The following is a 57,671-nucleotide window of genomic DNA, read 5'->3' on the forward strand; positions in this document are numbered from 1 at the left end:
GATCCGTGCCGCCGGACCGCGGAGCGAACGCGGGCAACCAGAACGCCCAACACCGTTCGGAGCGTTCGGCTGAGCATGAATCCTGGCAACAGGACTCACTCCCACTCAGTCCTTAGGAACGGTTGCTCAGGAGGCTGTCCTCGTTCCACCGAGTCGCGGGTCGACGTGGATCTTGGGGCCGGGTCCGGCGTAGGCCGGGCGTTCGCCGGCGAGAACGGGGCCGACCTCGTCGAGCCCCACGGTGGCGGCGACGAGCGGCCTCGGGTCGACCGAACCGGCCGCGTATGCGCCGATGGTGGCGTCCAGGCCGGGGGAGGCGGACAGGACGCCCACAGCGGTCACGTCCTTCAGGGCGAGCGTGCGGGTGTCGATCCTGCTGGGCTCGCCGGCCAGCCCGACGTACACCACGCGGCCGGCCGGTTCGATCAACTCCAGGGCCGGCTCCGGCAGATGGGCCGCGTTCGAGGCGTCGACGACCGCGTCGAAGGGCAGGTCCGGGACGGAGTCCTGTGCCCACACGTGGGTGAAGCCCAGTTCGCGGGCGAAGGACAGGGAGTCGTCGGTGCGGCCCATGAGGTGGACTTCCGCTCCGGCGGCACGCAGGAACATCGCGACGAGCAGTCCGATCGTCCCCGGGCCCAGGACCAGGACGCGGTCCCCGGGGCGTGCCGCGGCGCCCTGCGCGGCGCGCAGGGCGTTGCCGCCCGGCTCCACGAGCGCGCCGAGCACGGCGTCGACGGAGTCGGGAAGGGCATGCAACGAGGAGGCGGGGACCGCGAGTTGCTCCGCGAGGGCACCGGCCTGGCCCCCGCGGATGCCGACCTCCCGCCGCTTCTCGCACACGTGCTGGTGGCCCCGCAGGCAGCGTCGGCAGTCGCCGCAGCCGAGCATCGTGTCCCCCATGACACGGCGGCCGAGCAGGCCGGGGTCGACGCCCTCGCCGACCGCCGCCACGCGGCCGGCCCACTCGTGGCCCAGCCGCATCGGATAGGTGGAGTGCCCTCGGTGGAGATAGGCCATCGCACCGGTGAAGAACTCCATGTCGGTACCGCACACGCCGACCCGCTCGACGTCGACGACCACCTCACCGGGACCGGCCACCGGCGCCGGGAGGTCCTGGACCTCGTACGCGCCGGGGGCGGTCAGCACGAATGCGCGCATCAGGGTCTGTCTCCAAGGCTCGGTCACGGAGGGCGGGATTCATCGGTGTGGTTCGCCGAGCGGTCCCAGGAGGGTGCGGATCTCGGTGAGTGCGTCGACCAGGGTCGTCAGGGGCGTCCGGTACGCCAGCGCGCTGACGCTCACCGCTCCGGAGGGGATCGTCGGCGAGGTCAGGTACAGCGGCAGGGCGAGGCAGTTGACCCCGGTCTCGTTCTCCTGGTCGTCGACGCCGTAGCCCCTCACGCGCGTGGCCACCAGCTCACGGTGCAGGTCGGCGGCCGCGCACAGGCTCCGTGGCGTGCGGCGCTCCGGAGGGGAGGCGCCGATCCACGCCTCGACCTCCGCCAGGGAGCTCAACTGCCGTGTCAGCAGCAGCTTGCCGACGGCGGTGGTGTGGGCGGGGTTGCGCCCGCCGATCGTCGACGTGAGCCGGACCGCACCGGTGGGAGGGTCGACCTTGGCACGGTAGACGACCTCGTGGCCGTCGAGCACCGCGTAGTGCGCCGTCTCGCCGAACCGGTGGGCCAGCGCTTCGAGTACGGGGCGGACGCGCACGTGCTCGGGCCGGGCCTCGTGGTGGGCGAAGGCCATGCGCAGGAACTCGTCGCCGAGCACATAGCGGCCGCGGGCGTCCTGGTCGGCGAGACCGGCCCGGCGCAGCGCACCGAGCGCCCGGTGCACGGTCGGCTTGGGGCTGCCGATCGCACGGGTCAGCTCCTCCAGACCCGCCCCGTCGGCATGCCGAGCGAGCTCCCTGAGGACTGCCAGCACCCGGTCCGATCCCACAAGTCGGCTGTTCCCGGCGCCAGTTGTGCTGTCCTTGCCAGGGGCTGTCGAACCGTCGTACGTCTGCGTATGCTCCATGGCGTTCCAGACTGTAGACCGTCGTACCGATGGTTGGAAGGGGCCCTCAAAGATGACGCTCCGCAGCGCACAGTGGTACGCGGGTCAGGACCGCAACGCCTACATCCACCGGGCGTGGATGCGACGGGGCGCGCCGGACGACGCCTTCGCCGGCCGGCCGCAGATCGCCGTCGCCAACACCGCCTCGGATCTGACCCCTTGCAACGCGCATCTCGACGAGGTCGCGGCCTCGGTCCGCAACGGCGTGTACGAGGCGGGCGGCATCCCCCTGGACCTGCCCGTGGTGTCGCTGGGCGAGACACAGGTGCGGCCCACGGCCATGCTCTGGCGCAACATGGCGGCGATGGCCACGGAGGAGATGCTGCGGGCCAATCCCATAGACGGTGTGGTCCTGTTGGGCGGCTGCGACAAGACGATCCCGTCGCTGCTCATGGCCGCCGCGTCGGTGGACCTGCCCGCCGTCGTCGTGCCCGGTGGTCCGATGCTCACCGGCACCTTCCGCGGCACGCCGCTGGGCTGCGGCACCGACGTGTGGCGGCTGTCGGAGGAGGTGCGGGCCGGCACGCTCTCCGAGGAGCAGTTCAACCGCTCCGAGTCGGCGATGATCCGCAGCCGCGGGCACTGCAACACCATGGGTACGGCTTCGACGATGGCGCTGGTCGCCGAGGCGCTGGGCACGGTGGTCCCCGGTACCGCCGGAACCCCCGCCCCCGACAGCAGGCTGCTGGAGGCCGCGCACCACACCGGGCGGCTGGCGGTGGACATGGTCACCGCCGACCGGCGGCCGGGCACCTTCCTGACCAAGGCGTCCTTCCACAACGCGATCGTGGCACTGGCCGCGATCGGTGGGTCGACCAACGCGGTCGTCCATCTCCTCGCGATCGCCGGCCGGTCGGGCATCGACCTGTCGCTCGACGACTTCGACCGCATCGGCTCCCGCGTCCCGGTCCTGGTGGACCTCCAGCCGGCCGGCCGCTTCCTCATGGAGGACTTCCACCGCGCCGGGGGACTGCTCGCCGTCCTGCGGGAAGTGCGCGACCTGCTCGATCCCGACGCGCTGACCGTCACCGGCCGCCCCCTGGTCGAGTTCCTCGACGACTCCCCGATCTGGGACGGCGAGGTGATCCGCACGCGCGCCGAGCCGCTGGTCGCCGAGGGCGGCATCGCCGTCCTGCGCGGCAACCTCGCCCCCGACGGGGCGCTGATCAAACCCGCGGCGGCCTCCCCGCACCTGCTCAGGCACCGCGGCCGGGCCGTCGTCTTCGACTCCGTCGAGGACTTCCACGCCCGCGTCGACGACCCCGAGCTCGACGTCGACGCCGACTCGGTCCTGGTCCTGCGCGGCTGCGGCCCCCAGGGCTACCCGGGCATGCCCGAGGTCGCGAACATGCCGCTGCCGAAGAAGCTGCTCGCCGAGGGCGTCCGCGACATGGTCCGCGTCTGCGACGGCCGGATGAGCGGCACCGCCTACGGGACCGTCGTCCTGCACGTGGCGCCGGAGGCCGCGGCCGGCGGTCCCCTCGCACGGGTGCGGACCGGGGATCTCATCACCCTCGACGTCGAGGCCCGCCGCATCGACGTCGACGTACCCGCCGACGAGCTCGCCCGCAGGACTCCCGACGAAGCCACCGTCGCGGGCTTCGCCAACCCCCGCCGCGGCTGGGAACGCCTCTACGTCGACCACGTCCTGCAGGCCGACACCGGCGCCGACCTCGACTTCCTCGTCGGCTCCAGCGGGTCCGAGGTGACTCGTGAGTCGCACTGACTTGTCCGATTCTTTCGCGGCGCGCACGCTGGGTCTGTGAGGAACCTCACCGCGCGAATTGAGCAAGAATGGCCACTTTTGATCAAGGAATCGGTCACTGCGGGTGGTCAGTCGATGTCGCGACAGTCACCGTCGGCCTCGACGGCATCGTCACGGGATGGAGCGAGGGCGCCCGGCGGCTGCTGGGCCATGGCGCCCCGGAGGTCGTAGGACGCGCCGCGGCCGATCTGCTCCACGACCGGGAGGCTCCCGAGGTCGCCGGACTCTCCCGCACCGGTTCCCAGGAGTGGAGCGGCACCGCGGCACTGCGGCACCGGGACGGCCACCGAGTCGAGGCGACCCTGCACGCCCAACCGTCACTGGACGGCGACGACACACCCCAGGGGTTCGTCGTGACCGTCACCACCGGTCCCGCCGAGTCGGAGCACGACCGGAGGATGGTGGAGTGGGCGTTCTCCCAGGCCTCGATCGCGCTCTCCACCCACACCCCGGCGTCCGGCTCGTGGCATCGCAACGCGGCCGCGGAAGGCGGCGAGGAGCCCACCGACGCCGACGAGGACTTCCTCCGCTGCGTCCGCCGCGTAGCCGAAGAGGCCACGCCGATGCGCTATGAGCGCCTGGCCCCGGAAACCCCCGCCCCGGTCCCCGCCTCCGCCCGCCACCGCGCCTGGATCATCGAGCTCTGGCCCGTCCGGAATCCCGCCACCGGTGAGGTCGTCGGCGTGGGCACCGCCGCCTTCGACAGCAGCGACCAGCACTCGGCCCGGCAGCGGCTGGCCCTGCTGCAGGAGGCGGGCACCAGTATCGGCACCACCCTGAACGTGACCCGCACCGCTCAGGAGCTGGCTGATCTCGCCGTCCCACGGCTCGCCGACTTCGCCAGCGTGGACCTGCTCGACTCCGTGCTGCGCGGGGAGGAGCCGGTCCCCGGACCGGTCGACGCGGCTGTGGTGCTCCGCAGGGTCGCGCACCAGTCCTCCGCGGAGGGCGTGCCCGAGGCCGCCATCGACCTCGGCGGCACCGACACCTACCCGCCGTTCTCGCCCCCGGTCCGTTGTCTGACCAGCGGGCAACCCGTGCTCAGCGGCGCGGACGACCCCGACTTCGCCCAGTGGATCGCCGGGCACGAAACACGCACCGCCCGTGTCGAGGAGTACGGATTCCACTCCGTCATGGCCACCCCGCTGCGCGCCCGGGGCAGCACCCTCGGGGTCGCGGTCTTCGTCCGTGCCGAAGGCTCCCCGCCCTTCGAGCAGGACGACCTGATCCTCGCCGAGGAACTCGCCGGCCGGGCCGCTGTCGGCGTGGACAACGCGCGCCGCTACACCCGCGAGCGCACCAACGCCCTCACCCTCCAGCGCAGCCTGCTGCCCCGTGACCTCCCCAAGCAGGCGGCCGTGGAGGTGGCGTACCGCTATCTGCCGGCCGGTACGGGTGCGGGAGTGGGCGGCGACTGGTTCGATGTCGTGCCGCTGTCGGGCACCCGCGTGGCCCTGGTCGTCGGGGACGTGGTCGGGCACGGCATCCATGCCTCCGCCACGATGGGGCGGCTGCGCACCGCGGTGCGCACCCTTGCCGACGTGGACCTGCCCCCGGACGAACTCCTCACGCACCTCGACGACCTGGTCGTCCATCTCTCCTCGGACAAGGAGGACATCGCCCCGGACGAGCCCTACCTCGTCACCGGCGAGATCGGCGCGACCTGTCTGTACGCCGTCTACGACCCCGTCTCCCGCGTGTGCACCTTCGCCAGTGCCGGCCACGTCCCGCCCGCCGTGCTGCTCCCCGACGGCACGGCCAGTGTCGTCGACCTCACCCCCGGGCCCCTGCTGGGGGTCGGCGGGCTGCCCTTCGAGTGCACCGAGCTGGAGCTGCCGGAGGGCAGTCTGCTGGCCTTCTGCACCGACGGCCTGGTCGAGGCGCGCGACCGCGACATCGGCCTCGGGCTCGACCGGCTCTGCGAGACCCTGGCCGGCCCCGTTCCCTCGCCCTCGCTGGAGGTCACCTGCGACACCATCCTCAAGGCCCTGCTCCCCGACAGTCCCGCCGACGACGTGGCCCTGCTCCTGGCCCGCACCCGGGCCCTGCACGCCGACCAGGTCGCCGCCTGGTCCCTGCCGTCGGACCCCGCGATCGTGGCCGACGCCCGCGCCCAGGCCTCCCGCCAGCTCGCGGTCTGGGGGCTCGAGGACGCCTCGTTCGTCACCGAACTGGTGGTGAGCGAGCTGGTCACCAACGCCATCCGCTACGGAGCCGTACCGATCGGCCTCAGGCTGATCCGGGACCGGACCCTGATCTGCGAGGTCTCCGACGCCAGCAACACCGCCCCGCACCTGCGCCGGGCCCGCACCTACGACGAGGGCGGACGCGGGCTGCACATGGTCGCCCAGCTCACCCAGGGCTGGGGCACCCGCCAGACCCCCATGGGCAAGACCATCTGGGCCGAACAGACCCTCCCGGTCGGCTGACCATGGCAGCGCGCACCAGAAGCGAGGACTCCGGCAGCGGGACGCACACGCTCGGGCTCCTCTACCCGCCGGCCGGCCGGGGCCGCGAGTACACCACCATGCAGCTCGCCTTCGTCGGCGGGGTCGCCGAGGCCGCCACCACGCACGGCTACGACCTGCTGCTCTCACCCGGCCACACACATGAAGACCCCTCGTTCCTGCGCATGGTCGGTGACCGGCGGGTGGACGGCGTGATCGTCATGGAGATCCGCCGGGAGGACGACCGCGTCGAGCGGCTGGCCGAGGAGGGCTTCCCCTTCGTCGCCATCGGCCGCAACCACCGGGCCGACGTGTCCGGCTGGGTCGACCTGGACTTCGCCGGTCTGGCGGGGGGCTGCGTTCAGCACCTCGCCGACCTGGGCCACACCAGAATCGCCTTCGTCAACCGTTCGGAGCAGCTCTTCAACAGCGGGTACGGGTTCGCCCGGCTCGGCGACGAGGGCTACACCGAGACGATGAAGAAGCTGCTGCTCACCCCTCGTGCGTACCTCTGCGGCGACGACCTCGCCTCGGGGGAGGAGGCCGTGGAACGCATCCTCCAGGACGACCCGGCGACCACCTCCCTGGTCACCCAGAACGAGGCGGCCCTGGAGGGCGTCTACCGCGGACTCACCCGGCACGGCCGCAGCGTGCCGCGCGACTTCTCGGTCGTCGGTGTGTCGGCCGGCCCCTGGGCCGAACAGGTGAACCCGCCGCTGACCGCCGCGGAGATCCCCGCCAAGGAGATGAGCCGGGTCGCCGTGGAGCTGATGATGCAGCGGCTGCGCTCACCCGACGCACCTCCCCGGCACGTCCTGCTGAAACCCCTGATCACGCTGCGAGCCAGCACGGGCCGCTGTCGACCGGTACCCGGTTCGGAACCCGAGCCGGAATTCCCCGATTTCGACCTGAATTTCTGATACGTCGGTCTTTGTGTCCCGATCACCGACCCCCTGGGAGCAGTCCATGTCGTACCCCGTCGACCGCCGCGGCTTCCTGCGTACCTCCGGCGCGGCAGCGGCCGCTGCCGCACTCGGCCTCGGCGGAGCCCTGACCTCCTGCAGCTCGGACACGTCGGGCCCGGTCACCCTCACCTGGTGGGACTACTTCACCCTGGACAACTTCCAGCCCGGCATGAGGCGACTCATCAGGGACATCGAGGCCGGCGTCCCGGACGTGAAGATCGAGCGCCGGTCCTTCCCGTTCGCGGAGCTCGAACGGCAGATCACCCTGGGCGCGATCTCCGGCGACCTGCCCGACATCGCCATCGTCGACAACGTCGCCATGAACACCCTGGGCGGCAGCAAGCTGCTGGCCGACCTCACCGACAGAGCCGAGGAGTGGGGGCAGGCCGACCGGTACTACAAGGGCCCCTGGGACGGCTGTCAGGTCGGTGGAAAGACCCTCGGCATCCCCAACAACAGCAACTGCCTCGCCCTCTACTGCAACACCGCCATGCTCAAGTCCGCCGGAGTGGAACCCCCCACCACCTGGGACGAGCTGGCCTCCACCGCCCAGCGGCTGACCAGCGGGGACCGCTACGGCCTGGCACTGAGCGCGATCAAGACGGAGGAGGGCGTCTTCCAGTTCCTGCCGTTCCTGTGGCAGGCGGGCGGCGACCTGGACACCTTCGCCACGTACGGCGCCACCGCGCTGTCCTTCCTCGACGACCTGATCGCCAAGGGCTCCCTCTCCGAGCAGTGCGTGGGCTGGACCCAGCAGGACGTCAACACACGCTTCCTCAACCAGCGCGCGGCGATGCAGATCAACGGGCCCTGGCAGATCCCCACGCTGAAGAAGGCGGACTTCGACTGGAACGTCGTGGCCCTGCCCCGCGACAAGGCGGCCGCCACCTGCCTCGGCGGCGAGAACTGGGTCCTGATGGCGAACAGCAAGCACCAGGACAAGGCATGGGAGGTCCTGGAGTACACACAGCGCCCGTCGGTGCTGGTGCCGTACCTGGTGGCGTTCGGTGAACTCCCCGCCCGCAAGGACCTCGCCGACCAAGGCAGTTGGGCGTCCGACCCGGCCCTGCGGCTCTTCCTCAGCCAGCTGCCCCTCGCCCGCCCGCGCCAGTACGGCGCGCACTACGCCGAGGCCTCGCAGGCCGTCGCGGAGGCGGAACAGGCCGTGCTCACCGGGACCGCCTCCCCCTCCGCGGCAGCGAAAACCGCGGCCGCCAAGATCGACAAAGCGCTGGGCGAGCAATGAAGCAGAGTCTCTCGCCGGGTGCCCGCCGCCGACGCGCGGGCTACCTGTTCTGCCTTCCGGGTCTGGCCTTCCTCGCCCTCTTCCTGGCCTACCCGCTCCTCTACAACGTGTGGACGTCCGTCCACGACGTCGACCTGGGTCAACTGCTGGGCGGGGACGAGCGGTTCAACGGCGCGGAGAACTACCGGGCCGTGCTCGACGACCCGGCCTTCTGGCACTCCGTACGCCTCTCACTGGTCTTCACCCTGGGCTCGCTGCTGTTCCAGTTCCTCATCGGCTTCGCCCTGGCCCTGCTCTTCGCCCGCCCGTTCCCCTTCAACGGCCTGCTGCGCTCGCTCCTGCTGGTGGCCTGGCTGCTGCCCCCGGTGGTCAGCGGCACCCTCTTCCGCTGGCTGCTGGACGCGGAGTCCGGGGCCTACAACGCCCTGTTCGAAGCGGTCGGCCTGGGCACGCTGTCCCACGACTGGCTCACCGATCCGTCCACCTCGATGGCGGGCGTGATCTTCGCCAACATCTGGGTCGGCGTGCCCTTCAACATGCTGCTGCTCCTGGTCGGCCTGCACACCATCGACCCCCAGCTCCACGAGGCCGCCGCCATCGACGGCGCGAGCGCCTGGCAGCGCTTCCGCCACATCACCCTTCCGCTGATGCGGCCGGTCGCGGTGACCGTCCTCCTCCTCGGCCTCGTCTACACCTTCAAGGTCTTCGACATCGTCTTCGTGATGACGGGCGGCGGCCCCGTCGACGCCACCCGCGTGCTCTCCCTCTACGTCTACGAGGTCTTCTTCACCTTCTTCCGGTTCGGCCAGGGCGCCGCCGCCGGCCTGCTGCTGCTCGTCGTACCGCTGCTCGCGGGCGTGTTCTACGTACGACGGCTGCGGCGCGAGGAAGAGGCGCCGGCAGGAGGTGCCGTATGAGACCACCACGCCACCGCTGGCTGCTCACCGCGCTCGCCACCGTGATCACCGCGGCCTTCCTGCTGCCGGTGTACTGGATGGTGAAGACCAGCCTCACCCCGCCGGACCGCATCCTGACCCCGACCCCGCAATGGGTGCCCACTCCGGTCACCGGCGAGAACTACTCGACGGCACTGGGCTACGCGGGACTGACCAGGGCCCTGCTCAACAGTCTGGTCATCTCCTGCGGGGTGGTGGCGCTCACCCTGCTGCTGGGCGTCCCCCTCGCCTATGCGCTCGCCCGGGTCCGGATGCGCGGCTCGGGCACGATGGTGCTCGCCCTCCTCGTCGCCCAACTCCCGCCCGCCATCGTGCTGGCGGCACCGCTGTTCATCCTCGAACGCCGGGTCGGCCTCTCCGACACCTACCTGGGCCTGATCGCCGCCGACACGACGCTCACGCTGCCCTTCACGGTGATCGTGCTGAGACCCGTGATGCGCAGCGTCTCGCCGGAGTTGGAGGAGGCGGCCCTGGTCGACGGCTGCGGACTGCCCGGCGTGCTGCTCCGCGTCGTCCTTCCGCTCATGGTGCCCGGAGTGGTCGCGGCGGCCGGGCTGTCCTTCCTGATCGGCTGGGGTGAGTTCCTGTTCGGCCTCACGCTCGCCCACGGGCCGGACGTCCAGCCCGTCACCGTCATCCTCAACGCCTTCATCGGCCAGCACGGAACGTCGTGGGGCGCCCTGATGGCCACCGCCACCCTCATCAGCGTCCCGGTGGTCTGCGTCTTCGCGGCCTTCCAACGCTTCATCGTCGGCGGGCTCACCGCGGGCAGTGTGAGGAGTTGAACGTCATGTCCTCACTGCATCCCCGTGACCACACGCCCTTCGTGGCCCCGCCTCCGCCGCTGACCCCGGCCGGCCCCACCGCACTCGACCCGGTCGTCACCGCCTCCGTCGCCCACGCCGACAAGGACGGCGCGACCCTGGACGTACGCACCGCGTCCGGACGTACCGGCACGCTCCGCCTGCGCCCCGCGACGGGCAGCACGCTGCGGATCACGCTGCGGATGACCGACGTACCCACGGCACCCCGCGTCTCCGTCGTCACCGTGCCGACGGACACCGGCTGCACCGTCGAGCAGTCGCCGCAGACGCTCACCCTGCACCTCGAAGCCCTGCACGTGGACATCGAACTCTCGTCCTTCTGCATGAAGTTGACGGATCATCAGGGCCGGACGCTGTGCCAGGCCACCGACGTGAGCGACACCAACGACCGTACGATGGTGCTGCCGCTCGGCGTCACCGCCCTCACGGACGGCCGCCTCGCCCACCACGACAGCTGGATCACCGAACCCGACGAGCACTTCTACGGCCTCGGCGAACGCTTCACCGGCCCGGACCTGCGCGGCCAACGCGTCGACTGCTGGGTCGAGGACGCCCAGGGCTCGACCGGCACCCGCTCCTACAAGGCGGTCCCGTTCCTGCTCTCCAGCCGGGGCTACGCGGTCCTCGTGAACACCACGACCGCGGCTTCCTTCGACCTCGCCCACAGCAACACCGGCGCCTGGTCGATGACCGTCCCCGACGAGGTGCTCGACTACTACCTGATCACCGGCACCCCCGCCCAGTGCCTGACCGCGTACCGCGACCTGACCGGCCCAGCCCTCCTGCCTCCGAAGTGGGCGTTCGGCCCCTGGATCTCCGGTGGCTTCCGCCAGGACAGTGCGGCCGAAGTGCGCGAACGCGCCCGCAGCATCCGCTCACGAGGCTTCCCCTGCGACGCCCTGCACATCGACACGTACTGGCAGCCGCACGGCTCCTGGTCCGACATGAGCTGGGACACCGAGGCGTTCCCGGATCCCCGCGGGCTGATGGCCGACCTGGCCGACCAGGGCTTCCGCGTCTCGCTCTGGATGAACCCGTATGTCAGCGTCGACAGCCCGTACTTCACCGAGGTGGACCGCAACGGCTGGTTCCTGCGCACCGCTTCCGGCGCCACCTGGATCGACCAGGTCTGGGGCGGCACACAGCCGGACTCGGCCGTGCTGGATCTGACGCATCCTGGGGCCGCCGACTGGTTCAGGGGCCGTATCCGCCAAGTCCTCGCCGCGGGGGCGTCGGTCCTCAAGACCGACTTCGGCGAGGCGGTCCCCGCCGAGGCGGTCGCCCACAACGGCATGACCGGCGACCGCCTGCACAACCTCTACCCGCTCCTCTACAACGACCTGGTCGCCGAGGTCACCCGGGAGGCAGGGGCGGGCCACGGTCTGACCTGGGGCCGCTCGACCTGGACCGGCGGCCAGAGGCACGGCGCCAAATGGACCGGCGACCCCAACGCGAGCTGGCAGGACCTGGCGTCGACATTGCGCTCGGGTCTCTCCCTCTCCTTCTCCGGCCACCCCTTCTGGAGCCACGACATCGGCGGCTTCCACGGCACACCGGACGCCGAACTCTTCGTACGCTGGGCCCAGTTCGGCCTGCTCTCACCGCTGAGCCGGTTCCACGGCATGACGTCCCGGCTCCCGTGGGACTTCGGCGAGGAGGCGTACGCGGCCGTCCTGCACGCGGCCCGTCTGCGGATGAGCCTGCTGCCGTACGTCTACTCGGCCGCGGCCGACGCGGTCCGCACCGGCGAGGCGCTGGCCCGCCCCATGCCCCTGGACCACCCCGACCGCCCCGACGCCCACGCCGCCGACCTCCAATACCTCCTGGGTCCCGACCTGTTGGTCGCCCCGCTGTACGTACCGGGAAGCCGACGGCAGGTCTGGTTCCCGCCGGGGGAGTGGGTGCCGTACCGCGGCGGCGCCCCGATCGCCGGTCCGGCCTGGCATCGCGTGGACGTCCCGCTCGGCATCGCCCCCCTCTGGCTTAGAGCCGGGGCGCTCCTCCTCACCACCACCCCCAGCGACCGCGCGGGCAGCGCACCCTTCCAGGAACTGACCGCCGTCTGGCCGCACCCACAGTCCGCGCCCTCCCGCACGGCCCGCGCGACCCTGAACGACGAGAACGGCCTCCGGACGGTCGTCACCGCCCACCTTGCCGAGGACGACGACCTGACCCTCACCACCGAGGGCCCCGCCGACCTCCGACTGCGCATCGCCACCGAACTCGCCTGAGCAACGACGGACGGACGCCCGGACTCAGTGGGCGGAGCCCCCTCTCCAGTCCTCGGCCGCCGTCAGCGGAACCGGGACGGGCTGCTCCGCCGACGTCGTCAGCTCGATCCGTCGCCCCTCGGCCGACGAGCGGAGAAGGGCGCTCATCGTCTCCAGCACGTGCAGGGCGAGATCACCGCTCGCGCGAGGCGGCCGGTGTCCGTCGGCGGCGATGAAGTCGAGCAGACCGACGCCCCGTGCGCCGTCGACGTAGCCCGCCGACGACGGGAGCGTGCGCCACCGCGTGTCGTCGAGTTCATGGAGCCGCACCTCGCCGTCGAAGCCGTTCGGATCCGGAACCATGAGGGTCCCCGCCTCGCCGTGGACCTCGATCGGCGCCGCCGTGGTGGCCACGCCGTCGAAGCTCGTCGTGATCGTCGTCAGGGTTCCGCCCGAGTGCTCGAGCACGCCCGAGACATGGCTGTCCACCTCGACCGGGATCCGCTCGCCCGCGCGCGGGCCGGAACCGATGACGCGCTCGGCCCGCAGCCGGCCGGCCGCCCCGATCACGGCACGCACCGGACCCAGCAGGTGGACAAGGGACGCGAGGTAGTAGGGCCCCATGTCCAGCAGGGGGCCGCCCCCGGCGGTGTAGTAGAAGTCGGGGTGCGGGTGCCAGCGTTCGTGTCCCGGGGTGACCATCACGGCCGTGGCGAACAGGGGGCGTCCGATGCTCCCCGCCTCCACGGCCGCCCGTGCCGTCTGGATTCCGGTGCCCAGGACGGTGTCCGGCGCGCACCCCACACCGACGCCGGCCTTCGCGGCGGCCTCCAACACGACATGGGCGTCAAGGAGGTCGGCGGTCAGCGGCTTCTCTCCGTAGAGGTTCTTCCCGTGGCCGATCGCGCCGAGGGCGATCTCCGCGTGGGCCGCGGGGACGGTCAGGTTCAGCACCGTGTCCACGTCCGGGCTGCTCAGCAACTCCTCGACGGTCAGCGCCTCGACGCCGGGCAACTCGGCGGCGACGGCGGCCGACCGGGAGGCGTCGAGATCGGCGACCGCGGTGATGCGCACGGCGGGATGGCCGACGAGCGTGTCCAGATACGCGCGGGAGATGACTCCGAGACCTACGACGCCGATGCGGTGCGCGTCGCCCACAGCATGCCCCTCTCGATGATGGTGCGGACGTCGGGGTTCTCCAGTACGTCGAGGCTGTGCCCCGGTGTCGTCACGACGATGCGCCCGGCGCCCCACCGGCGGGTCCACACCGCCGGCGCGGTGACCGGTCGGTGCCAGGCCTGCCACGGCTGTGCGGGATGGGTGGTGGTCGCCAGGACGTCGATGAGGTCGTCGTGGAGCACCCAGTACTGCTCGGTGTCGAGCTCGAAGTCCTCGATGCCCGCCGTGATCGGGTGCTCACGGCCGAGCTCTGTGATGTCGATGGTGTGCGGAAGGAAGTTGTCGTCCTCGCCGCCCCGGCGCTGGCACGGCTCTTTGCCGGGGTGGGTCGCGAACTGGCCTCCCACCAGGTGGAGATAGTCGGAGGAGGCGCGGAACGAGTCCGCGATACCGCCGTGCCAGCCGGTGAAACCGGTGCCGGCCACGACCGCAGCGCTCAGTCCCGCCACCTGTTCGGGCTTGATCTCCGACATCGTGACGCACTGCACGACGAGATCAGTGACGGCCATCTCCGCCGCGTCCGCGTACACATCGGTCGACTCCTCGATCCTGACGGTGTATCCGCTGCTCCGGAGGAAGGGCAGGAACAGTTCCGTGGCCTGGACCGGCCGGTGCCCCTCCCATCCGCCTCGGACCACCAGGGCGTTCTTCCGCGTCATCTCGTTCCTTCATGAGGCAGCGCCCTCACTATCCGCCAGGGGTTCGCGCTCGGGAAAGGGGTGCCGGATTCAAGAAAGTTTCGCGGTCGGCGGCACTGCCGCTCGATACACAGAAGACACGATTTCTTCACAAAAACGAGGGCCAGAAGGTATCTGAAGATTAAAACGCTTGACGTAGGGTCCGATCATGCACGGCCCGAACGATTACCATAAATCCCCCCGCCTGGCCGATCTCGCGCAGTTGATCCGCCTGCCCGCAGCGCTCAGCGTGCCCGGTGACATCCTCGCCGGTGCCGTCGCCGGCACCGGGACACCGCGGCCCCGCATCATCGGCACGATGGCGTCCTCCATCGCCCTCTACTGGGCCGGAATGGCGCTCAACGACTACGCGGACGCGACCGTCGACGCGGTGGAGCGTCCCGAACGTCCCATACCCTCCGGGCGAGTTGCCCGCCGTACCGCGCTGGCCACAGCGTGCGGGCTCACCGCCGCCGGCCTCGGTCTCGCCGCACTGACCGGTGGACGGCGAGCGCTCGGCGTGGCGCTCCCGCTGACCGGACTGGTCTGGGCGTACGACCTCGGCTTGAAATCAACCCCGGCCGGCCCCGCCGCCATGGCGGGCGCACGCGCGCTGAACGTGCTGGCCGGAGCGGAGCCCGGAGGCAGGACGTCCGCGCTGCCGGCCGCACTTCTGGTCGGCGCACACACCTACACCGTCACGGCGCTGAGCCGCCACGAGATCTCCGGCGCTCCGCGCGCGCTGCCCGCCACCACGCTGGCCGGCAGCACCGCGACCGCCTTGGCCGCCGCGGCGCTTCCGGGCGTACGGCGGCGGAGCAGGGCGGCCCGGATCGGCGCGGCCGTCGGAGCGCTCGGCTACCTCGCCACGTACGGCACGGCGCAGGCGCGTGCGGCGAGGGAGCCGTCCGGCGCGAACGTCCGGACCGCCGTCGGCACCGGGATCATGTCGCTGATGCCCCTTCAGGCCTCGCTCACCGCGGGAGCCGGGGGAGCGCTCCCAGCCGGTGTCCTGGCCCTGGCGCATCCGCTGGCGCGCAGACTCGCCCGCAAGGTGTCGCCCACATGAGCCCGATACCCCCGCCCGCCGGGCGGCTCCGGTTCGGCTTCGGCACCAACGGCTTCGCCCTCCACCGCCTCGACGACGTGCTGACCGTGCTCGCCGACCTGGGCTACGACTCGGTCGGCCTCACCCTCGACCACGGCCACCTCGACCCGTTCGCCGCCGACCTGCCCCGGCAGGTCGCCCACCTGGCACGGCGGTTGGACCGGCTCGGGCTGGGCGTGATGGTGGAGACCGGAGCGCCGTACCTGCTGGATCCGTGGCACAAGCACGTCCCCACCCTGATGTCGGCCTCGGGCACCGAACGGCGCGTCGACCTGCTGGGGCGCGCGATCCGCATCGCCGCGGACCTGGGTGCCCCCGCCGTCCACCTGTGCAGCGGCCCGGCACCGGACGATGTGTCCGAAGAGGAAGCCTGGAAGCGGCTGACCGCAGGCTGCGAAGAGGTCCTGGACCTCGCCCGCGAGCACGGCGTGGCCCTGGGGTTCGAGCCCGAGCCGTACATGTTCGTCGACACCGTGCAGCGCGTGCTGGACCTACGGCGCCGGCTCGGCGACCCCGACCTCTTCGGCATCACGCTCGACGTCGGCCACGCCCACTGCGTCGAGGACCTGCCCCTGCTCGACTGCGTCGGGCTGGCGGCGCCGCATCTGGTGAACGTGCAGATCGAGGACATGCGGCGCGGTGTGCACGAACACCTCGAATTCGGCGCGGGCGAGATCGACTTCCCTCCCGTCCTGGCCGCACTGAAGGCCTCCGGCTACCAGGGGCCGGTCTCGGTGGAGATCCAGGGGGCGTCCCTGAACGCCCCCGAAGTCGCCCGCCGCTCCCTGGAGTTCCTGAAGGCCGCCGAGCCGTCCTGAGGCCGCGGTCCTCCCTCCCACCGTCAACTCTCCACTTCAGTACGGCTGTTGCCGTACGCGCACCCGAACAGGAGGTATGTGCCGTGGAACCGCACATTCCTACCGCCCTCGACCGACAACTCACCCTCGACGCGCAGCGCTGGCTCACGGACGCCGTCGCCCGCGTCGGCCAGGACCCGGCAGCCGTGCGCACCGTCTTCCCGGCCGTCGGCCGGCACTGCGGGCGCGGACCGCTCGCCGCCGGCTGGACGGTGGCGGACGCCGCCCGCGCCCGACTGGTCGCGGCCCTGCCGCTGCGCGGAGTGGCGCTCGCCGAGGAGGTCACCGACCTCCACCGGTACGGAGACGCCGCCGAACAGCGGGCGGTACTGCGCTCGCTGGCCCTGCTGGACGAGGCGGACGCCTCCTTCGCCGACCTCGGACTGCCCCTGGTGCGCGCGGCGCTGCGCGGCAACGACACGGACCTGATCGAGGCGGCCCTCGGCCCGTACGCCGCACGTCGCCTGGACCATGACGGCTACCGGCACGCCGTACTGAAGTGCGTCTTCTGCGGTATCCCCCTCGACCGGATCGCGGGACTCGACGAGCGCGCGGACCGCGAACTCGCCCGCATGCTCGCCGACTTCGCCCACGAACGGGTCGCCGCCGGCCGTGACGTGCCCGCCGACATCTGGCCGGTCGTGCGCGCCCACCCCGGCACGCTGGAAGCCTCCGGGCTGCCCGAGGAGACCGACTCACCCGTGCCCGAGCGCCGCGACGCGGCCGTACGGGCCCTCGCCGCCTTCACCGCCACCGCGCCCGCAGGAGCAGCATGATGCGCATCTTCGACCCCCACATCCACATGACCTCACGCACCACCGACGACTACGAGGCCATGTACGCGGCCGGCGTACGGGCGCTCGTCGAGCCGTCGTTCTGGCTCGGCCAGCCGCGGACCTCGGTGGACAGCTTCACCGACTACTTCGACGCGCTGCTCGGCTGGGAGCCGTACCGCGCCGCGCAGTTCGGCATCCAGCACTACTGCACCATCGCCCTCAATCCGAAGGAGGCCAACGACCCCCGCTGCGCAGGGGTGTTGGACGTGCTGCCTCGTTACCTGGCCAAGGACCGGGTGGTCGCGGTGGGGGAGATCGGTTACGACTCCATGACTCCCGAGGAGGATGTGGCGCTGGCCCGTCAGCTCGAACTCGCCGTCGAGCACGACCTGCCGGCGATGGTCCACACCCCGCACCGCGACAAGGCCGTCGGGACGCGCCGCACCCTCGACGTGGTCCGCGAGTCCGGCATCCCGCCCGAGCACGTCCTCGTCGACCACCTCAACGAACTCACCGTGTCCCAGGTCGCCGACAGCGGCTGCTGGATGGGTTTCTCCATCTACCCGGACACCAAGATGAGCGAGGACCGCATGGTGCGGATCCTCCAGGAGCACGGTACCGAGCGGATGCTCGTCAACTCGGCCGCCGACTGGGGCCGCAGCGACCCTCTCAAGACCCGCAAGACCGCGGACGCGATGCTCGCCGCCGGCTTCGACGACGACACCGTCGACCAGGTCATGTGGCGCAACCCGGTGGCCTTCTACGGGCAGAGCGGCCGTCTGGACCTCGAGGACGTCAAGCCGGACGACACGTCCCTCTACCAGGGCAACTCGATCAAACGCGGCGGAGAGTGAACCCGCCGTGCGCTTCCGACACAGCGACGGTACGACCGTCCACCTCGCCTACTGCAGCAACGTCCACCAGGCCGAGGACCTCGACGGCGTGGTGGACCAACTCGCCGCCTACGCCGAGCCCGTAAGGGAAACCCTCGGCGCCGATCTGCTCGGCATCGGCCTGTGGCTGGCCCGCGACGTGGTCACCGAACTGTCCGCCCGGCCCGACGCCCTGCACCGCCTGCGCACCGAACTGACCGCGCGCGGCCTGGAGACCGTCACCTTCAACGCCTTCCCCTACGGCGGATTCCACCGCGAGGTGGTGAAGAAGGACGTCTACCTGCCCGACTGGACCGACCCCGCCCGGCTGCGTTACACGGTCGACTGCGCCCGGGTGCTCGCGGGTCTGCTGCCCGACGACGCCCGGCGCGGCAGCGTGTCCACCCTGCCGCTGGCCTGGCGCACACCTTGGCCGACCGCCGCGCGCGACACCGCCCGCCGGGCCCTGGACCAACTCACCGCCGAACTGGCCGAGTTGGAGCGCGAGTCCGGCCGTACGATCCGGGTCGGCTTCGAGCCCGAACCCGGATGCGTGGTGGAGAACACTGTCCAGGCCGTCCGGGAACTCGGGGGACTGGACCCCGAGCGGCTCGGGATCTGCCTGGACACCTGCCATCTTGCCGTGCAGTTCGAGGAACCGGCAGCGGCACTGCGCCGCCTCGCCGACGCGGGTCTCCCGGTCGTGAAGGTGCAGGCGTCCAGTGCCCTCCAGGCCGACGACCCCGCCGACCCGGAGGCGCGCCGCGCGCTCGCCCGGTTCGCGGAACCCCGCTTCCTGCACCAGACCCGGACGGCCCCGAACGGCGCCGTCACCGGCGTGGACGACCTCCCGGACGCCCTGGCCGGAGGCCTGGACCCCGGCTCCGCCTGGCGCGTGCACTTCCACGCACCGCTGCACGCCGAGCCCGAACCGCCGCTGCGCACCACGGCAGACGAACTGACCACCGCCCTGGGCGAGTTGCTCGGTGGCCCGCAGGCCGTCTGCGACCACGTCGAGGTCGAGACCTACACCTGGTCGGTCCTGCCCGAACACCTGCGGCCGCACGACCGCGAGGGCCTCGTCGCGGGCCTGGCCGCCGAACTGGCCTGGACCCGCGACCGGTTCGAGGAACACGGCCTCATGCAAGAAGAACCCGGCCTCATCCAAGAAGCACAACTGCGAAAGGAGCCCGTCTCATGACGAGAACCGTCGTCCTGGACATCGTCGGCCTCACCCCCCGCATGCTCCAGCACATGCCCGCCGTCTCGGCCGTCGCCGCACAGGGCTTCCAGGCCCGCCTCAACACCGTGCTGCCCGCCGTGACCTGTTCCGTGCAGTCCACCCTCCTCACCGGTGCCCCGCCCTCCGAGCACGGCATCGTCGGCAACGGCTGGTACTTCCGCGACCTGGGCGAAGTCCTCCTGTGGCGCCAGCACAACGCCCTCGTCGGCGGAGAGAAGATCTGGCACACCGCCCGGCGCGCCCGCCCCGACTACAAGGTCGCCAACGTCTGCTGGTGGTACGCCATGGGCGCCGACGTCGACCTCACCGTCACCCCGCGCCCCGTCTACTACTCCGACGGCCGCAAGGAACCCGACTGCTACACCTGGCCGCCCGCCCTGCACGACGAACTCACCGACAGGCTCGGCCCGTTCCCCCTGTTCACCTACTGGGGCCCCAACGCGGGCATGCCCTCCAGCCAGTGGATCCTCGCCGCGGCCCGCCAGATCTTCGACGAGCACCAACCCGACCTGACCCTGGTCTACGTACCGCACCTGGACTACGAACCCCAGCGCTCCGGCCCCGACTCCCCGCAGTCCGCCCGCGAGGCCCGACGGCTTGACGAAGCACTGCGCCCCCTGCTCGACCACTTCCGGCGCGAGGACGCCACGGTCGTGATCCTCAGCGAGTACGGCATCGCGCCCGCCTCCCGCCCGGTCGACATCAACCGTGCCCTGCGCCGCGAGGGACTGCTCGACGTCTACACGCAGGACGGCATGGAATACCTCGACCCGTGGACCTCCCGCGCCTTCGCCGTCGCCGACCACCAGGTCGCCCACGTCTACGTCCGTGACCCCGCCGACCTCGCCAAGACCGCCGAGATCATCGCCGGCCTCGACGGCGTGGACGAGGTGCTCGACGAGGCGGGCAAGGCCCGGCACGGGCTCGCGCACGAACGCTCCGGAGAGCTGGTCGCCGTCGCAGAATCCGATGCCTGGTTCACGTACTACTACTGGCTGGACGACGACCGCGCCCCCGACTTCGCCCGCCAGGTCGAGATCCACCGCAAGCCCGGCTACGACCCCGCCGAGCTCCTCTACGACCCCACCGTGCCCGGCGTGAAGGCGCGCGCCATCGGCCAGGTCGCCCGCAAGAAGGCCGGCCTGCGCTACCGCATCAGGACGGTGCCGCTGGACCCCTCCGGCGTGCGCGGCAGCCACGGCCGCCTCCCGACGGACCCGCAGGACAGCCCCGTCCTGCTGTGCTCGAGGCCCGGCGCGGCGCGCGACGAGATCGACGCGACGGACGTCAAGGACCTTCTGCTGTCCCTGGCCGGCATTGCCTCCCCCTGAACAACTGACCGCTGGAGCCCCCCACCATGCACTCGACGGACACCCCACCGCCCCTGCCGAGCCACCGTCCGCTGCTCGATCCCGCAGCCGAGTACGGGCGCTGGATCACGGAGCGGCCCCTCGCCAGGATCTCCCTGTGGGGCGACACCCACCCCTGGCTCGTCACCCGGCACGAGGACGCTCGCGCGGTCCTCAGCGACGCGCGGTTCAGTTCGGAGAACGTCCGGCCGGGCTTTCCCGGACTCCAGCCGACGCCTCCGCCGCGCACGCCCGGCCAGCTGTTCGCCATGGACCCGCCGGACCACACGCGACTGCGCCGCATGCTCATCCCCGAGTTCTCCTTCCGGCGGGTCGAGCAGCTCCGGCCGGCCATCGGGCGCCTCACCGGCGAACTCCTCGACGGGCTCGTCAAGCAGGAGCAACCCGCCGACCTCGTCCAGCACTTCACCCTGCCGCTGCCCCTTCTGGTCATCTGCGAACTGCTCGGAGTGCCGTACGCGGACCGGGACTTCATCCATCGACAGGCCGCCGCATTCGCCACGGTCTCCGACGGACCGGAGGCGATGCGGGCCGGGTGGGCGGCGCTCTTCGGCTACTTGCAGGAGCTGCTGGCCGCGAAGTCGCGCGAGCCCGGCGACGACCTGATGAGCAAACTCGCCACCGAGCGGGTCGCCACCGGCGAGGCAACCTCGGCGGAGGCGGCCGGGCTGCTCGTCCAGCTGCTCATCGCCGGGCACGAGACGACCGCGAGCATGCTCTCCCTCGGCGTCGTCGCGCTGCTGCGGCATCCCGGCCAACTGGCCGCGCTGCGCACCGACGAGGACCTCGTGCCGGGCGCTGTGGAGGAACTCCTGCGCTATCTGACCGTCGTCCACATCGGGATGCGCCGCATCGCCACCGAGGACGTCGAGGTCGGCGGCGTCACCATCCGGGCCGGCGAGGGTGTGGTCGTCGCCCTGCAGGCGGCCAACCGGGACCCCGCGGTCTTCGCCGACCCGGACACGCTCGACCTCACCAGGGACGCCGGACACCACCTGGCCTTCGGACACGGCCTGCACCACTGCCTCGGCCAGTCGCTCGCCCGCGCCGAACTCCAGATCGCGCTGCCCATGCTGTTCCAGAGGCTGCCGGGGTTGCGCCTGACGGGCCCTGCGGTGGAGGAGCACGCGTTCGAGGGGCGCGCGGTTCATGGGGTGCGGGAGCTTCCCGTGGCCTGGTGACGTCGATGTGCCGCCCCGTTCGAGGATTCCGGGGGCGGGTGGCGCGGACGTAGGGGTGGCGTCGACCGGCCCGTTGGCGTTGTGCGCGGGGGACGCGCCGGCCGACGGGCCGCAGGTCACACGCCGGGTCCACGTCCAGGGCCGCTGCCGCCGACGATGACGACCTTCTGGGCTTGGGAGGTCTCCTTAATGTCGTCAGGACCAGGAAGGCAGCCGGTCGGCCGGCGTGCGGCAAGGGTGATCTGCGAAACCGAGAACACCCTTACCGGACTGCCGCTGTGATCGGTGGCGAGGCCACCCGCAACTCGCTCCGACCAGCGGCGGGGCATGCGAGCATCAGGTTCTCTTGCTCGAATGCTTGATTAGCTGAAATGAAGAATGTACCTTCCGGTCCAAGCCGCAAGGCGAACGGCACATCACCTGAACCGCGTTCCCGCACAGCCCGGGGCGCGCGGTCACTCGAACCCGCACTCCCTCACCTCCCTCGGACGACGGCGTCCGAGCTTCCCGAGGAGGCACCTTGCGCAGGCTGCTCATCGGCACGGTCACCGCGACAGCGCTACTGCTGGCCGGCTGTTCCACCCACTCCGGCAGCGAAACCGGCGAGGACGCGAGCGCCACCCCGGGCGCGGGCTCGACCGCCCAGGCGTCGGCCGACTTCGGCACGCTGAAGAACGTGTGCGGTCCCGGCACCGCCAAGTCCTCCACCGTCCAGGGCGTCACCGACACGTCGATCCAGGTCGGCGTCATGTCCGACATCGGCTTCACCAAGAACTCCGAATTCCCGGACGCCGCAAAGGTGTTCACTTCCTGGTGCAACGCCGCCGGCGGCATCAACGGCCGCAAGATCACCCCGGTCACCCACGACACCCGGCTCATGCAGGTTCGCGAGGGCGTCCTGGACGCCTGCAAGTCCGACTTCGCGATGGTCGGCGGCGGCTCCGCGCTGGACGGGCTGGGCGTGGCGGACCGCCTGAAGTGCCTGCTGCCCGACTTCCCGGCCCAGTCGACCCAGGCCGTGGGTTCCGACCTGCAGGCCCTGGCCACCGGCTCGGGCGTCGGCTATTTCGCCTACTCCGGCTACTACACCTGGCTGATCAAGGACAAGTACCCGGACTCGGCACAGAAGGTCGGCATCATCGCCGGAGACAGCCCGGTCAGCAAGGTGTTCCTGAGCCAGTACAAGGAGTCCATCGCCGGTCTCGGCGGCAAGGTCTCCTACACCAACCTCTACCCGGCGGCCGGCGTCTCCGACTGGACGCCGTACGCCCAGGCGATCAAGAGCAAGGGCGTCAAGGGACTGACCTTCCTCGGCGACTTCGCGAGCCTGGCCAAGCTGGAGCAGGCGCTCACCAACATCGGATACGCCCCCGACTGGATCGACGCCAACAGCAACGCCTACGGCCCGGCCTTCCTCCAACTCGCGGGCACCGCCCTGGCCGAGCAGCACAACTACGCCGAACTGTCCGCCACCGCCCCGCTGGAGAGCGCCTCCGCCAGCCCGGCCACCCAGCAGGTCATCGACCTGTTCAAGAAGTACGCGCCGGACAAGCACGTCACCTACCCGGTGCTGCGCGCCTTCTCGGCCTGGACGCTGTTCGCCACCTCCGCCCGCGACTGCGCCACCGTGACCCGCAAGTGCGTCTACGAGAACGCGGTCAAGCAGACCGCGTGGACGGGCGGCGGACTGCAGGCCCCCACCGACCTCAGCAAGAAGGACGTTCCGCCCAAGTGCTACTCCATCGTCGAGGCGACGGCGAAGGGCTGGCAGGCGGCCGACTTCCAACCCGACAACGGCCCTTACCGCTGCGACGCACCCGCCTACAAGTTCAAGGGCGACTACGGCAAGCCGGCCACCCTCGCGGACGTCGGCAAGTCGATGTCCGACGTCACCTGAGTCCACGACCGGCCTCCGCCCACCGGGCGGGGCTGTCCCTGCGGCCGCACGAGCCCCGCGTCGTACGCGAGGATCACCGCCTGGATCCGGTCCCGCGCGCCGATCTCCGTGTTCGTCCAGCCCTTGCCGACGGCGACCAGCACCTCGTACTCGCGCTCGCTCAGCACCCTGAGCCGGGGATCGCTCGGTGTGGCGCTGTCGGCGGGGGAGAGGACCAGGTGGGCGTGGGCGTCGAGCAGACGGCGCGTCAGGCTCGGCGCCACCACCGCGTCGCCGCTCGCGACCGCGAGGATCCCGGCGACGAGAGCAGGAACCCGCCGGCTCCGGCGTGGAGGCCCGCGTAGGTGTACTCGTCCAGGTCGAAGGTCGTGAGGATGAGCGCGCGGGCGCGGCCCCCGCCCTCGGTGATGCGGCGCGTCGCCTCGATGCCGTCCATGCCGGGCATACGGACGTCCATCAGGACGACGTCGGGACGCAGGTCGGCGGCCATTCGCACGGCCTGCGTCCCGTGTTCGGCCTCGCCCACGGGGGTGGTGCCGGGGGTGCCGTCCAGCAGCATGCGGAAGCCCAGGCGCTGCAGCGGCTGGTCGTCGGCGATCAGTACCGTGGTCATGGCGTGCGGCCCTCTTCGGGTGCTTCGGCCCGGTGCGCCTGGGGGCGACGGACGGGGCGTCGATCACCACGTCGACGAGCCGTCCGGCGCCGTGCGGCCCAGGGTCACGGAGCCGCCGTACATGCCGGCGCACTCGCGGATGCCGACGAGTCCGTGACCGGCGGCGTCCACGGGCGGGGGTGCCGGAGGGCGGACCGGTGTCCGCGACCCGTACCCGCACCCGTCCTTCCTCGGCGGTCAGCGTGACCGTGGCCGAGGAACCCGCGCCGGCGTGCTTGAGGGTGTTGGAGAGGGCCTCCTGGACGCCGCCGGGCCGTGGGACCCAGGGGGAGACTTCGGGCGGCCACTGGTACCCCGGTACCAGTGGCACAGCATCCTCTCGGCTGATTCCCGGGCGGCTGCCCCTGCGCTCCCAGGTCGAACGGCGAGGATCATCGCCGTCCGCCGCCGCCCACCCCGGCCGGACGGACAGCGGACTCTCCGTCAATTCTCAGCTTTCTCCCCGCATTTACCCTGCCGCGCCGGTCAGAGTCGACCTCGCGCACCGTCAGGACGCGGGTGCGAACGGGAGCCGCCCCACCGACCCCCACCGCTCGAGGAACCCATGACGCACACCAGCAGTGGCCTGCGTACGGATCGACATTTCCAGCCTGCGTCGCGGCCCGAAGCGCACGGCCCGGCCGCCACGCGCACAACGACCGTCGAGATCGTCATCCCGGTCTACAACGAGGAACGGGCCCTGCCCGGCTGCGTCCGCACCCTGCACGCACGCCTGCGGGACGAACTGCCCTACCCCTGGCGGATCACCGTGGCGGACAACGCCAGCGTCGACGGCACCCTCGCCGTGGCCCGGGTGCTTTCCGAGGAACTGCCCGGCGTCGGCGTCGTCCACCTGGACCGCAAGGGCCGCGGCCTCGCCCTGCGCACGGTGTGGGGCGCGAGCGACGCCGACATCGTCGTCTACATGGACGTCGACCTGTCCACCGGCCTGGACGGGCTGCTCCCGCTGATCGCCCCGCTGGCCAGCGGCCACTCCGACCTCGCCATCGGCAGCCGCCTGGCCCCCGGCGCCCGCACCGTGCGCGGTCCGCGCCGCGAGCTGATCTCGCGCTGCTACAACGGACTGATCCGGCTCAGCCACGGCGCCCGCTTCAGCGACGCCCAGTGCGGATTCAAGGCGGCCCGCACCGACGCGCTGCGGCCGCTGCTCGCCAAGACCCAGGACGACGCCTGGTTCTTCGACACCGAACTGCTCCTGCTCGCCGAGCACAACGGACTGCGCATCCACGAGGTCCCCGTCGACTGGGTGGAGGACGTCGACACCCGGGTCGACGTCCTCGGCACCGCCACCGACGACCTCAAGGGGCTGTGGCGGATGGCCCGGCTCAAGGCGTCGGGCGCCGCCCGCGTCCCCGTGCCGCGCCGCCCGGAACCGGCTGCCGAGCACCCCGACGCCGTCCTCGCGCCCGACACCGCACGCTCCCAACTCTCCTGGCAGGTCGGCTGCTTCGTCGGCATCGGGATCGCCTCGACGGTGGGACAGGCGCTTCTCTACTGGCTGCTGCGCGGCTGGTGGCAGCCCGCGATGGCCAACTTCGTGTCCTTGCTGGTGCTCACACTCCTCAACACCGAGGCCAACCGCCGGCTCACCTTCCGCTACTCCGCGGACGGCATCGGCGCCGGGCGCGCGCACCTGGGCGCCGGAGCGCTGTTCGTCCTCGGCTACCTGGTCACCTCGGCCGCGGTCCTGCTGTTCCGCGACGCCGTGCCGGACGCGTCGGCCGCAGCCGAGACCCTCGTCCTCGCCGTCTCCTCGGTCCTGGTGACCGGCGTCCGCTTCCTGGTGCTGCGACTGGCGGTCTTCCGCCGCCGGACGCCCTGATCTCCCGTACGCCCGACCCCGTACGACTCCCTGAGAGCGAATCCCACCATGACCCACACCACCGAGGCGCAGTCGAGCACCGTCGTGCGCCTCCCCGTCGCGGGGCGCGCCATGCCCCGCTGGGCGGCCCCCGCCGCCCTGGGCGCGATCCTGCTCCTGTCCGCGCTGCTGTACGGCTGGGCCCTCGGCTCCCTCGGCTGGGGCAACAGCTACTACGCGGCCGCCGTGAAGTCGATGGGCCGCAGTTGGACGAACTTCCTGTTCGGCTCCTTCGACCCGGCCGGAGTCATCACGGTCGACAAGCCCCCGGCCGCCCTGTGGCCGCAGGTCGTCAGCAGCAAGATCTTCGGTCTGCACGGGTGGGCACTGATCCTGCCCCAGCTGCTGGAGGGCGTCGCCGCCGTCCTCGTGCTGCACCGCACGGTCCGGCGCTGGGCGGGCGAGGGTACGGCCCTGCTGGCGGCCCTGGTGATGACCCTGACGCCGATCACCGTGGCGATCAACCGCGACAACAACCCCGACACCCTGCTGGTGCTGTTCCTGGTGGCCGCGGCCTACGCGCTCACCCGCGCCCTGCAGACCGACTCCGGCCGACACGGCACCTGGTGGCTGTGCGCGAGCGGGTTCCTGATCGGCTGCGGATTCCTCACGAAGATGATGGCGGCCTGGATGGTGCTCCCGGCCCTCGCCGCGGCCTGGCTGGTCGGCGCCTCCGGGACCTGGCTCGCACGCGTCGGACGGCTGCTGATCGCCGGTGCCGTGTGCGCGGTCTCCTCGCTGTGGTGGGTGGCGATGGTCGCCTGGTGGCCCGGTGCGCAGCCGTACATCGGTGGCAGCACCGACGGCGGGGCCTGGGATCTGGTGACCGGCTACAACGGCCTCGGCCGCGTCTTCGGGGAGAGCGAGGGCGGCGGCATGGGCAACATCGGCGGCTCCTTCGGCGGTGAGGCCGGGCTGCTGCGGCTCTTCAACGACCAGGTGGCCGGGCAGATCAGCTGGCTGTTGCCCGCGAGCGCTGTGGCAGTGGTCGTCGCGGTGGCCGGTACGGTGCTGCGCCGGCGCGGCAACGACTCCGCGGGCGCGGCCCTCGCGGGGTCCGGATGGGTGCTGTGGGGGAGCTGGCTGGTGGTGTGCGGCCTGGTGTTCTCCACCCAGGAAGGCATCTTCCACCCGTACTACACGACCCAACTCGCCCCCGCCGTCGCCGCGTTGACCGCCGGACTGGTGACCGCGCTGGCGCGGGCGCACCGGGCCGGGGCGCGCTGGGCGCTGCCCGTCGGCGCCGGGACCGTGCTCGTGACGGTCGTCTGGGCGGTCGTCGTGATCCGCCGGGTGCCGTCCTGGCACGGGTGGCTGGCCTGGGTCGTGCTCCTGCTGGGGCTGATCGCCGTCGGGCTGCTGATCGCCGCGGGATGGAGGGCCCGGCTGGTGCCGGTCGCCCTGGGCGGTGCGCTGCTGGCGGTGCTGCTCGCGCCGGGCGCGTGGGCGCTGAGTGTGCCGGGCGGGTCGGGGTCGGCGATGGGCGGCGCCAATCCGACGGCCGGGCCCATGACGATGTCCTTCGGGGGCGGTGGCGGTCGCGGAGGCGGTGGCGGCTTCGAGCTGCCCGAGGGCATGGAGACGCCGCAGGGCATCGGCGGTGGCGGGTCTGCGGGCGAACTGCCGCAAGACATGCCCTCGTTCCCAGGAACCGGAACCGGAACCGGAACCGGAGCCGGAACCGGAACTGGCTCCGGCTCCGGAGGGAGCGGGTCCGGCGCCCGCGGCGGTCTGGGTGGCGGCACCACCCTCACCTCCGACCAGCGCAAGATCCTGAAGTACGCCACCGAGCACTCCGGCGACGCCCGCATCGCCCTCGCGGTCGAGGGCGGTGCCCAGAGCGCGGCCGCGTTCATCCTGGACAGCGACGCCACGGTCATCGGCATGGGCGGCTTCACGGGCAGCGACGACGCCCCCTCCGTACAGCAGTTGGAGAAGTGGACCAAGAGTGGCGAACTCCGTTACGTTCTCGGCTCCGACTCCGGCGGCATGGGCGCCATGATGGGCGGGGCGGCCTCGCAGCGGTCGACGTGGGTCGGTGCGCACTGCACCAAGGTCCCGGCCAAGGCGTACGGCGCCACCTCCACCAGCACCGATTCAGCCGCCGGCGGCATCATGGGCCGTACCGGCACCACCTTGTACGACTGCGCCGCCAAGTAGCAGCAGCGGCAGAACGGACGCCCCCGCACCATGGCCGAACAGCCCGCTGCCCGTGCCCCGCACCGCCTCCTGGTGGTCGAGGACGACCCCGGCATCCGCATGCTGCTGGAGTCGGCGCTGCGGCTGTCCGGCTACGAGGTGGCAGGCTCCGCCACCGGACAGGACGCCCTGCGGGACATCGAGGCCCTCCACCCCGACCTGATCCTGCTCGACGTCATGCTGCCCGACCTGGACGGCCTCGCGGTCACCCGGAGCCTGCGGGCGGCGGGAGTGAGGACCCCGGTGCTGTTCCTCACGGCCCGCGGTGAGATCGCCGACCGCATCGCGGGCCTGACCGCGGGCGGCGACGACTACGTGACGAAGCCGTTCAGCATCGAGGAGGTGCTGCTGCGCATCCGCGCCATCCTGCGCCGTACGGACCCGGAGCATCAGTCCGACGAGGTGGGCACCGAGAGCGGGATCCTGCGCTTCGCCGACCTGGAGCTCGACGAGAACGCCCACGAGGTGCACCGCGCGGGCGAGTACGTCCCGCTCTCGCCCACCGAGTTCAACCTGCTCCTCTATCTGATGGAGAACGCCAACCGGGTCCTGAGCAAGAACAAGATCCTCAACCACGTGTGGGGGTACGACTTCGCCGGCGACGGCCGCATCGTGGAGACGTACGTCAAATACCTGCGCCGCAAGATCGACCGCTTCGATCCGCCTCTGCTGCACACCGTGCGCGGCGTGGGCTACTGCCTGCGGCTGCCGCGCGCCGGGACGGACCGGTGATCCGCGGCCGCCCCCGCTCGCTGCGCAGCCGACTGGTGTGGGGCGTGACCCTGTTGGCCGCGGCCGCGGTGCTCACCGCGCAGACCATCGGGTTCCTGGTGCTGCACTCCTGGTTGTTGAACAGGGTCGACCAGCAGCTGTCGGAGTTCGTCCTCCCGGGCCGTGCCTTCGCGGACCCCGCCGACCCGCCCGTCAGGCCCGCCCCGGGCTCCGTCACCCTGCCCTCGGACTTCAGGGTCACCTTCTACGACGCCTCGGGCCAGGAGCGGGGCACTCTCGGCCGTGGGACGAAACCGGGCCCGGATCTCCCGCGGTCCACCGACGAGATCGGGCTGACCCGGGGCCGGGAGGCCGCCGTTCCCGCCGAGTCCGGGGGCGGGCGCTGGCGGGCGTTGTGGAAGGACGGATTCGACGGCACCAGCTATGTGGTCGCCCTGCCCCTCGACACCGTGGAGGGGGCCATGTCGAAACTGCTGGCACTCAACGCGGTCGTCCTCGCCGTGGCGGTGGTCGGTCTGATCACCGTCGGCCGCTGGGTGGTCCGCCTCGGCCTTCTCCCGCTGACCCGGATGGAGCACACGGCCCAGGACATCCCCGCCGGTGATCTGAGCCTACGGCTGTCCGACACCGATCCGCGCACCGAGACCGGCCGCCTCGGCACCGTACTGAACGACATGCTCGACCGTCTCCAACAGGCCCTGCGGCAGCGGGAGTTCTCGGAGGACCGGTTGCGCCGCTTCGTCGCCGACGCCGGTCATGAGCTGCGTACGCCGCTCACCTCCATCCGGGGCTTCGCCGAACTCGCCCTGCGCCACCCGGACCGGCCCGCCGCCCAGCGCCGGGAGGCCGACGAGCAGGTCGCCAAGAACGCCGATCGCATGAACCTTCTCGTCGACGACCTGCTCCTGCTCGCGAAGCTCGACCGGGAGCCCGAGTACCGCACCGGTCCCGTGGACCTGCTCTCCCTCGCGGCCGACGCGGTGAGCGCGGCGGCTGTCCGCGACGCGGGCGACCATCGCGTCACGCTCAGCCCCCTCGACGGCACGACCGACGACTCCGAACTCGACGTCGTGGAGACCGTCGGAGACGCCCACCGCCTGCTCCAGGTCGTCACGAACCTGCTCTCCAACGCGCTCGTCCACACGCCGCCCGGCACCCGGGTCGACGTACGTGTGGGCACGACCCGCGCGGGGGCCGCCGCCGGCGCCGACCGCCCCGGCCGCACCGGCGCCGCGCCGTCGTTGGACGAGGGAACGCCGGTGTGCGTGATCGAAGTGGCCGACCAGGGGCCCGGTCTCCCGCCGGAGGAGGCCGAGCGGATCTTCGAACGCTTCTACCGGGTCGACCCCTCCCGCTCCCGCGACCACGGCGGCGGCGGCCTCGGCCTCGCCATCGCCTCGGCGATCGCCCAGGGACACGGCGGCCGACTCGAACTCGACACGGCGCCGGGCCGGGGATGCGCGTTCCGCCTGGTTCTCCCTTTTGCGGACACGTGACGCCCGTGCGCGCTCAGTCGCGGCCTGACCGCTTCTCCATCGCCTCCACCAACCGTCCCAGCGCCTTGAGCACCCACTCCCGGTCCTCCCCGAGACCCGCCAACAGGTCCACCTCCGCGGCGAGTTGGCGGGGGAAGAGCTCGTCGACGGCCCGGGCGCCGGCCGGGGTGACGGTGACCAGGGCGGCGCGGCGGTCGGCGGGGTTGGGGGTACGGGCGATGAAGCCGCGCCGCTCCAGCTTGGCGAGGGTCTTGCTCACGCCCGCGCGGGACAGGCTCAGCCGCCCCGCGAGGCTGCTGGCGATCACCGGATCGGTGGCGTGCCGCAGAGGGATGAGCATGTCGACCTCCGGGGCGGTGAGCGGGGCGCCCGCGTAGAGGGGTTCGACCGCCCGGCCGAGGAGACCGGAGGCTTGCTTGAGCAGGCTCACCAGCTCCATGGGGGAGGTGTCGAGGCCGGGGTTGTGCTCGGCCCACTGGGCGCGGACTTCGTCGGGGGCGGGGGGCATGCGGCTCGCCTTCTCACTCTTCGGACGGCTCTTTGTTAACCAGTGAACTATCGGTTACCGTCGTGCCCATGATATCGCCGTCCCCCTCGCGTTCCGCCGCCCCGCACACCGTCGGCGTGGGCGGCCCCCCGGCCGCTCCCGGGCGCACCGCCGTCGCCATGGTCGCCGTGCTCGGCGCCCTGACCGCGGTCGCCCCGCTCGCCACCGACATGTACGTGCCCGGCTTCCCGGCCATGGGGGACGCGCTCGGCGCGAGCAGCTCGGCCGTGCAGCTGACCATGACCGCGTTCCTGGCCGGACTCGTCGTCGGACAGCTGCTGATCGGACCGCTCAGCGACGGGCTCGGACGGCGCCGGCTGCTCATCTGCGGGGCGAGCGGGTTCGTCTTCTTCTCCCTCCTGTGCGCCGTCGCCCCGAACGTCGGCCTCCTGACCGGCGCCCGCTTTCTGCAGGGCGTGGCCGGCGCGGCGGGCATGGTGCTGGCCCGGGCCGTTCTCACCGACCGCTTCCACGGCGCCGAACTGCCGCGCTACTTCGCGGTGTTGTCCCAGATCATGGGCGTGGCACCGATTGCCGCGCCGGTGCTCGGCGGGGCGATCCTGAGCGTGTCCACCTGGCGCGCGGTGTTCGCCGTACTCACCGTGCTGGGCGTGCTGTTGCTCCTTGCCGTACTGCGGGCCGTACCGGAGTCCCTGCCGCCCGAGCGCCGGCACAGTGGCGGGATCGCGAGCACCTTCCGCGCGATGGGCTCGCTGCTCGCCCGCCGTACGTTCATGGGGTACGTCCTCGTCATGGCCCTCGTCTCGGCGGCGCTGTTCGCCTACATCAGCGGCTCCAGCTTCGTCTTCGAGAACCTCCACGGGGTCTCCTCGACGACGTACTCCCTCATCTTCGCCACCAACGCCGTCGCCATGCTGATCGCCGGCGCCGCCTTCTCCCGGCTGGTCGGGCGGGGTGTGCGGCTGAACTCGCTGCTCACGGCCGGGATCTGTGTCGCCCTGCTGGGCGCGCTGGCCCAGGTCGTGCTCGTGGTCGCGGTGGGCGAGACCCTCGCGGGCACCTGGGCCACGCTGTTCGTGACCGTCGGCGGCATCGGCCTGATCTTCCCGGCGTCCATGAGTATCGGCCAGACCCTCGGCCGCGCCACCCCGGGCGCCGCCTCCGCCTTGCTCGGTGGCCTGCAGTTCCTGTTCGGCGCCCTCGCCTCGCCGCTCGTCGGATTCTTCGGAGAGGACAGCTCCATGCCGATGGCACTCATCATGCTGACCGCCGTGGCCGCGGCGGGAGTCGCGCTCGTGGCGCTCGCGCGGCCGTGGCTGGGACAAGGCGAACCGGGCGACGGTTCGTGACCGTGGGTGGCCCGGTTCACGGCAGCTCGACTGTCAGTGCCTCGTCGTAGTCTCCGCCGGGTGACACACATCGAGCCACGCACGCTTGAAGCCGCGATCTGTGACGCGCGACAGGCGCTGACCGTGTACGACCATGCCCTGGAGTGGCTGCTGCGCCCCGACGCGGCGTCGTGCGGTCCGCTGGGAGCCGAGGTCTGGGCGTTCGACGACACGCTGACGCAGATCCTGCTGGTGCGGCACCGCTGGCGGGGCTGGGTGCCGCCCGGCGGCCAGGTGGACCCCGGGGAGACACCGCGCGAAGCGGCGCGCCGGGAGCTGTTCGAGGAGACCGGGGTCCGTGCGGAACTCCTCCCGGCACCGGTGGCCGTCACCGTGCGCTCCTACCACCCCGGCTGGCCGGCCACCATGAGCGCGTCCTTCGTGACGGTCGTGGATCGGCGGACACCGCTCACCCCCGAAGACGGCTGCCCGACCGCCTGGCTGCCGCTGGACGAGCCGTGGCAGGGCTGGTTCGCCGACGACCGGCTCCGGATGCGGCAGTGCGCGGACCGGCTCGGGGCAGAAGAGTGGACACCCTCGCGACTGCAGGAGGAGCAGGCATGACGGATGAGACGACCCCACGCGTCGTGGCGGTCAACCGGGGCACGGAGGACGCCGAGGGCCAGGGATCCGGACGCGGGCCCCAGCATGACGCGCTCGAAGCCTGGGTGGGCAGATGGATCAACGAAGGCCACATGATCGACGATGACGGAAGCCCAGGGGTGAAGATCGCCACCTCCGACGTGTACGAGTGGGCTCCGGGTGGGTTCTTCCTCGTGCACTCGGCCTACGGGCGCATCGGGGAGTTCGACGTCGGCGGCACGGAGATCATCGGGTACGACGAGACGAGTGGCGCCTACCGGTCCCACTTCTTCGACAGTCAGGGCAACGTGACCGTGAGCCGCCTGGTCGCGGAGGGCGACACCTGGACCTACCAGGGCGACACCACTCGTGCCACCGTTGAGTTCAGCGACGACCACCGCGTCCAGACCGTCCTGCACGAGCGCACCGATGACGGAGCGACCTACAGACCGTCGATGAAGGTCACTCTCGTCAAGGTCGGTTGAGGCCGGGCCGGGCGTGCTACTCCTTGGCGGCGGCGGCTGCTGCTGCGGTGCGGGTCGGCTTGCCCAGCGCCCAGAAGAGCACCCCGAGGAGCACGAACCCGATGAGCGGGACGGCCTCCGTGAGCAGGTACTTCCAGCGCTCGTCGTAACTCCAGCCGTCCGGCGCGTAGTCGGAGCCGAACCAGTGGTCGCCGAGTCCGGGGGCGACCAGCTGGACGCTGGCGAACAGGACGAGCAAGGTGAGCACCACGCTGATCGTGCGGGGGAAGGGCGCCTTGTAGGGGCGGGGGACGTCCGGCTCCTTGCGGCGCAGTACCGCGAGGGCCGGGAAGATGCCGAGGTAGCTGACGAGCGTGGTGGAGACGGCGAGGCCGAGGACGGCGCCGAAGAGCTTGGCGGCGCTGCCGTCGGTGAGTTCGTGGGCCAGGACGAGCACGACGGTGGAGACCAGCCCGCTGAGGATGTTGACCCGCACCGGGGTGCCGAACCGGCTGGAGATGACGCCGAGGAAGCGGGGCGCGGCGCCGTCGTAGCCGGAGACGGCCAGGGCGCGGTCGGAGCCCATGACCCACGTGACGCCGGAGGACAGCACGGTGAGGATGAACAGGATCGCGGCGAGGTCCCCGAGCAGGCTGCCGGCGCCGCTGAGCGTGGCGGTGCCATCGGCGGCGACGTCTCCGCCGTAGACGGTGAAGACCTGCCGGATCGCGTCGATGAAGCCGCCGAGGCCGGTGATGGCCTTGACCGGCAGGACGAGCAGGATGCCGAGGATCGGCAGCGCGTACAGCGCGACGGCGAGGGCGGCGCTGCGGAAGATGGCGAAGGGCACGTCCTTCTGGGCGTCGGTCATCTCGTCGCCGGCGGTGTTGGGCAGCTCGAAACCGACGTAGTTGAACATCAGGACGGGCACCAGGCCGACGAAGCCCACGTAGGTCGGCGAGAAGTCGCCGAGTCCGAATCCGTGCAGGCCGTGCTGGATGCCGTAGACGACGACCGTGACGGTGAACAGGCCGAGGAGGACGAAACGGCTCCAGGCGCCGATGGTCGGAATCCACTTGCCGACGTCGAAGGAGAGGATCGCGGCGAGCACGCCCACCCAGACGAACACGAGGGTGAAGACGTAGAAGGCCGGGGTGCTCAGGTCCTTTCCGTCGTTGAAGAAGGTGGTGAACGCCGTGACGGCGGAGACGGAGAGCGTGCCGCCGAGCCACACCGGGTTGGTGATCCAGTACAGGAAGTTGTTGACCGCGCCCGCCAGGCGTCCGAAGGCCCGGCTGGTCCAGATGTACGGCCCGCCCTCGTCGGGGAACGCGGCCCCGAGCTCGGCGGTCAGCAGCGCGGACGGCACGAAGAACACGACGGCCAGCACGATGAGCCAGGTGAACGCCTCGGCGCCGGACGAGGCCACCGTGCCGATGGTGTCCACGCCGACGATGGTGCAGAGGAGGAAGAAGAGGATGTCGAAGCGGCCGAAGTGCTTGCGGAGTTTCTGCCGCTCCGTCTGGGCTGCTGCCGGCGTGCCGGTCGACTCGGGTGCTATGGGGCCAGCGGTCACCGGGAGCTCCTGAACGCTCGTGGTACTGGTGGGATCCGGCCAATGATCTGCTGCCGCCACAAAACGCCACAAGCGTTCATGTACAAGTCTTGACCATCAATTCTTCGCCCGTATGAAACGGAAATCCCGCCGAAATAAGGGGGATCAGTCCTGGTAGCCCCTGAGCTTCCGGTACAGCGTGGCGCGGGCGATGCCCAGGGCCGCCGCCGTGCGGGCCTTGTTGCCGCCGTGGCGGCGCAGGGCCTCCAGGATGGCGGCGCGCTCGGCCTGCTCCATCGGGCTCAGCGGCCGGGTCGCGGGCCCCTCGCGCACGGGGTCCGGCAGCTCGGCGCGCCGGACGGGACCGGTCGTGCGACGGTGTTCGGCCAACGCCCGTACCAGGTGGGCGAGTTCCGTGATGTTGCCGGGCCACGGGTGCTGCTCCAGGGCGCGCATCGCGTCCAGCGTCCAGGTGAGCGGGGGCTGTCCCGGCTCGGGCCTGGGGGTCAGGGTGGGGAGCAACTCCCTGATGTCCTCCGGGCGTTCGCGCAGTGCGGGGAGGGTGACCGACCGTGCTGCCAGGGTGTCGAGCAGCCGTTGGAGACACGGGCCCGGGAGCGTTCCGGGGGTGTAGGTGATCATCAGGGGCGCGGCCGGATGCGTGTCGAGCAGCGAGTTGAGGGTCGCCGTGTCGGGTGGGGTGAGGCGCTCGGCATGGCGGATGAGGAGGGCGTGACCGTCCGTCAACCCGTCGAGTGCGTCGTGGAGTTCGCCCTCCGCCGCGTCCACGGTCGACGGACTCGCGGCCAGCTGCCGTGCGAGCGAGCTCTTTCCGGTGCCGCGCTCGCCGACGATCAGCAGGGGCTCGGGGTGCCTGGCCAGTTCCACCGCGCGGCCGACGGCATGCCGCCACGGCACCGATCGCCCGGCCGGTCCCGGGACAGTCCGTGCGGCTGGTCCCGCCGTCCCCTCGGCCGACGTGACGGCCGCACGCGCCACCGGCTCCAACACCGCGACCGCACCGACGACCGCGCCCAGATGGGGGACAGGGGTGAGGACCGCGGTACATCCGGTGCCGTCCGGGAGCCGCATACGGCTGCCGTCCAGGAGTCGCCTACGGTACGACGCCGAAGGCGCCCCGCCGTCGGGCCGCACCACCGCATCCGAGGCGGCCGCGGACCCCGTCGGCGCCCCGTGTTCCGAGTCCCGCAGCAGGGCGACCGCCCCCCGCTCCAGCGCCTCCAGCCCCTCGGGAGACAGCAGCTGTTCCGCGGCCTCGCTGACGAACCGGTTGCGACCGTCGAGGGCGACGACCGCGCGCCCCTGTTCCCCCATGGCCCGCAGATACGCGTCCAGCAGCACCCGTTCCGCCGCCCGCGACCGCGAGAGGAGTTCCGCCTCCACGGCGATCGCCGCGGCCTCGGCGAGCGGGGCCCCCGGATGCGGTCCGCACTCGGCGCACAGCCGGGTGGTCACGGTCACCGTGCCCAGCACCCGGCCGGTCTCCGGCGCCCGCACCGGCACACTGACGGCGGAGACGTCCTGCCACAGGTCCAGGAAGTGCTCGGGACCGTGCACCTCGGCGCGGCGGCGGGTCCGCAGTGCGAGGGCCGCGCTGTTGTGGCCGACCACCCGCTCGGAGAGGTCGTAGTGGGCAGGGGCCGCCGCCGAGCCGGTCGCCCACAACACCCGTGGCCGCTCGTCGGTGAGCAGGAGCGACGCCTGTCCGGGGCCGAGCGCGGGGGCGATCCGTTCGAGCACCGGACGGGCGGCGGTCAGCAGGGCGGACTCGGGCGCGCCCGGGGAATGCCGTGGCGCCGAGTCCTGCACGTCGTGTCGTACGCCGAAGAACCGGGCCCGCTTCCACGCGGCGACGACTTCTTCCGGTATCCCGTCCGGCAGTTGCCGCCCCAGCAGGAACAGCTCGCGGGCCCTGCGCAGCGAGGCGAGGGCGGGGCGGACGGAGGGGCGCTCTGCGGTGGTCACGGCATCACTCACCCTACCGGGGACGGTTGAACGCGCAACAACATATGCGCTGCGCGTTACCGGCGCCGGTGGTGCTGCCGGGTGGCAGAGTGCGGAATGCCATGAGAAGCAACGAGGAGTGACGATGGAACCCACCGGCATCACACCGAACCTGGTCGTCCCGGACATCGCAGCCGCCCGCGACTTCTACACCGGCTACCTGGGCCTGAGCGTCGAAGGATTCAACCTCGGCTGGGTCGCCCAATTCCGTTCGCCCGACGGCCGGGCGCAGATCCAGCTGCTCACGCACGATGCCAGCGCACCCACGAACCCCGTCGTCTCGGTCAGGGTCGGTGCGGCCGTCGACGACGCGTACGCCGAGGCGCTGCGGCGCGGATACGAGATCGTGCACCCGCTCACCAATGAACCATGGGACCTGCGACGGTTCTTCGTCCGCGCCCCCGACGGCAATGTCCTGAACATCGTCAGCCACCGGGACGACTGAGCGGCGACCAGGAGGCGCAAGCAGATCGGCGACGGCCCACTGTCTCGTATTGAGACACCCACGCTCCGGCACTCACCTACATGATCTTGAACAGTAGGCGCCTGTTCTCATTACCTGGAGCGTTCCCCGTGCACACCGTCGAGCCCGATGTCGTGACCGACGTACTCATCGTCGGCAGTGGCCCCGCCGGCGCCTCCGCCGCGCTTGCTCTCAGCACCTACGGCGTACCGAACATCGTCGTCACCCGCTACGCGAGCCTCGCCGACACGCCCCGGGCGCACATCACCAACCAGCGCACCATGGAGGTCCTGCGCGACCTCGGTGTGGAGCAGGACGTCGTCGCGAAGGCCACGCCGCAGCACCTGATGGGCAACACGACGTTCTGCACCAGCCTGGCCGGCGAGGAGCTCGGCCGGGTCCGCTCCTGGGGCAACGACCCGCTCGTGCAGGCCGCGCACGAGCTCGCCAGCCCCACCCGCATGTGCGACATGCCCCAGCACCTCATGGAGCCGGTGCTCGTCGACGCGGCGGTCGCGCGCGGCACGCAGCTGCGCTTCAGCACCGTCTACAAGTCCTTCGTCCAGGACGCATTCGGCGTGACGGTCACCGTCGAGGACCGGCTGCGCGGCGACGAGTACACCATCCGCGCCAAGTACCTCATCGGCGCCGACGGCGGCCGCTCGCAGGTCGCCGAGGACGCCGGGCTGCCGATGGGCGGCCAGATGGGCGTGGCCGGCAGCATCAACATCGTCTTCGACGCGGACCTGTCGAAGTACACCGCCCACCGGCCGTCCACCCTCTACTGGGTACTCGCCCCGGGCGCCACCGTCGGCGGCATCGGCGCGGGCCTGGTGCGCTGCGTGCGGCCCTGGAACGAGTGGATGATCGTCTGGGGCTACGACGTCACCGCCGGCGCCCCCGACCTGACCACCGAGTACGCCGAGTCCGTCGTACGCAAGCTGGTCGGCGACGACGAGATCCCGGTGACCATCAAGTCGTCCTCCGCCTGGACCGTCAACGAGATGTACGCCGAGACCTACTCCGACAGCCGCGTCTTCTGCGCCGGCGACGCCACGCACCGCCACCCGCCGTCCAACGGCCTCGGCTCCAACACCTCCGTCCAGGACGCCTACAACCTGGCCTGGAAGCTCAAGCACGTCCTCGACGGCACCGCGTCCCCGAAGCTCCTGGACACCTACACCGCCGAGCGCGCCCCGATCGGCCGGCAGATCGTGACCCGCGCCAACAAGTCCATCGGCGAGACGGCTCCCGTCTTCGAGGCGCTCGACGGGCTCTCCCCGCAGACCCCCGAGCAGCTGTGGGCCAACATCGACGCCCGCAAGGACGACACCGAGGCGGCCGAGAAGCAGCGCGCGAAGCTGCGCGAGGCGATCGCCTTCAAGGTGTACGAGTTCAACGCGCACGGGGTCGACCTCAACCAGCGGTACACGTCGGAAGCGATCGTGCCCGACGGCACCGACGACCCCGGCTTCGACCGCGACCCCGAGCTGCACCACCAGCCCACCTCCCGCCCCGGCGCGAAGCTCCCGCACGCCTGGATCACCTCCGGCACCCGCACCCTGTCCACGCTCGACACCGTCGGACAGGGCCGCTTCACCCTGATCACGGGCATCGGCGGCGCGGACTGGCTGTGGGCGGCCGAGGCCCAGGACCTGGAGATCGCCACCGCCGTCATCGGGCCCGGCCAGGAGTACGAGGACCCGTACGGCGACTGGGCGCGGCTCAGCGAGGTGGCCGACGGGGGAGCGCTGCTCGTACGGCCGGACGGGTACGTCGCCTTCCGGCACGCGACGGTGGCGGCGTCCACCGAGGAGGCCGAGCGGTTGCTGACCGGGGCGGTCCGGCGGATCCTCGGGCATGCCTGATCGGAAGGATCCCCGGACATGACCACTGAATTCACCACCCACCTCACCGAGGCGGTCGTCGACAGCCTCAAGGACACGGCCGACCCGCGCCTGCGTGAACTGCTCGCCGCCCTCACCCGCCACCTCCACGCCTTCGTCCGCGAGACCGAGCCGACGATGGAGGAGTGGGAGCAGGCGATCGGCTTCCTGACGGCGACCGGACAGACCTGCACGGACACCCGGCAGGAGTTCGTCCTCCTGTCGGACGTGCTCGGCGTCTCGATGCTCGTCGAGACGATCAACAGCAGTGAACACGGCACCGAGAGCACCGTCCTGGGACCCTTCCACATGACCGAGTCCCCGGTCCGTGAACTCGGCGCGGACATCGACCTGGTCGGCGGCGACGAGCCGTGCGTGGTCAGCGGGCGCGTACTGTCCCGGGACGGCACGCCGCTGCCCGGCGCGGTCCTCGACGTCTGGCAGGCGAACGACCAGGGGTTCTACGACGTCCAGCAGCCCGAGGTCCAGCCGGCGGGCAACGGGCGCGGGCTGTTCACGGCGGACACCGAGGGCCGCTTCTGGTTCCGCACGTGTGTGCCGAGCCCCTACCCGATCCCCACGGACGGCCCCGTCGGCGACCTCCTGCGGGCGACGGGCCGACACCCCTACCGCCCGGCCCACATCCACTTCATCGCCTCGGCCGCAGGACATACGCCGGTCACCACGCACATCTTCGTGGCGGGCAGCGACCACCTCGACTCCGACGCCGTGTTCGCGGTCAAGGAGAGCCTCGTCCAGGACTTCACCGAGACCGACGACCCGTCCCTGGCACGGGAGTTCGGCGTCCCGAACCCGTTCCGGCACGCGCGCTTCGACCTCGTACTCAACCCGGTGCAGTCATGAGGGAGTTCGCCTACGAGGCCCAGCCCATGCGGGTCGTCCTGCGGCCCGGAGCCTCGGTCACCGCAACCCCGGGCGAGGCCGAACGCCTGGGCCTGCGACGGCTGTTGGTGGTCAGCGGAGCACGGGGCGCGGACACGGCCCGAGCCGTCGCGGACGCGCTCGGCGGCGCCTGCGTCGGGCTGCACGCCGAGGCCCGGATGCACGTACCGGTGGAGGTCGCCGACCGGGCCGTCGAAGTGGCGCGCGCCGCGGGCGCCGACGGCTGCGTGGCCGTCGGCGGCGGGTCCGCGATCGGCCTCGGCAAGGTGATCGCGCTGCGCACCGGCATGCCGGTGATCGCCGTCCCCTCGACGTACTCCGGCTCCGAGATGACCCCGGTCTGGGGTCTGACCGAACACGGTGCCAAGCGCACCGGCCGCGACCCGTCGGTCCTGCCGCGCAGTGTCGTCTACGACCCCGAGCTCACCCTGTCGCTCCCGGTGGGCCTGTCCGTGACCAGCGGGATCAACGCCGTGGCGCACGCGGCCGAGGCCCTGTACGCGCCGGACGCCTCGCCGCTGGTGTCGCTCATGGCCGAGGAGGGCGCACGGGCCATGACCGGTGCCCTGACAGGGGTGGCCGCAGATCCCCGGGACCTGGACGCCCGTGGGCGGGCCCTCTACGGAGCCTGGCTGTGCGGTGCCGCGCTCGGTGCGACCACCATGGGGCTCCACCACAAGCTGTGCCATGTCCTCGGGGGCACCTTCGGGCTGCCGCACGCCGAGACCCACACGGTCGTCCTGCCGTACGCCCTCGCCTACAACGCGTCCGCCGCGCCCGAGGCCATGGCGGCGCTCGGCCGAGCGCTGGACAGCGACGATGCCCCAGGGGCCCTGTGGGAACTCTCCGGGCGCCTCGGCGCACCCCGCTCGCTGGCCGAACTCGGGCTCAGGGAAGCCGACTTGACGGTGGCGGCGCATGCGGCGACCGGGCAGGCGTATGCCAACCCGCGGCCGATCAGCGAGGAGGGCGTACTGGGCGTCCTGAGATCGGCCTACGCCGGCGACCGGCCGCAATCGAAGCCCTGATCGACTTACCGATGAAAACCGAAAGGTGAACACCATGCCCCTCGGACTGGTCCGGCGGCGATTCAGGAATGCCCCCGGAGGCGCCGCGGGCCACACGCTTCCCGTCCCGGCCGGCGCGGGTGTCGTCGTCCGCGAGATCCTGGACCCGGTGAACCAGCCCCTGGGCGGCGCCGATGTGACGGTGACGGAACTGCGCAGCCACCAGGTCGCGGCACGCGGCACCACGGACCCGTACGGCATGTTCATGGCCGTCCTGCCGCCGGGCAGTTACAGCCTGCTGATGATGGCCGAGGGACTGGAGCCGCACCGGGAGACCGTCGAGGTCGTCGCCGACGCGGGGTTCTCCTCGCAGCAGGTGTGGCTTCAGCCGGCCCGGCAGGCCGAACTCCCGGTCCCCGGAACCTGGCTCTTCGACCCGCCGCACACGGCGATCCGCTTCATCGCCAAGCATGTCGGCATGGCCCATGTGCACGGCCGTTTCGAACGATTCGAGGGCGGCATCCAGGTCACCCAGGACGTGTCCGAGTCCCGTGTCCACGTGCGCATCGACGCGTCGAGCATCACCACGGGCAACAACACCCGTGACACGCACCTGCGTTCCGCCGACTTCCTCGACGTCGACCACTTTCCGTACATCGACTTCAGGAGCACCCGCTTCGCCTACCGGGGCGGCAGCAAGTGGAACCTGCTGGGCACCCTGACCATGCACGGCGTGAGCCGGTCGATGTCGCTGGACACCAGCTACCTGGGCATGGTCAACGGCGGCTACGGCGAGGAGTTGCGCTGCGCCGCCCTGGCCAAGGCGGAGCTGCACCGCGAGGACTACACCCTCAACTGGCGTTCCATGCTGGCGCGTGGCATCGCCGTGGTCGGCCCCACGGTCCAACTGGAGCTGGATGTCCAGGCGATGTACCGCACGCACGACACACCGACGCCGCCGGAGTGATGACGACCCGGTCGTTTTTTGCCGGTTACTGGGGCCACTCCGGGCACGGATCGGGCGCATGATGACGCCGACCAAGTGTTCCCCATGACCGGAGGCACAGATGGACATCGGTATCGGTCTTCCCAACACGGTCCCCGGAACCGAAGGAAAGGCCCTCATCGACTGGGCGGGCAGGGCGGAGGAAGCGGGGTTCAGCACCCTCGGCACGATCGGGCGGCTGGTGTACTCGGGCTACGAGGAGCTGATCGCCCTCGCCGCGGCCGCGGCGGTCACCAGCCGGATCCGGCTGACGACCAGCGTGCTGCTCGCGCCGCTGTACACCAACACCGCGCTGCTCGCCAAGCAGGCGGCCTCGCTCGACCGACTCTCCGCCGGGCGCCTCGTCCTGGGAGTGGCCCTGGGTGGGCGCGACGACGACTACGCCGCCAGCGGGCTGTCCACCAAGGGCAGGGGGCGTCGGCTGGAGGAACAGCTGACCGAGATGAAGCGCGTCTGGTCCGGCGAGGAGCGCGGACTCGCCGGCGCGATAGGGCCGGAGCCCGTGCGCAGCGGTGGCCCCGAGCTCATCCTGGGCGGCTCGACCGAGACCGCCTTCGAGCGCGTGGCCCGGCTGGGCGACGGCTGGATCATGGGCGGTGGTACGCCCGACATGTTCGCCGAGGCCGCGCCCGGTGTCGATGCCGCCTGGCGGAAGGCCGGGCGCGAGGGCACGGCACGGAAGCTGTCGTTGGCCTACTTCGCGCTGGGGCCAGGCGCCCACGCGCAGGCCAATGCCTACCTGCTGGACTACTACGGCTTCCTCGGCGACTTCGCCCGCCAGGTCGTGGCGGGGGCCGCGGTGAGTGCGGAGATGGTCAAGTCCACTGTCGCTGCGTTCGAAGCGGGCGGCTGCGACGAGCTCATCTTCGTCCCCACCGGATCAGGGCTCGACCAGGTCGGCCTGCTCGCCGAGGCGATCGCCTGATCTGCCGGGCGGTGCGCTCGGTGCGCGATGGCGTCGGAAGTCCGGGAAGAGCAGGAGCAGCGCGAGCGCGGTCGTGACGGTCAGGACACCGCCACCGGTGACGGCCCAGGTGGTGCCGAAGGCGGCACCGGTCGCGCCGTGCACGAGGTCTCCCAGGCGCGGCCCTCCCGCGGCCACCACGGTGTCGACCCCCTGCAGACGGCCCCGCATGTCGTCCGGCACGGCGGTCTGCAGGACGGACTTGCGGAAGACGCCCAGCGCGAGGAGCGCACCGCCCGCCAGGACCAGCCAGCCCACCGCCCAGGTCAACGAGCTCGACAGCCCGAACGCGCCAACGGCCAGACCCCACACGGCCACCGAGGCCGCGACCGCGACTCCGTGGCGGCCGGTACGGGTGAAGCTCCCGGAGAACAGCGCCGCCAGTACGCCACCGGCCGAGACGGCGGCGTACAACACCCCGACGTCCGACGGCCGGAACGTCTCCCTCGCCAGTTGCGGGAAGAGCGCGGTGGGCAGACCGAGGAACAGGGCCGCGAAGTCGGCGAGATAGACGACCAGCAGCACCTGACGTGTCACCAGCAGACGAACCCCTTCCGCGATCCGCCGGACGCCCGCGCCACGCGCGGCGGCGCCGGTGGGCGGGAGGGGCGGCAGCCGCCCTACGGCCCAGAGCGTCGCGCACAGGGCGACCGCGTCGGCGAGATACAGCACCTGGCTTCCGACGACCGGGAGCAGTGCGCCGGCCAGCAGCGGGCCGGCGATACCGGCGGACCAGACGACCATCGACTGCAACGCGTTCGCGGCCGGCAGCAGTTCCTGCGGCACCAGCCGGGGCACGACGGCCCCGCTCACCGCGGCATTGGCGCCGAACAGGGCCTGCTGCACCCCCACCAGGAACAGCAGCACACCGACCGACTCCAGGTGCGCGCACGCCTGCGCCCACAACAGCAACGACGTCACACCGGTGCCGGCGGTGGTCACCAGCAGCACGCGCCGCCGATCCCGCACATCGGCGAGCGCGCCTCCCCACAGGGCCGCCATCGCCATGGGGACGAAGCCCACCAACCCGGCGAGTCCGACGTACGCCGACGAACCGGTGAAGCCGTAGATCTCCATCGGCACGGCGACCGCCGTCAGCTGTCCCCCCAGCGCGGTCACGCTGCCGGCCACCCACAACCGCCGGAACGCGGGCCGTCGCAGCGGCCGCACGTCTACCATCACGCTTGTTCGCTGGCGCACCGTCGCCCCCTGTCGCAGCCATCGCTGGACCGATGCTGGGGGCTCCCGTTGGGGCAAGGTCAATGAGCCGCTTCGGTGTGTGTACGGCGGACCGTCGCGGCCGCAAGGCGCAGAACCGTCCAGAAGGCGATCCGTACCGCCCCGACCGGCAGGGCACGTATGTTCCAGATGACAGCTGACGACGTGTTGTCCGTCCTCGCCCTGTTGCGGCGGGCGGAGGTGGATGTCTGGGTCGGTGGAGGCTGGGGGATCGACGCCCTGGTCGGCGAGCGGACCAGAGTCCATCGCGACCTGGACCTGATGCACCGGCAGGAGCAGGAGGCCGCTGCGATGGCAGCCCTGTCGGCGGTGGGTTTCACGGAGGTCCTGGACTGGAGGCCCGTTCGGTTCGTCGTGAGGGCTCCCGACGGGCTCGAGATCGATCTCCATCCGCTGGTCTTCGCCGACGACGGCTCCGCTGTGCAGGCGTCACCCGAACCGGAGCGGCCTTTCACCTACCCCTCCTCGTGCTTTGTGACGGGCACGATCAAGGGAACGCCCGTCCCGTGTCTCTCTGCCGAACAGCAGGTCTACTTCCATCAGGGATACGAGCCGTCGGAACGCGATCGGCACGACATGGCACAACTCCGTCGCGTCTTCGGGATCGCCACGCACTTCTGAAGGTCAACCGGGCTGTCCCACGGCGGCTGTCGAGGCCCGGACGATCAGTCGGCAGGGCAGCCGGATGTGCAGGGGCTCGGGCAGGCCGTCGAGGATGCGGAGCATCAGGCGGGCGGACTCCGCGCCGATCTCGTGCTGCGGGGTGCGGATCGTGGTCAGGGGCGTGGCCATGCGGTCCAGCATCGGCATGTCGTTGAAGCCGATGACGGACAGGTCGCGCGGGCAGTGCAGGCCGGCCTCGGTGAGGGCGTCGAGGACGCCGAGGGCCATCAGGTCGTTGCCGGCGAGGACGGCGGTGGGGCGGGGGTGGAGAGAGAGGGCCGCGTGGGCGCCGGAGCGGCCCGCCTCCGTGGAGTACGTCGTGCCCGGGAGGACCGGGCAGTCGCCGCGGTCCAGGCCGAGCCGGTCCACGGCGTCGAGGAAGGCGCGGTGGCGCAGATGCCCGGTGGACAGGTCCTGCGGGCCCGCGAGATGGGCGATGCGCCGGTGGCCCAGCGCGGCGAGGTGGCGTACGGCGTCCAGGACGCCCTCGGCGTCGTCGCCCGTCACGCTGGAGTGGCGGGGGTGGTCGCTGACGCGGTTGAGGAGGACCAGAGGCGTGCCCGCGTCGGCCAGGCGGTCCAGCAACGGGTGCTCGCGGCGGGCCGTCGCGACGATGAACCCGTCGCTGCGGCGGCCCAGCAGCATGGCCACCAGGCGTTCTTCGCGGTCCGCGTCGTTGTCCGTGTCGGCCAGCAGGGCCAGATGGTCGGCGGCGCCCAGCACCTGCTCGATGCCGCGCACGATCGGCGGGAAGAGCGGGTTGGCCAGGTCGGGGATCAGCACCCCCACCGTGCGTGAGCGCCTCGTGCGCAGGCCGCGGGCCAGCGAGTTGGGCTCGTAACCGAGGGCCTGGGCGGCTCGGACGATACGGCGGACCGTGTCCGGGGCCACCCGGTGACGGGTCGCCGGGTTCAGCGCCTTGGAGGCGGTGCCGGGGTGGACGCGCGCCCTGCGGGCCACATCGGCGAGTGTGACGGTCACCGTGCGCCGCCCCTTGACGGGCAGTCAGGGCGTTCATACTGTCCAGAAGACAAACGATTGCCGTCCATGAATCCTGAGCTTAGATCCAGATCATGGAGCGCTCAACACTCGGTAACCGACACATCGTTTGCCTTGCGTACGACAGCGGAGGGACGCCGCGATGACGACGCGAACGGAACCGGTGAAACCGCGGATCGGCTGGATCGGAACCGGCCGGATGGGCAGCGCGATGATCCGACGGCTGCTCGGCGCCGGCTACGAGGTCGGGGTCCACAACCGCACCCGCGCCAAGGCCGAGGCACTGCAGGAGTACGGCGCCACTGTCGTCGGCTCCATGGCCGAACTCGCCGACCGGGACGTGGTGTTCACGATGGTCGCCGCTGACGACGCGCTCACCGAGGTGACCCTCGGCGAGAACGGGCTGCTGCGGCAGCGCCTCGCTCCGGACGTCCTGGTGGACTGCTCGACGGTCTCCCCGGAGGTCTCCCTCCAGGTCCGCGCCGAGTCGGCCAAGGCCGGAGTCCGGATGCTCGCGGCGCCGGTCAGCGGCAACCCCTCGGCGGTCCGGGCGGGCACGGCGGCCTTCGTCGTCTCGGGACCGACACAGGCGTACGACGTCGTCCGGCCGCTGTTGACCGCCATCTGCGGCGCGGCCACCCGCGTCGGGGACGGCGAGGAAGGCCGGCTCGTGAAGATCGCCCACAATCTGTTCCTCGGTGCGGTCGTCCAGTCCCTCGCCGAGATCACCGTGCTCGCCGAGAAGGGCGGGGTGCGGCGCTCGGACTTCCTGGACTTCATCAACACCTCGGTGCTCGGCTCGGTCTTCACCCGCTACAAGACCCCCGCCTTCACCCAGCTGGACTTCACCCCGACCTTCACCCCCCAACTGCTCCGCAAGGACTTCGAGTTGGGCCTCGCCGCCGCCCGGGAGAGCGAGGTGAGCATGCCGGTCACGGCACTCGTGCACCAGCTGGTGCAAGCCTCCGCACAGACTCAGGGACCACAGGTCGACTTCGCGGTACTGCTCACCGAAGTCGCCCGCGCCTCCGGGCTGTTGCTGCAAGCGGAGGTGGAGGAGCGATGACCGTTGCACACGCCCCCGGCCACACCGCCGTCGACTTCGAGTCCCGCGTCGACTTCGACCGGCTGCGCGCCTACCGCCTGGAGCGGACGCGTGCCGCCCTCGACGCCAGCGGGCTCGGCGCCCTGCTCCTCTTCGACGTCAACAACATCCGCTACCTCACCGGCACGATGATCGGCGAGTGGTCGCGAGACAAGATGACCCGCTACGCGCTCCTCACCCGTGAAGGGGAGCCCGTCCTCTGGGACTTCGGCTCGGCGGCCCGCCACCACCAGCTGTACGCACCCTGGCTCGAGCCGGACAACTGCCGGGCCGGAATGCTGGGCCTGCGTGGTGCCGTACGCCCCGAGGCCGGGCTCTTCGACCGGGCCGTCGCCGAGATACACGACCTGCTCCAGGAGGCCGGGGTCGCGGACGAGCCCGTCGGCCTGGACATCGTCGAGCCGCCGCTCCTGTTCGCTCTCCAGCAGGCCGGGTTGCGTGCCGCCGACGGCCAGCAGGTGATGCTGGACGCCCGGCAGTTGAAGAACCCGGACGAGATCCTGCTGCTCACTCAGTCCGCCGCCATGGTCGACGGCTGCTACCAGGCCATCTCCGAGGCGCTCAAGCCCGGCGTGCGTGAGAACGACATCGTCGCGCTCGCCAACAAGTACCTCTACGAGCAGGGCTCCGACGACGTCGAGGCGATCAACGCCGTCTCCGGGGAGCGGTGCAACCCGCATCCGCACAACTTCACCGACCGGCTGATCCGGCCCGGCGACACCTGTTTCTTCGACATCATCCAGTCGTACAACGGCTACCGCACCTGCTACTACCGCACCCTGAACGTCGGTTCGTCGACCGCCCCGCAGCGCGCCGCCTACCGTCGCGCCCGTGAGTGGATCGACGCGGCGATCGACCTCGTCAAGCCGGGCGTGACGACCGACGCCATCGCCCGCGCCTGGCCCCGGGCCCAGGACTTCGGATTCGCCACCGAAATGGACTGCTTCGGGCTGCAGTTCGGGCACGGGCTGGGGCTCGGACTCCACGAACGCCCGATCATCAGCCGGCTGAACTCCCTGGAGAACCCGGAGGAGATCCAGGAAGGCATGGTCTTCGCCCTGGAGACCTACTGCCCGGCCACCGACGGCTACTCGGCGGCCCGCATCGAGGAGGAGGTCCTGGTCACCGCAGACGGCGCCCGGGTGCTCACCCTCTTCCCCGCCCAGGAACTCTTCGTCGCCAACCGCTACTGAGGGAGGGACGACAAGTGGATGTAGAGCTTTATCGCCAGATGGTGCGCATGCGCGCCATGGAGAAGCGGGCCTACGACCTCTTCCTGCGCGGTCTCGTCAAGGGCACCAGCCACCTGTCCACCGGCCAGGAGGCCGTGGCCGCCGGATTCGCCGCCGTCATGCGCCCCGACGACTACACCTTCGCCACCTACCGGGGCCACGCCCACACCCTGGCGCGCGGCGCCCCCATGGCGGCGATCCTCGCCGAGCTGATGGGCCGCGGGAACGGCCTGATGTCCGGCAAGGGCGGCAGCATGCACCTGACCAGCACCGAGCACGGAATGATGGGCAGTTACGCCATCGTGGGCGCCCACCTCCCCATCGCGGCCGGCGCCGCCTGGTCGGCCCAACTGCGCGGCACCGAACAGGTCGCGGTCTGCTTCTTCGGCGACGGGACCGCCAACATCGGCGCGTTCCACGAGGCGCTGAACCTCGCCGCCGTATGGCAGCTGCCGGTCGTGTACGTCTGTGAGAACAACCAGTACATGGAGTACACGCCGATCGCCGACGTGACCGCCGTGGAGCGGCCCGCGGCCGACCGCGCGGCGGCGTACGGGCTGGAGCGGATCGTCGTCGACGGGAACGACGTCGAAGCGGTGTACGAGACGGCGCTCACCGCGTTCAGCAAGGCGCGCACGGGCGGCGGACCGAGCCTCATAGAGGCCGACACCTACCGGCACGGAGGGCACTCGCGGGCCGACCCGGGGACGTACCGCCCGCAACAGGAGGTCGAGGACTGGCTCGCCCGCGATCCCCTCCCCGCCTACCGCGCCAAGCTGCTCGCCGCCGGGATCGACGAGGAGACCCTCGCCGGGATCGAGGACGCGGCCGCCCGGGAGACCGACGAGGCGACGAAGGCCGCCGAGGACGGGCCGGTTCCCGAACTAGCCCTCATCGAGCGCGACTTGTGGGCCGACGGAGGTGCGGCATGGCGCAACTGACGTACCGGGACGCGGTCGCACGTGGTCTCGCCCAGGAGCTGCGGCGCGACGAGCGGGTCGTGCTGATCGGTGAGGACGTCGCGGCCGCGGGCGGGGTGTTCAAGACGACCGCCGGGCTGCTCGACGAGTTCGGGCCGCGGCGGATACGGGACACGCCGATCTCCGAACAGGCCATCCTGGGCGCGGCGATGGGCGCCGCGATGACCGGGCTGCGACCGGTCGCCGAGATCATGTTCAGTGACTTCTTCGGCGTCGGCTGGGACCTGCTCGCCAACCAGATCGCCAAGACCCGTTACATGGCGGGCGGTCAGTTGTCCCTGCCGCTGGTGGTGCGGGCCGCCAACGGCGGGGGTCTGCGCTTCGGGGCGCAGCACTCGCAGGACGTGGCCAACTGGGTGATGGCGGTGCCGGGACTCAAGGTCGTCGTACCGTCCACGCCCCGCGATGTCATCGGCCTCCTGGCGGCCGCCGTACGGGATCCCGATCCCGTCATCTTCCTTGAGGCCAAAGGGCTTTACCCGGTCCGGGGCGAGGTTCCGGACGGCGAGATCACCGACACGTTGGGCTCCGCCGTCGTACGGCGTGCGGGGCAGGACTGCGTCATCGTCGCGCTGGGGCTGATGGTGCCACGTGCGCTGGCCGCCGCCGAGCGGCTCGCCCGGGACAACGGCATCGACGCCGAGGTGCTCGACCTGCGCAGCCTCGTGCCGCTGGACGTACGCGCCGTGCTGGACGCGCTGGAGCGGACCGGGCGGCTGTTCACCGTCGAGGAGAACCCCCGGCTGTGCGGCTGGGGCGCCGAGGTGGTGTCGATCTGCGCCGAGGAGGGGTTCACCAGCCTGGACGGGCCGCTGGTACGGATCACCACCCCTCATGTCCCGCTGCCCGCCGCCGACTCGCTGGAGGACGCGGCGCTGCCGAGCGTGGACCGGATCGCCGACACGATCGCCAAGAGCATGGACTAGCTGGAGTCGTCATGGGTGGAGCGGATGGGCTGTCCCGGCGGGAGTTCACAACTGTCGGGCTGGGGCTGGGACTTGCCGCACTGGTCGGTTGCTCGGGCGAGGGATCGGCAGGCGGCGGCGACGAGGACGAGCTGGTCATCGGCGCCTCGCTGCCGCTGACCGGGCAGTTCTCGCAGCCGGGTCAGGAGGCCGGGCGCGGTTACCGGATCTGGCGGGAGATGGTGAACGCCGACGGCGGGATCCTCGGCCGCAAGGTCCAGCTGAAGATCACGGATGACGCCAGCAGCCAGGACACGGTGGTCTCCGACTACACCCGGTTGATCACCCAGGACCGGGTGGACTTCCTGCTCGGCACCTTCTCCTCGCTGCTCAACTACCCGGCCTCCGCGGTCGCCGAGCGGCAGGGCATGGTCTTCGTCGAGCCTGCCGGCGGCGCGGAGAACATCTTCACGCGCGGCTTCGACCACCTCTTCTTCGCCCAGCCCGCGCTCTCCGCCGACCAGGCGAACACCTTCGTGGACTGGGTGAAGTCCCTGCCGGCGGCCGAGCGTCCGACCTCGGCGGCGTACACCACCCAGGACGACCCCTTCACCCGGCCGGTCATCGAGCGGCTCCAGGGACTGCTGGAGGACCTCGGCATCAGGACCGTGTACACCAGCGTCTATCCGGCCGAGACCACCAACATGCAGCCGATCGCCGCCGCCATCGCGGGCAAGAAGCCCGAACTCCTCGCGCAGGGCGCGGTGTTCCAGGACGGCGTCGGGTTGGTCCGTGCTCTCAAACAGCAGGACTTCTCGCCCAAGGCCTTCTTCCAGATGTCCGCGCCGAGCAACGCCGGGCAGTACAGCAAGGGCGTCGGCACGGCCAACACGGAGGGGGTCTTCTACTCGGTCAGCTGGCACGAGAGCGCGCCGACCCCGCTCAACAAGGAGTTCGTGACGGCGTACGCGAAGGAGTACGACAACGCGGTCCCCGCGGAGGACGCCGCCGACGCCTTCGCCGCCGCCCAGGTGCTGCGGGCCGGCATCGAGGGCGCGAAGGGGACCGACCAGGACAAGGTCGCCGAGTGGCTGCACGCGAACGAGGTCGAGACCATCCTCGGCCCGTTGAAGTGGGACAAGCGGGGTGCGCCGCTCGGCAGTTTCCTCCTCGCCCAGTGGCAGGGCGGGAAGGTCCAGATCGTCTCGCCCGAGGACGCCGCCACCACGAAGACGGTCATCTACCCGAAGCCGGGCTGGAGTTGACGTGGCCCAGTTCGTCCAGACCCTCGCGCTGGGGCTGCTGATCGGCGGGGTGTACGCCCTGATGGCCTCGGGCCTCACCCTGATCTTCGGCGTCATGCGCGTCATCAACGTCGCCCAGGGGGCCTTCCTCGTCCTGTCCGCCTTCGTCACCTGGTGGGTGTGGCGGGCGACCGGCATCGACCCGATCGCGCTGGCCGCCCTCACGACCCCGCTGATGTTCGGCCTCGGCTGGGCCTTCTACCGCCTGGTCGGCGCCCGGCTGCGATCCGCGCCCCCGTCGATGTCCGTGCTGCTGATGTTCGGCGTGGCGCTGCTCATCGAGGGCCTGCTCAATGTGACGGCCGGCAACCGCTTCCGGTCCGCCACTCCCGGCTACTTCGACGAGTCGTACACGCTGGGCCCGATCTCCCTGCCCAAGGCCCCGCTGTACGGCTTCCTCGCCGCGCTCGCCGTCCTGGCCGTGTTCTACGCCGTACTCGACCACACCTGGACCGGGCGGGCCATCCGAGCGTGGGCGCAGAACCCGTCCGGCGCCGCCCTGGTCGGAGTGAGCGCCGTACCGACCGCCACGCTGGCCTTCGCCCTGGGCACGGCCAGCGCGGGCATGGGCGGCTCGGTGCTCTCCGTCCTGGTGCCGTTCTTCCCCGCCTCGCACTACGAGTGGATCGCCCGCATCCTCGGCATCATCGTCCTGGGCGGCCTCGGCAGCCTGCCCGGGGCGCTGACCGGCGCGCTGATCCTCGGCCTCGCCGAGTCGCTGACCTCGGTGTACGTGTCCCCGCAGTGGTCGATCCTGGTCTTCTACGGCGTCATCATGGCGGTGCTGATCGTCCGTCCGCAGGGCCTGTTCGGGACGCGGGTGCGGGAGGACGTGGCGGCATGAAGTGGGTAGTCGGGGTGGTTGCGGCGGCGCTCGCCGTCTACCCGGTGCTGGGCATCGGCACCGAGTACCACCTGACCGTCGCCGTGCTGTGTCTGTTGCTCGCGGTCCAGGCCGTGAGCTGGAACATCCTCTCCGGGTACGCCGGTTACGTCTCGCTCGGTCACAGTGCGTTCCTCGGCATCGGGGCCTACCTGGGCGGTATCGCCGCCGAACGCCTCGACATCAACCCGCTGTTGGCGGCCCCGCTCGGCGGAGTGCTCGCCGCGGGCGTCGCGGTGGCGATCGGTGCGGTCGTGCTGCGCTCGCGTGGCGCCGCCTTCGTCATCGTCACCATCGCCCTGCTGCTCACGATGCAGGTCCTCGCCACCAACCTGCCCCAACTGACCCACGGCAACCAGGGGTTGGCGATGCCGCTGCCGCCCTGGTCCCGCGACACCGGCAACCTGCCCTTCTACTACCTCTTCCTGGCCCTGCTGGCCCTGACCCTCGCCTTCAGCGCCTGGATACGGACCCGCAAACTCGGCTCCGGCCTGATCGCCATCCGGGAGGACGAGGGCAAGGCCGCCGCCATCGGCATCCCCACCACCCGCTACAAGGTGACGGCCTATGCCTCGGGCGCCTTCTTCACCGGCGTCGCGGGCGGGATCTACGGCTACTTCCTGTCGTACATCAGCCCCACCACCATGTTCGCCGTCCTGGCGAGCGTCATGGTGGTCCTGGCCGCGCTCCTCGGCGGGCGCGGCAGCCTGTACGGACCGGTGGTCGGGGCCTTCGTCGTCGCCATCGGCAGCGAGGCGGCCACGGTGTACGGCGGCGGGTCCAGCAGCAGGCTGCTGCTGTTCGGGGCGCTGCTCACAGGCGTGGTGCTGTTCCTGCCGCAGGGGCTGCTGCCGGGCGCGGCCGCGTGGTGGCGGGCGCGGCATCCGCGGACGGTGGAGTACACCGACCAAGAGGGCGCGTTGGGGAGGCTGCCGCCGGTGCGGGCCTCCCTTGCCTCAGGAAGCCAGGCCGAACTCCTGCGGATCAGTGGAGTGTCGAAGCGATTCGGTGGCCTGGTCGCGGTGGACGGCGCCGATCTCGTCGTACGACGAGGCACGATCACCGGCCTGATCGGCCCCAACGGGTCGGGCAAGACCACCCTGTTCAACCTCGTCACCGGCACGCTGCGTGCCGACGCGGGGGAGATCACGTTCGAGGGCCGGCACATCGACCGTATGCCGCCCTGGGAGCGGTGCCACCTGGGCCTCGGCCGCACCTTCCAGACGACCAGACTCTTCCACGGGATGAGCGTCCTGGAGAACGTCGTCGCACCGCTCCCCGACGGCCGCTGGCGTACGGCGGTACGAGGCGGAGTCACCGGCGCGGAGGCCCGACGGGCGCGTGAGCTCCTCGACTTCATGGGGCTGGGGCGGTTCGCGGCGGAACCCGCGGGCTCACTGTCGTACGGGCAGCAGAAGCTGGTCGAACTCGCCCAGATCCTGATGCTCGACACCCGGCTGATCCTCCTGGACGAACCGGCCGGCGGCATCAACCCGGCGCTGGTGGAACACCTCAAGGGCGTCATACGCCAACTCGCCGACCAGGGCGTCACGTTCCTGCTCGTCGAGCACAACATCCCGCTCGTGCTGGACCTGTGCGACCCGGTGGTCGTGTTCTCGCAGGGCAGGACGATCGCCGAGGGACCGCCGGGGAAGATCCGGGACGACCCGGCGGTCCTGGAGGCGTACCTGGGGGACCCGAAGGCCGAGCGGAAGGTGGAGCGGCCGTGCTGACCCTCGACGGTGTGGTGGCGGGCTACGGAGGCGGCGACGTCCTGCACGAGGTGTCCCTGTCGTGCCCGCCGGCCACGGTCACGTGCCTCATCGGCCCCAACGGTGCGGGCAAGTCCACGGTGCTGCGGGTGATCTCGGGACTGCTGAACCCTCGCAGGGGAGAGGTCCTGCTCGACGGTGTTCTCCTCTCCGGACTCTCCCCGCGCGACATCCTGCGCCACGGCATCGTCCAAGTGCCGCAGTCCCAGGCGCTGTTCCCCAAGATGACCGTCGCCGAGAACGTCCTGATGGGCGGCTATCTCCTCCGCAAGGACCGCGCCCTGCTGCGCGCCCGGCGCGCCGCCGTCGAGGAACTCGTCCCGCTCGTGCGCGAGCGTGCCTCGGAGCCGGCCGGGAACCTGTCCGGCGGACAGCGCCGCATGGTCGAGATCGGCCGCTGTCTGATGCTGGAGCCGAAGGTCGTGATGATGGACGAACCCTCCCTCGGCCTGGACCCCCACAGCCTCGCGGCCGTCGCCGCACTCATCGAGCGCATCCACCGGTCCGGGGCCACCGTGCTGCTGGTCGAGCAGAACGTACGGGTCGGGCTCGGCCTCGCCACCCACGGCGTCGTCATGGAAGGCGGCCGGATCCGGCTCACCGGCAAGGCCGCCGAGATCGCGGCGCACCCCGACATCGGGCAGCTCTATCTGGGCGCCCCGACCACAGGAGGACAGTGACCGTGCCTGCTCCACAGGACGCCCGTATCGTCTCCGCCCTCGCCAACTGGGCCCCGCGCTTCACCACCAACGGCGTGATCGTCTCCGACTTCCAGGAGATCATCGGCGGTCTGGAACACTGGGGCCAGTGGTGCGCCGCCTGGTCGAGGGCGGCGTCCGGACACGAACGGCTCGGCCGCGACGCCCTCACCGAGGGCCGCGCCCGCTCGGCCGGCGAACACCTCGCCAGGGCCGCCCTCTACTACCACTTCGGGAAGTTCCTCTACTTCGAGGACCCGGACGAGGCCCGCGACACCCACCAGGCGGCGGTCCGCTGCCTGGACGACGCCCTGCCCCACCTCGACCCGCCGGGACGCCGCATCGAGATCCCGTACCAGGACGCCACCCTGGTGGGCATCCTCCGGCTCCCCGTCGGCCCGGGCCCGCACCCCGCCGTACTGATGATCCCCGGCCTTGACTCCACCAAGGAGGAGTTCCGCACCACCGAACGCACCTTCCTGGACCGGGGGTTGGCCACCTTCTCCGTGGACGGCCCGGGCCAGGGCGAGGCGGAGTACGACCTGCCCATCACCTCCGCCTGGGAGGAGCCCGGCCGGGTCCTCATCGACGCCCTCGCCGTCCAGCCGGGCGTCGACGCGGGGCGGATCTGCGTCTGGGGCGTCAGCCTCGGCGGCTACTACGCCCCGCGGGTGGCCGCCGGTGACGACAGGGTGCGCGCCTGTGTGGCGCTGGCCGGCCCGTACGACTTCGGCGCCGCCTGGGACCAGTTGCCGCCCCTCACCCGCGCCGCCTTCCGCCACCGCTCCCACACGCCGGACGAGTCCGCCGCGGCCCGCGCCGCCCGTGAGCTCACGCTGTCCGGCCGTACGAAGTCCCTCTCCTGCCCGCTCCTCGTCGTCACCGGCAAACGCGACCGTCTCTTCCCGTGGCAGGACGCCCGCCGCCTCGTCGAAGAGGCCTCCGGCCCCGCCGAACTCCTCGCCCTCGGCGAGGGCAACCACGGCTGCGCGAACCAGCCCGCACACCACCGCCCGTACACGGCCGACTGGCTCGCACGCACCGTGCTGCTCTCGCCGCCGCATCCTTCCTGAACTGTCATACGTCCCGGTGGTCGATGCCGAGCAGGCTCGCGGCGGCCCGGAAGTCGGCCGTGTGATGGCCGACCGCGAGAGACCAGTGGTGGCCCACGCCCGTCGCGCTCCACGCGTCGACCCACTCGCCGGGATCACGGCCGAAGTCCACCCGGCTGGTGGTGTTGCCGATCTCCAGCAGCGGACCGGGCACGACGGTGCCCTCGGAGGTGATGAACGACAGGCTGCCGTCGGCGTCCTGGCCGAGGCCGAGCAGGGTGACGGGCCCGTGCTGGACGTCGAACTCCACGCTGACGCCCCAGCCGCGCTTGCCGTGGTAGACACCGAGGCCGCGCAGCAGTGGGTCACGGGCGCTGACGGCGAGGTGAGCGGGCCCGTCGTGGCCCATCTCGACCACGCCGTCCTCGAAGTTCAGGGCCTGGATCTCGGTGAAGGAGCCCCCGGCGCCGACGCACTGGGTCGCCAACTGCGCGACGCTGGTGCGCAGTTCGTACTCGCCGGCCGCCGGCACGCCCCGGGCGGTGAGCAGGGAGGCTCCCAGGATCATGCCGGCGCCGAGCCGCTCGTGCAGCTCGCCGTCGAGACCGCGGTGGTAGTACGCGAGGGTGTCGAGGCCGAAGTCCTCGACGAGCCGGTCGAGGGCCACCGACACGGTCGCCCCCCACACGAAGTCCTCGTCCACCACGCTGTCATCGAGGGTGAAGACCTGCCGGGCGAGCGCCATCCGCTCCCGCGTCTCCGCCTCGGTCACCTTCTCCACCCGGTGCCGCAGATCGTCGACCTCCAGCACCTCGACGTGCGAGCCGAACGCCGCCGGAAGCAGCGTCAGGTCGGTCGACACGTCGAGCATGCCGGGATACAGATGCCCCATCAGCCCGTGCCGGGCATGCCGGAGCGCGGCCCGGACATGCGCGGCGCGGATCCACTGCTCGATCCTGCGCCAGGCGGACTCCTGGCGCAGCCAGCCCGACACCGACCGGAAGGGGATGCCGGCCCGGCGGAAGACGTTGCCGACCTCGGGTACGGAGCACTGCGCGCAGTACGCCAGCCAGGCACCCGTGTCGAAGGACGCGTGGTCCATCCGCTCGGACGGCTGCAGGTCGATGACCAGGACGGGCGTCTGTGAGCGCCGGGCGATCGGCAGCACCATCGACGAGGTCAGATACGTCGTCAGGAACAGCACGATCAAGTCGCAGTCCGCCCGGCGCAGTTGCTCGGCGGCGGCCGCTCCCTCCTCGGCGTCGGAGATGAAGCCGACGTCGGTCACCTCCGCGTCCATCCGCTGGAAGCGCTCGGCCACGTACGCGGACGACTCCCTCAACTGCGGGAGCAGCCCGGGGAATTGCGGCCAGTAGGCGCCGAGACCGCCCGCGACCAGTCCGATCCGGGTACGGCGGCGGGTCACCGGGGGGAGCAGCTCGCGCAGCGTGCCGGCGCGGTCCGCGGTGGCTGTCGTGGGTTCGGTCGTT

48 protein-coding genes and 1 pseudogene (1 of these 49 running past the window's edge) are annotated in these 57,671 nt (G+C 71.3%); 38 read left to right on the forward strand and 11 right to left on the reverse strand.

Annotated elements, in window-relative coordinates; translation table 11 throughout:
• Positions 1-126: 126 nt before the first annotated feature.
• Entirely contained in the window at positions 127-1,161 is a 1,035-nt protein-coding gene (locus tag IG08_RS0135015) for a zinc-dependent alcohol dehydrogenase (protein WP_030612136.1), read from the reverse strand.
• Between the two features lie 39 nt (positions 1,162-1,200).
• Positions 1,201-2,025 carry an IclR family transcriptional regulator gene (locus IG08_RS0135020; protein WP_030612139.1) on the reverse strand — a complete coding sequence of 275 codons (825 nt, stop codon included), beginning with the start codon at positions 2,023-2,025 and terminating at the stop codon, positions 1,201-1,203.
• Positions 2,026-2,077: 52 nt separating this feature from the next.
• On the opposite strand from IG08_RS0135020, the gene IG08_RS0135025 reads away from it, so the two are divergent.
• The 7 genes from IG08_RS0135025 to IG08_RS0135055 all read left to right on the forward strand — a co-directional run bounded on the left by IG08_RS0135025 (position 2,078) and on the right by IG08_RS0135055 (position 12,498).
• Positions 2,078-3,790, forward strand: coding sequence for an IlvD/Edd family dehydratase (locus IG08_RS0135025; RefSeq protein WP_030612142.1), 1,713 nt, complete (start codon positions 2,078-2,080; stop codon positions 3,788-3,790).
• A 68-nt stretch (positions 3,791-3,858) separates the two neighbouring features.
• The gene (locus IG08_RS0135030) at positions 3,859-6,258 is read left to right on the forward strand and encodes an ATP-binding SpoIIE family protein phosphatase (RefSeq protein WP_030612145.1); all 2,400 of its coding nucleotides are present in this window, start codon (positions 3,859-3,861) and stop codon (positions 6,256-6,258) included.
• Positions 6,259-6,260: 2 nt separating this feature from the next.
• Positions 6,261-7,196 carry a LacI family DNA-binding transcriptional regulator gene (locus IG08_RS0135035; protein ID WP_052424991.1) on the forward strand — a complete coding sequence of 312 codons (936 nt, stop codon included), beginning with the start codon at positions 6,261-6,263 and terminating at the stop codon, positions 7,194-7,196.
• A 46-nt stretch (positions 7,197-7,242) separates the two neighbouring features.
• Positions 7,243-8,487 (forward strand): ABC transporter substrate-binding protein, encoded by a 1,245-nt coding sequence (locus IG08_RS0135040; protein WP_030612150.1) that lies wholly within the window; start codon positions 7,243-7,245, stop codon positions 8,485-8,487.
• Positions 8,484-9,404: a carbohydrate ABC transporter permease gene (locus tag IG08_RS0135045; protein WP_043456003.1), complete on the forward strand. Its 921-nt coding sequence runs from the start codon at positions 8,484-8,486 to the stop codon at positions 9,402-9,404. Before IG08_RS0135040 ends, IG08_RS0135045 begins: the two co-directional genes overlap by 4 nt.
• Complete coding sequence (locus IG08_RS0135050) at positions 9,401-10,228, forward strand: carbohydrate ABC transporter permease (RefSeq protein ID WP_030612156.1); 828 nt, start codon at positions 9,401-9,403, stop codon at positions 10,226-10,228. The genes IG08_RS0135045 and IG08_RS0135050 overlap by 4 nt, the downstream gene beginning before the upstream one ends.
• Positions 10,229-10,233: 5 nt before the next feature.
• A complete protein-coding gene (locus tag IG08_RS0135055) occupies positions 10,234-12,498 on the forward strand; it encodes a glycoside hydrolase family 31 protein (protein ID WP_052424992.1) in 2,265 nt (754 codons plus the stop codon).
• Between the two features lie 24 nt (positions 12,499-12,522).
• Here the strand turns inward: IG08_RS0135055 and IG08_RS0135060 are convergent, their stop codons facing one another.
• Positions 12,523-13,635: a Gfo/Idh/MocA family protein gene (locus tag IG08_RS0135060; RefSeq protein ID WP_030612162.1), complete on the reverse strand. Its 1,113-nt coding sequence runs from the start codon at positions 13,633-13,635 to the stop codon at positions 12,523-12,525.
• Positions 13,605-14,315: a ThuA domain-containing protein gene (locus IG08_RS0135065; protein ID WP_030612164.1), complete on the reverse strand. Its 711-nt coding sequence runs from the start codon at positions 14,313-14,315 to the stop codon at positions 13,605-13,607. Before IG08_RS0135065 ends, IG08_RS0135060 begins: the two co-directional genes overlap by 31 nt.
• 187 nt (positions 14,316-14,502) lie before the next feature.
• Here IG08_RS0135065 and IG08_RS0135070 point away from each other — a divergent pair, with 187 nt between their 5' ends.
• The 8 genes from IG08_RS0135070 to IG08_RS0135105 all read left to right on the forward strand — a co-directional run bounded on the left by IG08_RS0135070 (position 14,503) and on the right by IG08_RS0135105 (position 23,637).
• The gene (locus IG08_RS0135070) at positions 14,503-15,402 is read left to right on the forward strand and encodes an SCO3242 family prenyltransferase (RefSeq protein WP_043456005.1); all 900 of its coding nucleotides are present in this window, start codon (positions 14,503-14,505) and stop codon (positions 15,400-15,402) included.
• A complete protein-coding gene (locus IG08_RS0135075) occupies positions 15,399-16,259 on the forward strand; it encodes a sugar phosphate isomerase/epimerase family protein (protein WP_030612170.1) in 861 nt (286 codons plus the stop codon). The genes IG08_RS0135070 and IG08_RS0135075 overlap by 4 nt, the downstream gene beginning before the upstream one ends.
• An 83-nt stretch (positions 16,260-16,342) precedes the next feature.
• Complete coding sequence (locus tag IG08_RS0135080; RefSeq protein ID WP_030612172.1) at positions 16,343-17,074, forward strand: EboA domain-containing protein; 732 nt, start codon at positions 16,343-16,345, stop codon at positions 17,072-17,074.
• Positions 17,074-17,928, forward strand: a complete 855-nt coding sequence (locus IG08_RS0135085; RefSeq protein WP_030612175.1) for a TatD family hydrolase — start codon at positions 17,074-17,076, stop codon at positions 17,926-17,928. The genes IG08_RS0135080 and IG08_RS0135085 overlap by 1 nt, the downstream gene beginning before the upstream one ends.
• Positions 17,929-17,935: 7 nt before the next feature.
• Positions 17,936-19,147, forward strand: a complete 1,212-nt coding sequence (eboE, locus tag IG08_RS0135090) for a metabolite traffic protein EboE (protein ID WP_030612178.1) — start codon at positions 17,936-17,938, stop codon at positions 19,145-19,147.
• The gene (locus IG08_RS0135095; protein ID WP_030612181.1) at positions 19,144-20,520 is read left to right on the forward strand and encodes an alkaline phosphatase family protein; all 1,377 of its coding nucleotides are present in this window, start codon (positions 19,144-19,146) and stop codon (positions 20,518-20,520) included. The genes eboE and IG08_RS0135095 overlap by 4 nt, the downstream gene beginning before the upstream one ends.
• A gap of 26 nt (positions 20,521-20,546) precedes the next feature.
• On the forward strand, positions 20,547-21,740 hold the full coding sequence (locus IG08_RS0135100; protein ID WP_030612184.1) for a cytochrome P450: 1,194 nt from the start codon (positions 20,547-20,549) through the stop codon (positions 21,738-21,740).
• 520 nt (positions 21,741-22,260) lie between these two features.
• Complete coding sequence (locus IG08_RS0135105) at positions 22,261-23,637, forward strand: ABC transporter substrate-binding protein (protein ID WP_030612186.1); 1,377 nt, start codon at positions 22,261-22,263, stop codon at positions 23,635-23,637.
• 44 nt (positions 23,638-23,681) lie between these two features.
• On the opposite strand, the pseudogene IG08_RS57665 reads toward IG08_RS0135105, so the two are convergent.
• Positions 23,682-24,250: pseudogene (locus IG08_RS57665) on the reverse strand (response regulator); the annotation flags it as partial.
• 604 nt (positions 24,251-24,854) lie between these two features.
• On the opposite strand from IG08_RS57665, the gene IG08_RS0135120 reads away from it, so the two are divergent.
• The 4 genes from IG08_RS0135120 to IG08_RS0135135 are packed head-to-tail and all read left to right on the forward strand — an operon-like array spanning position 24,855 to position 30,598.
• Positions 24,855-26,132, forward strand: coding sequence for a bifunctional glycosyltransferase family 2/GtrA family protein (locus IG08_RS0135120; protein ID WP_078655869.1), 1,278 nt, complete (start codon positions 24,855-24,857; stop codon positions 26,130-26,132).
• Between the two features lie 48 nt (positions 26,133-26,180).
• Positions 26,181-28,331 (forward strand): ArnT family glycosyltransferase, encoded by a 2,151-nt coding sequence (locus IG08_RS0135125; protein WP_030612194.1) that lies wholly within the window; start codon positions 26,181-26,183, stop codon positions 28,329-28,331.
• A 30-nt stretch (positions 28,332-28,361) separates the two neighbouring features.
• On the forward strand, positions 28,362-29,102 hold the full coding sequence (locus IG08_RS0135130) for a response regulator transcription factor (protein ID WP_030612197.1): 741 nt from the start codon (positions 28,362-28,364) through the stop codon (positions 29,100-29,102).
• Complete coding sequence (locus IG08_RS0135135; RefSeq protein WP_030612201.1) at positions 29,099-30,598, forward strand: sensor histidine kinase; 1,500 nt, start codon at positions 29,099-29,101, stop codon at positions 30,596-30,598. Before IG08_RS0135130 ends, IG08_RS0135135 begins: the two co-directional genes overlap by 4 nt.
• 13 nt (positions 30,599-30,611) lie before the next feature.
• Here the strand turns inward: IG08_RS0135135 and IG08_RS0135140 are convergent, their stop codons facing one another.
• Complete coding sequence (locus IG08_RS0135140) at positions 30,612-31,106, reverse strand: MarR family winged helix-turn-helix transcriptional regulator (RefSeq protein WP_030612206.1); 495 nt, start codon at positions 31,104-31,106, stop codon at positions 30,612-30,614.
• A 68-nt stretch (positions 31,107-31,174) separates the two neighbouring features.
• On the opposite strand from IG08_RS0135140, the gene IG08_RS0135145 reads away from it, so the two are divergent.
• The 3 genes from IG08_RS0135145 to IG08_RS0135155 are packed head-to-tail and all read left to right on the forward strand — an operon-like array spanning position 31,175 to position 33,561.
• Positions 31,175-32,455, forward strand: coding sequence for a multidrug effflux MFS transporter (locus IG08_RS0135145; protein ID WP_030612209.1), 1,281 nt, complete (start codon positions 31,175-31,177; stop codon positions 32,453-32,455).
• 60 nt (positions 32,456-32,515) lie between these two features.
• Positions 32,516-33,058 carry an NUDIX domain-containing protein gene (locus IG08_RS0135150; protein WP_063757807.1) on the forward strand — a complete coding sequence of 181 codons (543 nt, stop codon included), beginning with the start codon at positions 32,516-32,518 and terminating at the stop codon, positions 33,056-33,058.
• On the forward strand, positions 33,055-33,561 hold the full coding sequence (locus IG08_RS0135155) for a DUF1579 family protein (RefSeq protein WP_030612214.1): 507 nt from the start codon (positions 33,055-33,057) through the stop codon (positions 33,559-33,561). The genes IG08_RS0135150 and IG08_RS0135155 overlap by 4 nt, the downstream gene beginning before the upstream one ends.
• Positions 33,562-33,577: 16 nt before the next feature.
• Here IG08_RS0135155 and IG08_RS0135160 read toward each other — a convergent pair whose 3' ends face one another.
• Both IG08_RS0135160 and IG08_RS0135165 read right to left on the reverse strand, forming a co-directional pair.
• Positions 33,578-35,116, reverse strand: a complete 1,539-nt coding sequence (locus tag IG08_RS0135160) for an APC family permease (RefSeq protein ID WP_030612217.1) — start codon at positions 35,114-35,116, stop codon at positions 33,578-33,580.
• 144 nt (positions 35,117-35,260) lie between these two features.
• Positions 35,261-37,081 carry a sigma-54-dependent Fis family transcriptional regulator gene (locus tag IG08_RS0135165; RefSeq protein ID WP_030612218.1) on the reverse strand — a complete coding sequence of 607 codons (1,821 nt, stop codon included), beginning with the start codon at positions 37,079-37,081 and terminating at the stop codon, positions 35,261-35,263.
• 124 nt (positions 37,082-37,205) lie between these two features.
• Between IG08_RS0135165 and IG08_RS0135170 the strand changes: the two genes are divergently transcribed.
• The 6 genes from IG08_RS0135170 (at position 37,206) to IG08_RS0135195 (ending at position 43,310) form a co-directional block, all read left to right on the forward strand.
• Positions 37,206-37,565 (forward strand): VOC family protein, encoded by a 360-nt coding sequence (locus IG08_RS0135170; protein ID WP_030612220.1) that lies wholly within the window; start codon positions 37,206-37,208, stop codon positions 37,563-37,565.
• A gap of 128 nt (positions 37,566-37,693) precedes the next feature.
• Entirely contained in the window at positions 37,694-39,451 is a 1,758-nt protein-coding gene (locus tag IG08_RS0135175; protein WP_030612223.1) for an FAD-dependent oxidoreductase, read from the forward strand.
• Between the two features lie 18 nt (positions 39,452-39,469).
• Complete coding sequence (locus tag IG08_RS0135180; protein WP_030612227.1) at positions 39,470-40,333, forward strand: dioxygenase family protein; 864 nt, start codon at positions 39,470-39,472, stop codon at positions 40,331-40,333.
• The gene (locus tag IG08_RS0135185) at positions 40,330-41,400 is read left to right on the forward strand and encodes a maleylacetate reductase (RefSeq protein WP_030612230.1); all 1,071 of its coding nucleotides are present in this window, start codon (positions 40,330-40,332) and stop codon (positions 41,398-41,400) included. The genes IG08_RS0135180 and IG08_RS0135185 overlap by 4 nt, the downstream gene beginning before the upstream one ends.
• 34 nt (positions 41,401-41,434) lie before the next feature.
• The gene (locus IG08_RS0135190; protein WP_030612233.1) at positions 41,435-42,346 is read left to right on the forward strand and encodes a YceI family protein; all 912 of its coding nucleotides are present in this window, start codon (positions 41,435-41,437) and stop codon (positions 42,344-42,346) included.
• A gap of 100 nt (positions 42,347-42,446) precedes the next feature.
• Positions 42,447-43,310: an LLM class flavin-dependent oxidoreductase gene (locus IG08_RS0135195; RefSeq protein ID WP_030612237.1), complete on the forward strand. Its 864-nt coding sequence runs from the start codon at positions 42,447-42,449 to the stop codon at positions 43,308-43,310.
• Here IG08_RS0135195 and IG08_RS0135200 read toward each other — a convergent pair.
• The gene (locus IG08_RS0135200; protein ID WP_030612239.1) at positions 43,266-44,528 is read right to left on the reverse strand and encodes an MFS transporter; all 1,263 of its coding nucleotides are present in this window, start codon (positions 44,526-44,528) and stop codon (positions 43,266-43,268) included. The genes IG08_RS0135195 and IG08_RS0135200 overlap by 45 nt on opposite strands.
• A 189-nt stretch (positions 44,529-44,717) precedes the next feature.
• Here IG08_RS0135200 and IG08_RS0135205 point away from each other — a divergent pair, with 189 nt between their 5' ends.
• Entirely contained in the window at positions 44,718-45,209 is a 492-nt protein-coding gene (locus IG08_RS0135205; protein ID WP_030612242.1) for a nucleotidyltransferase domain-containing protein, read from the forward strand.
• A 3-nt stretch (positions 45,210-45,212) separates the two neighbouring features.
• Here IG08_RS0135205 and IG08_RS0135210 read toward each other — a convergent pair whose 3' ends face one another.
• Entirely contained in the window at positions 45,213-46,232 is a 1,020-nt protein-coding gene (locus IG08_RS0135210; protein WP_199820957.1) for a LacI family DNA-binding transcriptional regulator, read from the reverse strand.
• A 160-nt stretch (positions 46,233-46,392) separates the two neighbouring features.
• On the opposite strand from IG08_RS0135210, the gene IG08_RS0135215 reads away from it, so the two are divergent.
• The 9 genes from IG08_RS0135215 to IG08_RS0135255 are packed head-to-tail and all read left to right on the forward strand — an operon-like array spanning position 46,393 to position 56,202.
• Positions 46,393-47,316 carry an NAD(P)-dependent oxidoreductase gene (locus IG08_RS0135215; RefSeq protein ID WP_030612247.1) on the forward strand — a complete coding sequence of 308 codons (924 nt, stop codon included), beginning with the start codon at positions 46,393-46,395 and terminating at the stop codon, positions 47,314-47,316.
• A complete protein-coding gene (locus IG08_RS0135220; protein ID WP_030612250.1) occupies positions 47,313-48,548 on the forward strand; it encodes a M24 family metallopeptidase in 1,236 nt (411 codons plus the stop codon). Before IG08_RS0135215 ends, IG08_RS0135220 begins: the two co-directional genes overlap by 4 nt.
• A 14-nt stretch (positions 48,549-48,562) precedes the next feature.
• Complete coding sequence (locus tag IG08_RS0135225) at positions 48,563-49,528, forward strand: thiamine pyrophosphate-dependent dehydrogenase E1 component subunit alpha (protein ID WP_234343042.1); 966 nt, start codon at positions 48,563-48,565, stop codon at positions 49,526-49,528.
• Entirely contained in the window at positions 49,516-50,493 is a 978-nt protein-coding gene (locus IG08_RS0135230) for an alpha-ketoacid dehydrogenase subunit beta (protein WP_030612256.1), read from the forward strand. The genes IG08_RS0135225 and IG08_RS0135230 overlap by 13 nt, the downstream gene beginning before the upstream one ends.
• Positions 50,494-50,504: 11 nt before the next feature.
• Positions 50,505-51,737: an amino acid ABC transporter substrate-binding protein gene (locus IG08_RS0135235; protein ID WP_052424994.1), complete on the forward strand. Its 1,233-nt coding sequence runs from the start codon at positions 50,505-50,507 to the stop codon at positions 51,735-51,737.
• 1 nt (position 51,738) lies between these two features.
• Positions 51,739-52,620: a branched-chain amino acid ABC transporter permease gene (locus IG08_RS0135240; protein WP_030612261.1), complete on the forward strand. Its 882-nt coding sequence runs from the start codon at positions 51,739-51,741 to the stop codon at positions 52,618-52,620.
• Positions 52,617-54,392, forward strand: coding sequence for a branched-chain amino acid ABC transporter ATP-binding protein/permease (locus IG08_RS0135245; RefSeq protein WP_043456014.1), 1,776 nt, complete (start codon positions 52,617-52,619; stop codon positions 54,390-54,392). The genes IG08_RS0135240 and IG08_RS0135245 overlap by 4 nt, the downstream gene beginning before the upstream one ends.
• Positions 54,386-55,111: an ABC transporter ATP-binding protein gene (locus IG08_RS0135250; RefSeq protein ID WP_030612267.1), complete on the forward strand. Its 726-nt coding sequence runs from the start codon at positions 54,386-54,388 to the stop codon at positions 55,109-55,111. The genes IG08_RS0135245 and IG08_RS0135250 overlap by 7 nt, the downstream gene beginning before the upstream one ends.
• 2 nt (positions 55,112-55,113) lie before the next feature.
• Positions 55,114-56,202 carry an alpha/beta hydrolase family protein gene (locus tag IG08_RS0135255; protein ID WP_043456038.1) on the forward strand — a complete coding sequence of 363 codons (1,089 nt, stop codon included), beginning with the start codon at positions 55,114-55,116 and terminating at the stop codon, positions 56,200-56,202.
• Positions 56,203-56,206: 4 nt separating this feature from the next.
• Here IG08_RS0135255 and IG08_RS0135260 read toward each other — a convergent pair whose 3' ends face one another.
• A protein-coding gene (locus IG08_RS0135260; RefSeq protein ID WP_030612271.1) for an L-fucose/L-arabinose isomerase family protein crosses the window boundary here: on the reverse strand, positions 56,207-57,671 show its 3' portion. It continues 5 nt past the right edge of the window; 1,465 of the gene's 1,470 nt are visible here — the last part of the coding sequence; the start codon falls outside the window, past its right edge; it ends in the stop codon at positions 56,207-56,209.

It is taken from the genome of Streptomyces fulvoviolaceus (assembly GCF_000718165.1).
Classification (GTDB): Bacteria; Actinomycetota; Actinomycetes; order Streptomycetales; family Streptomycetaceae; genus Streptomyces; species Streptomyces fulvoviolaceus.

Bases quoted from the DNA above. Each gene is read 5' to 3' on its own strand.
- IG08_RS0135015 (WP_030612136.1), bottom strand. From the start codon at position 1,161: ATGCGCGCATTCGTGCTGACCGCCCCCGGCGCGTACGAGGTCCAGGAC.
- IG08_RS0135020 (WP_030612139.1), bottom strand. From the start codon at position 2,025: ATGGAGCATACGCAGACGTACGACGGTTCGACAGCCCCTGGCAAGGAC.
- IG08_RS0135025 (WP_030612142.1), top strand. From the start codon at position 2,078: ATGACGCTCCGCAGCGCACAGTGGTACGCGGGTCAGGACCGCAACGCC.
- IG08_RS0135030 (WP_030612145.1), top strand. From the start codon at position 3,859: ATGGCCACTTTTGATCAAGGAATCGGTCACTGCGGGTGGTCAGTCGAT.
- IG08_RS0135035 (WP_052424991.1), top strand. From the start codon at position 6,261: ATGGCAGCGCGCACCAGAAGCGAGGACTCCGGCAGCGGGACGCACACG.
- IG08_RS0135040 (WP_030612150.1), top strand. From the start codon at position 7,243: ATGTCGTACCCCGTCGACCGCCGCGGCTTCCTGCGTACCTCCGGCGCG.
- IG08_RS0135045 (WP_043456003.1), top strand. From the start codon at position 8,484: ATGAAGCAGAGTCTCTCGCCGGGTGCCCGCCGCCGACGCGCGGGCTAC.
- IG08_RS0135050 (WP_030612156.1), top strand. From the start codon at position 9,401: ATGAGACCACCACGCCACCGCTGGCTGCTCACCGCGCTCGCCACCGTG.
- IG08_RS0135055 (WP_052424992.1), top strand. From the start codon at position 10,234: ATGTCCTCACTGCATCCCCGTGACCACACGCCCTTCGTGGCCCCGCCT.
- IG08_RS0135065 (WP_030612164.1), bottom strand. From the start codon at position 14,315: ATGACGCGGAAGAACGCCCTGGTGGTCCGAGGCGGATGGGAGGGGCAC.
- IG08_RS0135070 (WP_043456005.1), top strand. From the start codon at position 14,503: ATGCACGGCCCGAACGATTACCATAAATCCCCCCGCCTGGCCGATCTC.
- IG08_RS0135075 (WP_030612170.1), top strand. From the start codon at position 15,399: ATGAGCCCGATACCCCCGCCCGCCGGGCGGCTCCGGTTCGGCTTCGGC.
- IG08_RS0135085 (WP_030612175.1), top strand. From the start codon at position 17,074: ATGCGCATCTTCGACCCCCACATCCACATGACCTCACGCACCACCGAC.
- IG08_RS0135095 (WP_030612181.1), top strand. From the start codon at position 19,144: ATGACGAGAACCGTCGTCCTGGACATCGTCGGCCTCACCCCCCGCATG.
- IG08_RS0135100 (WP_030612184.1), top strand. From the start codon at position 20,547: ATGCACTCGACGGACACCCCACCGCCCCTGCCGAGCCACCGTCCGCTG.
- IG08_RS0135120 (WP_078655869.1), top strand. From the start codon at position 24,855: ATGACGCACACCAGCAGTGGCCTGCGTACGGATCGACATTTCCAGCCT.
- IG08_RS0135125 (WP_030612194.1), top strand. From the start codon at position 26,181: ATGACCCACACCACCGAGGCGCAGTCGAGCACCGTCGTGCGCCTCCCC.
- IG08_RS0135130 (WP_030612197.1), top strand. From the start codon at position 28,362: ATGGCCGAACAGCCCGCTGCCCGTGCCCCGCACCGCCTCCTGGTGGTC.
- IG08_RS0135140 (WP_030612206.1), bottom strand. From the start codon at position 31,106: ATGCCCCCCGCCCCCGACGAAGTCCGCGCCCAGTGGGCCGAGCACAAC.
- IG08_RS0135145 (WP_030612209.1), top strand. From the start codon at position 31,175: ATGATATCGCCGTCCCCCTCGCGTTCCGCCGCCCCGCACACCGTCGGC.
- IG08_RS0135155 (WP_030612214.1), top strand. From the start codon at position 33,055: ATGACGGATGAGACGACCCCACGCGTCGTGGCGGTCAACCGGGGCACG.
- IG08_RS0135170 (WP_030612220.1), top strand. From the start codon at position 37,206: ATGGAACCCACCGGCATCACACCGAACCTGGTCGTCCCGGACATCGCA.
- IG08_RS0135180 (WP_030612227.1), top strand. From the start codon at position 39,470: ATGACCACTGAATTCACCACCCACCTCACCGAGGCGGTCGTCGACAGC.
- IG08_RS0135185 (WP_030612230.1), top strand. From the start codon at position 40,330: ATGAGGGAGTTCGCCTACGAGGCCCAGCCCATGCGGGTCGTCCTGCGG.
- IG08_RS0135190 (WP_030612233.1), top strand. From the start codon at position 41,435: ATGCCCCTCGGACTGGTCCGGCGGCGATTCAGGAATGCCCCCGGAGGC.
- IG08_RS0135195 (WP_030612237.1), top strand. From the start codon at position 42,447: ATGGACATCGGTATCGGTCTTCCCAACACGGTCCCCGGAACCGAAGGA.
- IG08_RS0135200 (WP_030612239.1), bottom strand. From the start codon at position 44,528: ATGGTAGACGTGCGGCCGCTGCGACGGCCCGCGTTCCGGCGGTTGTGG.
- IG08_RS0135205 (WP_030612242.1), top strand. From the start codon at position 44,718: ATGACAGCTGACGACGTGTTGTCCGTCCTCGCCCTGTTGCGGCGGGCG.
- IG08_RS0135215 (WP_030612247.1), top strand. From the start codon at position 46,393: ATGACGACGCGAACGGAACCGGTGAAACCGCGGATCGGCTGGATCGGA.
- IG08_RS0135220 (WP_030612250.1), top strand. From the start codon at position 47,313: ATGACCGTTGCACACGCCCCCGGCCACACCGCCGTCGACTTCGAGTCC.
- IG08_RS0135230 (WP_030612256.1), top strand. From the start codon at position 49,516: ATGGCGCAACTGACGTACCGGGACGCGGTCGCACGTGGTCTCGCCCAG.
- IG08_RS0135235 (WP_052424994.1), top strand. From the start codon at position 50,505: ATGGGTGGAGCGGATGGGCTGTCCCGGCGGGAGTTCACAACTGTCGGG.
- IG08_RS0135245 (WP_043456014.1), top strand. From the start codon at position 52,617: ATGAAGTGGGTAGTCGGGGTGGTTGCGGCGGCGCTCGCCGTCTACCCG.